General features: G+C 72.7%; 33 protein-coding genes, 6 tRNA genes, 1 pseudogene and 1 riboswitch. Of the genes and pseudogenes, 24 read left to right on the top strand and 16 right to left on the bottom strand.

Translation table 11 applies throughout. The features are described from left to right. Positions 1–231: 231 nt before the first annotated feature. Complete coding sequence (locus ACIQU6_RS24560) at positions 232–804, bottom strand: MarR family winged helix-turn-helix transcriptional regulator (RefSeq protein ID WP_403483819.1); 573 nt, start codon at positions 802–804, stop codon at positions 232–234. A 190-nt stretch (positions 805–994) separates the two neighbouring features. Between ACIQU6_RS24560 and ACIQU6_RS24555 the strand changes: the two genes are divergently transcribed. Next, the gene (locus ACIQU6_RS24555; RefSeq protein WP_403483823.1) at positions 995–2,281 is read left to right on the top strand and encodes an MFS transporter; all 1,287 of its coding nucleotides are present in this window, start codon (positions 995–997) and stop codon (positions 2,279–2,281) included. Between the two features lie 76 nt (positions 2,282–2,357). On the opposite strand, the gene ACIQU6_RS24550 is transcribed toward ACIQU6_RS24555, so the two are convergent. Both ACIQU6_RS24550 and ACIQU6_RS24545 read right to left on the bottom strand, forming a co-directional pair. Further along, positions 2,358–4,136, bottom strand: coding sequence for a SpoIIE family protein phosphatase (locus ACIQU6_RS24550; RefSeq protein WP_403483818.1), 1,779 nt, complete (start codon positions 4,134–4,136; stop codon positions 2,358–2,360). 295 nt (positions 4,137–4,431) lie between these two features. Then, on the bottom strand, positions 4,432–5,829 hold the full coding sequence (locus tag ACIQU6_RS24545; RefSeq protein ID WP_403483817.1) for an NAD(P)/FAD-dependent oxidoreductase: 1,398 nt from the start codon (positions 5,827–5,829) through the stop codon (positions 4,432–4,434). Positions 5,830–6,269: 440 nt separating this feature from the next. On the opposite strand from ACIQU6_RS24545, the gene ACIQU6_RS24540 reads away from it, so the two are divergent. Both ACIQU6_RS24540 and ACIQU6_RS24535 read left to right on the top strand, forming a co-directional pair. Beyond that, positions 6,270–7,064, top strand: a complete 795-nt coding sequence (locus ACIQU6_RS24540; protein ID WP_403483816.1) for a TetR/AcrR family transcriptional regulator — start codon at positions 6,270–6,272, stop codon at positions 7,062–7,064. 354 nt (positions 7,065–7,418) lie between these two features. Next, positions 7,419–9,350 (top strand): sigma-70 family RNA polymerase sigma factor, encoded by a 1,932-nt coding sequence (locus ACIQU6_RS24535; RefSeq protein ID WP_403483815.1) that lies wholly within the window; start codon positions 7,419–7,421, stop codon positions 9,348–9,350. Positions 9,351–9,595: 245 nt separating this feature from the next. Here the strand turns inward: ACIQU6_RS24535 and ACIQU6_RS24530 are convergent, their stop codons facing one another. After that, the gene (locus ACIQU6_RS24530; protein WP_403483814.1) at positions 9,596–11,671 is read right to left on the bottom strand and encodes an asparagine synthase-related protein; all 2,076 of its coding nucleotides are present in this window, start codon (positions 11,669–11,671) and stop codon (positions 9,596–9,598) included. A gap of 762 nt (positions 11,672–12,433) precedes the next feature. Here ACIQU6_RS24530 and ACIQU6_RS24525 point away from each other — a divergent pair. The 5 genes from ACIQU6_RS24525 (at position 12,434) to ACIQU6_RS24505 (ending at position 18,275) form a co-directional block, all read left to right on the top strand. Next, positions 12,434–13,882 (top strand): MFS transporter, encoded by a 1,449-nt coding sequence (locus ACIQU6_RS24525; protein ID WP_403483813.1) that lies wholly within the window; start codon positions 12,434–12,436, stop codon positions 13,880–13,882. Positions 13,883–14,096: 214 nt separating this feature from the next. Continuing rightward, the gene (gene lhgO / locus ACIQU6_RS24520; protein ID WP_403483812.1) at positions 14,097–15,350 is read left to right on the top strand and encodes an L-2-hydroxyglutarate oxidase; all 1,254 of its coding nucleotides are present in this window, start codon (positions 14,097–14,099) and stop codon (positions 15,348–15,350) included. A gap of 239 nt (positions 15,351–15,589) precedes the next feature. Then, positions 15,590–16,429 carry a tRNA (guanosine(46)-N7)-methyltransferase TrmB gene (gene trmB / locus ACIQU6_RS24515; protein ID WP_403483811.1) on the top strand — a complete coding sequence of 280 codons (840 nt, stop codon included), beginning with the start codon at positions 15,590–15,592 and terminating at the stop codon, positions 16,427–16,429. A gap of 98 nt (positions 16,430–16,527) precedes the next feature. Then, positions 16,528–17,856, top strand: coding sequence for a PrsW family intramembrane metalloprotease (locus ACIQU6_RS24510; RefSeq protein WP_403483810.1), 1,329 nt, complete (start codon positions 16,528–16,530; stop codon positions 17,854–17,856). A gap of 116 nt (positions 17,857–17,972) precedes the next feature. Continuing rightward, positions 17,973–18,275, top strand: a complete 303-nt coding sequence (locus ACIQU6_RS24505) for a hypothetical protein (RefSeq protein WP_026247493.1) — start codon at positions 17,973–17,975, stop codon at positions 18,273–18,275. 101 nt (positions 18,276–18,376) lie between these two features. On the opposite strand, the gene ACIQU6_RS24500 is transcribed toward ACIQU6_RS24505, so the two are convergent. Both ACIQU6_RS24500 and ACIQU6_RS24495 read right to left on the bottom strand, forming a co-directional pair. After that, positions 18,377–19,342: an aldo/keto reductase gene (locus ACIQU6_RS24500; RefSeq protein WP_403483809.1), complete on the bottom strand. Its 966-nt coding sequence runs from the start codon at positions 19,340–19,342 to the stop codon at positions 18,377–18,379. A gap of 146 nt (positions 19,343–19,488) precedes the next feature. Next, on the bottom strand, positions 19,489–20,799 hold the full coding sequence (locus ACIQU6_RS24495; RefSeq protein ID WP_403483808.1) for a peptidoglycan DD-metalloendopeptidase family protein: 1,311 nt from the start codon (positions 20,797–20,799) through the stop codon (positions 19,489–19,491). 254 nt (positions 20,800–21,053) lie between these two features. Beyond that, positions 21,054–21,210: riboswitch (cyclic di-AMP (ydaO/yuaA leader) on the bottom strand. A 411-nt stretch (positions 21,211–21,621) separates the two neighbouring features. Between ACIQU6_RS24495 and ACIQU6_RS24490 the strand changes: the two genes are divergently transcribed. After that, positions 21,622–22,728 (top strand): DUF2332 domain-containing protein, encoded by a 1,107-nt coding sequence (locus ACIQU6_RS24490; RefSeq protein WP_403483807.1) that lies wholly within the window; start codon positions 21,622–21,624, stop codon positions 22,726–22,728. Positions 22,729–22,773: 45 nt separating this feature from the next. Here the strand turns inward: ACIQU6_RS24490 and ACIQU6_RS24485 are convergent, their stop codons facing one another. The 7 genes and pseudogenes from ACIQU6_RS24485 to ACIQU6_RS24455 all read right to left on the bottom strand — a co-directional run. Then, positions 22,774–23,913 (bottom strand): PP2C family protein-serine/threonine phosphatase, encoded by a 1,140-nt coding sequence (locus tag ACIQU6_RS24485; RefSeq protein ID WP_403483806.1) that lies wholly within the window; start codon positions 23,911–23,913, stop codon positions 22,774–22,776. 351 nt (positions 23,914–24,264) lie between these two features. After that, positions 24,265–24,684 carry a LysR family transcriptional regulator substrate-binding protein gene (locus ACIQU6_RS24480; RefSeq protein ID WP_403483805.1) on the bottom strand — a complete coding sequence of 140 codons (420 nt, stop codon included), beginning with the start codon at positions 24,682–24,684 and terminating at the stop codon, positions 24,265–24,267. A 30-nt stretch (positions 24,685–24,714) separates the two neighbouring features. Next, positions 24,715–26,304, bottom strand: coding sequence for an MFS transporter (locus tag ACIQU6_RS24475; protein ID WP_403483804.1), 1,590 nt, complete (start codon positions 26,302–26,304; stop codon positions 24,715–24,717). 869 nt (positions 26,305–27,173) lie between these two features. Beyond that, positions 27,174–27,246, bottom strand: a tRNA-Lys gene (locus tag ACIQU6_RS24470). Positions 27,247–27,517: 271 nt separating this feature from the next. After that, positions 27,518–29,758 carry a DEAD/DEAH box helicase gene (locus ACIQU6_RS24465; RefSeq protein WP_403483803.1) on the bottom strand — a complete coding sequence of 747 codons (2,241 nt, stop codon included), beginning with the start codon at positions 29,756–29,758 and terminating at the stop codon, positions 27,518–27,520. A gap of 229 nt (positions 29,759–29,987) precedes the next feature. After that, complete coding sequence (locus ACIQU6_RS24460) at positions 29,988–30,815, bottom strand: hypothetical protein (protein WP_403483802.1); 828 nt, start codon at positions 30,813–30,815, stop codon at positions 29,988–29,990. Positions 30,816–30,954: 139 nt separating this feature from the next. After that, positions 30,955–31,020 (bottom strand): annotated as a pseudogene (locus ACIQU6_RS24455) (metallopeptidase family protein); the annotation flags it as partial. Positions 31,021–31,108: 88 nt separating this feature from the next. Here ACIQU6_RS24455 and ACIQU6_RS24450 point away from each other — a divergent pair. The 5 genes from ACIQU6_RS24450 (at position 31,109) to ACIQU6_RS24430 (ending at position 35,376) form a co-directional block, all read left to right on the top strand. Beyond that, entirely contained in the window at positions 31,109–32,782 is a 1,674-nt protein-coding gene (locus ACIQU6_RS24450; protein WP_403483801.1) for a recombinase family protein, read from the top strand. A gap of 362 nt (positions 32,783–33,144) precedes the next feature. Beyond that, entirely contained in the window at positions 33,145–33,396 is a 252-nt protein-coding gene (locus ACIQU6_RS24445) for a hypothetical protein (protein WP_403483800.1), read from the top strand. Further along, positions 33,386–33,790 (top strand): hypothetical protein, encoded by a 405-nt coding sequence (locus ACIQU6_RS24440; protein ID WP_403483799.1) that lies wholly within the window; start codon positions 33,386–33,388, stop codon positions 33,788–33,790. The genes ACIQU6_RS24445 and ACIQU6_RS24440 overlap by 11 nt, the downstream gene beginning before the upstream one ends. A gap of 30 nt (positions 33,791–33,820) precedes the next feature. Beyond that, the gene (locus ACIQU6_RS24435) at positions 33,821–34,663 is read left to right on the top strand and encodes a phage major capsid protein (protein WP_403483798.1); all 843 of its coding nucleotides are present in this window, start codon (positions 33,821–33,823) and stop codon (positions 34,661–34,663) included. 641 nt (positions 34,664–35,304) lie between these two features. Then, positions 35,305–35,376 (top strand) — tRNA-Glu (locus tag ACIQU6_RS24430). A gap of 1,508 nt (positions 35,377–36,884) precedes the next feature. Here ACIQU6_RS24430 and ACIQU6_RS24425 read toward each other — a convergent pair. After that, entirely contained in the window at positions 36,885–37,991 is a 1,107-nt protein-coding gene (locus tag ACIQU6_RS24425) for a helix-turn-helix domain-containing protein (protein ID WP_403483797.1), read from the bottom strand. A gap of 144 nt (positions 37,992–38,135) precedes the next feature. On the opposite strand from ACIQU6_RS24425, the gene ACIQU6_RS24420 reads away from it, so the two are divergent. The 4 genes from ACIQU6_RS24420 (at position 38,136) to ACIQU6_RS24405 (ending at position 39,865) form a co-directional block, all read left to right on the top strand. Continuing rightward, entirely contained in the window at positions 38,136–38,345 is a 210-nt protein-coding gene (locus ACIQU6_RS24420) for a hypothetical protein (RefSeq protein ID WP_403483796.1), read from the top strand. A gap of 378 nt (positions 38,346–38,723) precedes the next feature. Beyond that, positions 38,724–39,128, top strand: a complete 405-nt coding sequence (locus ACIQU6_RS24415; RefSeq protein ID WP_403483795.1) for a glycine-rich domain-containing protein — start codon at positions 38,724–38,726, stop codon at positions 39,126–39,128. A gap of 32 nt (positions 39,129–39,160) precedes the next feature. Further along, positions 39,161–39,421 (top strand): hypothetical protein, encoded by a 261-nt coding sequence (locus ACIQU6_RS24410; protein ID WP_403483794.1) that lies wholly within the window; start codon positions 39,161–39,163, stop codon positions 39,419–39,421. A gap of 93 nt (positions 39,422–39,514) precedes the next feature. After that, on the top strand, positions 39,515–39,865 hold the full coding sequence (locus tag ACIQU6_RS24405; RefSeq protein WP_403483793.1) for a metallopeptidase family protein: 351 nt from the start codon (positions 39,515–39,517) through the stop codon (positions 39,863–39,865). Positions 39,866–39,874: 9 nt separating this feature from the next. Here the strand turns inward: ACIQU6_RS24405 and ACIQU6_RS24400 are convergent, their stop codons facing one another. Further along, positions 39,875–40,198, bottom strand: a complete 324-nt coding sequence (locus ACIQU6_RS24400; protein WP_403483792.1) for a metallopeptidase family protein — start codon at positions 40,196–40,198, stop codon at positions 39,875–39,877. A gap of 106 nt (positions 40,199–40,304) precedes the next feature. Here ACIQU6_RS24400 and ACIQU6_RS24395 point away from each other — a divergent pair, with 106 nt between their 5' ends. The 4 genes from ACIQU6_RS24395 (at position 40,305) to ACIQU6_RS24380 (ending at position 42,292) form a co-directional block, all read left to right on the top strand. Then, the gene (locus ACIQU6_RS24395) at positions 40,305–41,936 is read left to right on the top strand and encodes a metallophosphoesterase (protein WP_403483791.1); all 1,632 of its coding nucleotides are present in this window, start codon (positions 40,305–40,307) and stop codon (positions 41,934–41,936) included. A gap of 83 nt (positions 41,937–42,019) precedes the next feature. Next, positions 42,020–42,092 (top strand) — tRNA-Glu (locus ACIQU6_RS24390). 47 nt (positions 42,093–42,139) lie between these two features. Next, a tRNA-Asp gene (locus tag ACIQU6_RS24385) sits at positions 42,140–42,214 on the top strand. A gap of 4 nt (positions 42,215–42,218) precedes the next feature. Beyond that, positions 42,219–42,292, top strand: a tRNA-Phe gene (locus ACIQU6_RS24380). A 252-nt stretch (positions 42,293–42,544) separates the two neighbouring features. On the opposite strand, the gene ACIQU6_RS24375 is transcribed toward ACIQU6_RS24380, so the two are convergent. Continuing rightward, positions 42,545–43,648: an ABC transporter permease gene (locus ACIQU6_RS24375; protein WP_403483790.1), complete on the bottom strand. Its 1,104-nt coding sequence runs from the start codon at positions 43,646–43,648 to the stop codon at positions 42,545–42,547. 143 nt (positions 43,649–43,791) lie between these two features. On the opposite strand from ACIQU6_RS24375, the gene hrpA reads away from it, so the two are divergent. Next, positions 43,792–47,829, top strand: coding sequence for an ATP-dependent RNA helicase HrpA (gene hrpA, locus ACIQU6_RS24370; RefSeq protein WP_403483789.1), 4,038 nt, complete (start codon positions 43,792–43,794; stop codon positions 47,827–47,829). A gap of 107 nt (positions 47,830–47,936) precedes the next feature. After that, positions 47,937–48,011 (top strand) — tRNA-Asp (locus ACIQU6_RS24365). Positions 48,012–48,031: the final 20 nt, after the last annotated feature.

Genomic DNA, 48,031 nt, shown 5'->3' with positions numbered 1-48,031 from the left:
CGAATTTCGTTCCGATTCCCCGTCGGCGGGGTGATCACTACGTTAGCGGAATTCCCCGGTGACGCCTAATCAGACGCCCGGAACGAATTTCGACACGCGGAATTCAATCCCGTTGAGGAGCCGTGCAGTAGTGAGATGCCGCGAAGCGGCGGGATGGTCGCCGCAGAACCGTTCCGGCTCTTTGGCAACTCGGAGAACACTACGGATCCGGGGAGGGTGTGTCAACCTGGGTCAGTCGAGGTCGCTGAGGCGGCCTTCGGCGTCCGGCTGGGCGGCCTCGACCCGGCGCAGCAGGCGGGTCAACGCGTCGCCGAGGAGCCGGCGTTCGTCGCCGGAGAAGTCCTGGAGGAGTTCCTCCTCGAAGACCGTGGCCAGGCGCATCGCCTCCAGCCACTTCTCGCGGCCCTCGTGGGTCAGCTCGACGATGACGCGCACGCGGTTGGTCTCGTCGCGCTCGCGGGTCACCAGGCCCTCGTTCGCCATCCGGTCGATGCGGTGGGTCATGGCGGCCGGGGTGAGGCCGAGGTGCTTGGCCAGTTCGCCGGGGCCCATGCGGTAGGGCGCCCCGGAGACGACGAGGGCCTTGAGGACCTCCCATTCGGCGTTGCTCATGCCGAGCGTGGCGGTCTGGCGTCCGTAGGCGACGTTCATCCGTCGGTTGAGGCGCTGGAGTGCGGAGACGACCTTCTCGACCTGGGGGTCGAGGTCCTGGAACTCGCGCTGGTAGGCCGCGATCTGTTCCTCAAGGCTCGGCTCGGCGCTCGGCTCGGCGGTGCCGGCGGCCGGTTCTGCGGGCTCTGGCATGCGGCGAAGTATGACACGAAAGTCATTGGCGTTGAAGTTCTTCGTCATGTAGTCTTTAGCTTCGAACTTTAGGGTCGAAGTCTTGAGGGTGTGACTGTCCGGTCTTGGACGTCCCGCACCGTGCCTCGGCTTGACCCGGGGGGTTCCTTACTCGTTATCCGTCTTTGCGACTTGACCTAGGTAGGTGAGTGTGACCACCGCGATGGGCGCCGCGCTGCGCCGGATCCAGCTGGGGAACGCGCTGAGCGCGTTCGGCAACGGCTTCACCGTGCCGTATCTGTACGTCTACGTGGCGAACGTGCGACATCTCGGTGCGAGTACGGCTGGTGTGGTGCTGGCGATGCTGGCGGTCTCCGCGCTGGTCGTGCTGCCGCTGACGGGTCGGGCCATCGACCGGCGGGGTCCGCTGCCGGTGGCCGTCGTCGGTACGGTCTCGGCGGCCGTCGGTTCGCTGGGGATCGGGCTGTCGGCGAGCGAGCCGATGGTGATCGCGTCGGCGGCGGCGCTCGGTGCCGGTATAGCGGTGATCCAGCCCGCGCTCGCCACGATGATCGTGTGGTGCTCGACGACGGTGACCCGCTCGCGGGCGTTCGCCACCCAGTTCTTCCTGAACAACCTGGGGCTGGGGATCGGCGGCCTGGTCGGCGGTCAGTTGGTGGACGAGGCGCACGCGTCCAGCTTTGTGCGGCTGTTCGCCATCGAGGCCGTGATGTTCCTGGTGCTGGGTGCGGCGATCGCGACCGTGCGGCTGCCGCGGGCGCCGAAGGTCGAGGACGCGGTGCCGTCCGAGGAGCGGGCCGCGGGCGCCTGGCGGGTACTGTTCGGCGACCGGCGGATGGTGTGGCTGTGCGTGCTGGGCTTCGTGCTGTTCTTCGCCTGCTACGGGCAGTTCGAGTCGGGGCTGGCGGCGTACGCCACGGAGGTCACCCGGATCGAGCCGGCCACCTTGGGCATCGCCCTGGCGGCCAACACCGCGGCGATCGTGGCGGCGCAGTTCGTGGTGCTGAGGCTGGTCGAGCGGCGGCGCCGGAGCCGGGTGATGGCGCTGGTGGGGCTGATATGGACGGTGGCGTGGATCGCCGCCGGGCTGTCCGGGCTGGTGCACGGGGCGCAGGTGGTGGCGACGGTGCTGCTGATCTCCACGTACGCGCTGTTCGGCGTCGGGGAGTCGCTGCTGTCGCCGACGGTGTCGCCGCTGGTGGCGGATCTGGCGCCGGCCTCGCTGATCGGTCAGTACAACTCGGCGTTCGCGCTGGTCAAGCAGTTGGCGTTGGCGGTCGGGCCGGCCGTCGGGGCGCTGATGGTCGGGCACGGGATGTATGTCGCGTACATCGCGATGCTGACGGCGTGCGCGGTGGGGATCACGGTGCTGGCGCTGCGGCTGGGGCGGATGCTCACCCCGGCGCAGGACCAGCCGCACCGGGCGGCCGTGCCGGCGCAGCGGGTGGAGGCCGAGCCGGTGGCCGCCGCCGTCTGAGACGCGTTCCGGGAGGCCGCGGGTGGCGCGGCCCGGCCCCGGCCCGCGGCCCCGACAGGGGGCCGCGGGCCGGGGATCAGCTTTTGGGAAGGGCGAATTCGCACCAGACCGCCTTGCCGCCGCCCGGGGTCCGGCGGGAGCCCCAGGACGAGGCGATGGTGGCGACGATGGAGATGCCGCGGCCGGTCTCGTCGACGGGCTCGGCCCGACGGCGGCGGGGCAGGTGGTCGTCGCCGTCGGTGACCTCGATGATCAGGCGGCGGTCGGTGCGGCGCAGGCGTAGGCGCATCGGCGGGGTGCCGTGCTGCAGGGAGTTGGCGACGAGTTCGCTGGCGGCCAGCACGCCGAGGTCGTGGAGTTCGGGGGAGAAGCGCCAGGAGGCGAGGACGCCGGAGGCGAAGGCGCGGGCCCGGGGCGCGGCCTCGGTGCCGCCGTGGAGTTCGAGCGCGGCGTTGTGGAACAGCTCGGCGTCGTGGCCGGTGCGGACCGGGTTCTGGATGACGAGGATGGCGACGTCGTCGTCGTGCGTGGCGGTGATGCCCAGGGAGCGCAGCAGCCGGTCGCAGACGATGTCGGGGGCGCCGGTGGCGCCGGCGAAGGCGCGCTCCAGGCCGGCGACGCCCTCGTCGATGTCCTTGTCGCGGCGCTCGACGAGGCCGTCCGTATAGAGGACGGCGCTGCTGCCGGGGCCGAGCGGGACGGTGCCGGAGGTGTGCAGCCAGCCGCCGGTGCCCAGGGGCGGGCCGGTCGGTTCGGCGGCGCGGCGGACGGTGCCGTCGGCGTCGCGGACGAGCATCGGCAGGTGGCCGGCCGAGGCGTAGACCAGGCGGCCTTCGTTGGGGTCGTGGACGGCGTAGACGCAGGTGGCGATCTGGCTGGCGTCGATCTCGGCGGCCAGGCCGTCGAGGAGCTGGAGCACCTCGTGGGGCGGGAGGTCGAGGCGGGCGTAGGCGCGGACGGCGGTGCGGAGTTGGCCCATGACGGCGGCGGCGCGCACCCCGCGGCCCATGACGTCGCCGATGACGAGTGCGGTGCGGCCGGCGCCGAGGGTGATCACGTCGTACCAGTCGCCGCCGACCGCGGCGTCGGTGCCGCCGGGTTGGTAGGTGGCGGCGACGCGGAGGTCGTCGGGCTGTTCCAGTTCCTGTGGGAGCAGGGAGCGTTGGAGGGTGACGGCGGCGGCGCGCTGGCGGGCCTCGCTGGCGCGGAGGCGCTCGGCGGACTCGATCTGGTCGGTGACCTCGGCGCCGAAGACCAGGACGCCCTTGTGCGGGGCGACGCAGGCGACCTCCGGGTCGGGGGCCGGGCCGCTGTCGGCGACCTCGATGGGCGTGCAGGTGAAGGTGTAGTAGCCGTCGCGGGTGCGGTCCCCGCCGGCGCCGGCGGGGACCTTGCGGGACTTGACGGTGCGGGGCCTGCCGCTGCGCAGGACCTGGTCCATCAGGGGCAGCAGGCCCAGTTCGCCGAGTTCGGGTAGGGCCTCGCGGGCGGTGCGGCCGGCGGGGCGGGGGCCGAAGACACCAGCGTAGGCGCCGTTGACGTAGGCGATCCGGTGCTCGGGGCCGTAGACGACGGCGACCAGGGCGGGGATGGTGCCGAGGATGTCGTGGACGGAGAGCGCGTCGACGGTGGGCGGGGTGGCGTGCGGCGGGGCGTCCTCGCCGGCGGCGCCCTCGGCGCGGGCCGCGGGGACGGTGCCGGGCGGGCCGGCGGGTGCGTCGCCGGTGGGGGCGGGCGTGGCCGAGTGTGCGGTGGGCCCGGCGGGCGGGGTGGTCGACGGGGCGGCGCGGTCGGCCCGGGCGGCGGTGCGCCGCTGCGTGCCCGGGAACTTGGCGCTCCAGCGCGTGAAGATCACGGAGGGATACCTCTTACTTCGCGTCGTCGCGCGGGGTCGGGCCGTCGGCGTGGGGGAACGCCCCGTGGCGTGGCTGGGGGCGCTGTCGGCACCCTCTGGTGGAATGCAGCAAACGTCCTGAATCCTCGTGATTGTCACTCTTCGCAGATACGAGCCCACCCATGGTCACACGTCCAGTGTGGCCGACCGGACGGTCATCCGTCAGACGCCGGGCGCGCGAGGGTAGTTCCCGGTACCGCGGTGGCCGGCCGGCGTCGGTCGGGCGGGCGGTCAACGTCCCTGGTGGGGCGGCCGGTCAACTGGCTTCGTTGTGCCGGCCGGTGCCCGCGGCGAGCTCGAATTCGGCGCGCGGGTTCTCCAGCGAGCCGAGGGAGACGATCTCCCGCTTGAACAGTCCGGCCAGGATCCACTCGGCGAGGATGCGGGCCTTGCGGTTGAAGGTGGGCACCCGGCTGAGGTGGTAGGCGCGGTGCATGAACCACGCGGGATAGCCCTTGAGTTTGCGTCCGTAGACGTGCGCGACGCCCTTGTGCAGGCCGAGCGAGGCCACCGAACCGACGTATTTGTGGCGGTAGTTGCGGAGCTCGCCGCCGCGCAGGGCGGCGGTGAGGTTCGCGGCGAGCGTCTTGGACTGGCGGACGGCGTGTTGGGCGTTGGGGGCGCAGAGGGTGCGCGGGGCGTCGGAGGTGGCCGGCAGGGGCGCGGTCAGGTCCGGTACGGCCGCCGCGTCCCCGGCCGACCAGGCGTGCTCCGCGCCGTCCACCTGGAGCGCGGCGGTGCACTTGAGGCGGCCGTGGCCGGCCAACGGCAGGCCGCTGGCGGCGACGATGGGGTGGGGCTTGACGCCGGCGGTCCACACCAGCGTCCGGGCGGGGAAGCGGGAGCCGTCGCTGAGCCGGATCAGGCGCCGCTCGCAGGAGTCCAGGCGGGTCGTGAGCCGGACGTCGATGTTGCGGGCGCGCAGCTCGCGGACGGCGTAGCGGCCCATCTCGGGTCCGACCTCGGGCAGGATCCGGTCGGTGGCCTCGACCAGGATCCACTTCATGTCCTCGGGCTGGATGTTGTGGTAGTAGCGGGCGGCGTAGCGGGCCATGTCCTCCAGTTCGGCCAGCGCCTCCACGCCCGCGTAGCCGCCGCCGACGAAGACGAAGGTCAGCGCCGCGTCGCGGACCTCGGGATCGCGGGTGGAGGAGGCGATGTCGAGCTGTTCGAGAACGTGGTTGCGCAGTCCGATGGCCTCCTCGACGGTCTTGAAGCCGATGCCGACGTCGGCGAGGCCGGGGACGGGGAGGGTGCGTGAGATTGATCCGGGCGCGAGGACCAGCTCGTCGTAGGCCAGGGTGTGGGCGCCGTCGCCGGTCTCCCGCGCGGCCAGGGTGGTGAGGGTCGCCTTCCGTTCGTCGTGGTCGATGGCGGTGACCTCGCCGATGACGACGGTGCAGTGCGGCAGGACGCGGCGCAGCGGGACGACGACGTGGCGCGGGGAGATGGAGCCGGCGGCGGCCTCCGGCAGGAACGGCTGGTACGTCATGTACGGGTCGGGGTCGACGATGACGATCTCGACCGTGCCCCGCCGCAGTTCCTGCTTGAGCGTGCGCTGCAGCCGCAGGGCGGTGTACATCCCCACGTAGCCACCACCGACCACGAGAATGCGCGCCACGGCGTCCGAATACTCCGAAGACACAGTCTTCACAGAGGTTCTCCTCGCGGTGTCGACCAGGCCGGGGCGCCACCGAGCGGGCGGCCGGGCCGGCGGCGCGGCCACCCCCTACGGGCGCTGTGCCCCCGGAGCGCACAGCACTGTTCCATGACGCACTGCCGCAACGGCTTTGTCCACAGGTCGGTCGAAAAGTATGGCCGGTACCCAGCGGTGGTGCGGAGCGGGACATTCCGCATCACCGTTGCGAAGTACGCTGGTCAGGCGGAGATTGGCGCGAGGCGGGAGGAAGAGGGCCCCGAGCAGATCCGGCCCATTAGGCCGATCGGGGGGCGTAGCAGGCGGAGGACCCTCTTCAATCTTGACGCGGGCTCAACTATGTTCGTATCTCGTTGGGGTGCACCCTTTCGTCGGGTCACCCCGGCAGTCAGGGCGGGGAGTCTCCGGGGGGAGACGTCATTACCGGGGGATCACTTATGCACATTCAGGGCTCTCAATGGCCGACGGCGGTCACCGTGACCGCCGCTTCCGACGGTGCCAACGGCGCCGGGAGCAAGGGAACGGGCGCCGCGACCGGCGCCAACGGTCGGAGCGCACCGCTGCGGGTCGACGCCCAGCGCAATCTGGAGCACGTGTTGCGCGCGGCGCGCGAGGTCTTCGGCGAACTGGGGTACGGCGCGCCGATGGAGGACGTGGCGCGGCGGGCCCGGGTCGGGGTCGGGACGGTCTACCGCCGCTTCCCGAGCAAGGACGTCCTGGTCCGGCGGATAGCCGAGGAGGAGACCTCCCGGCTGACCGAGCAGGCGCGGGCCGCGCTGGGTCAGGAGGACGATCCGTGGTCGGCGCTGGCGCGGTTCCTGCGGACGTCGGTGGCCTCGGGGGCGGGGCGGCTGCTGCCGCCGGGCATCCTGCGGGTCGGCCCGGGCGAGGAGCGGGTGCCCGACGGCCTGGGCGAGGTCCGGGTGCCGGAGGGCGGGATCGAGGCGCGGGTGCCGTTGCAGCGGGCGGCGCCGGGCGAGGCGGACGCGGCGCGCACCGGCACCGAGGCCGAGGAGACGCCGGGCGGGCAGGCGCTGCTGGAGGTCGTCGGACGGCTGGTGGAGCGGGCCCGGGCGGCCGGTGCGCTGCGGATCGGCGTCACGGTCTCCGACGTGCTGCTGGTGATCGCCACGGGCGCGCCGGCGCTGCCGGATCCGGGACAGCAACAGGCCGCCTCCGCGCGGCTGTTGGAGATCCTGCTGGAAGGGCTGCGGTCACGTCCCACCACCTGATGCGGGGCGGCCGGCCCGGCGGCGCGGTGCCCACGGGGCACGGAGGCGCGCGGGCGGGCGGGGCGTGGCGTCGGGGGGTGTCAGCGGGGGCGGTCGTCGCGTCGCCGGGCGTATCGGGCCTACCGGGGCTGCCCCTAGGGGCGGGCCGGGGCTTCCGCGGCGGGCGTTCCGGGTGCGGTGGCCGGGGCCGGTGTGGCGCGGTCGCCGCGGCCGGGGCGGGAGGGCCGCTGCCGGTGAACGTCAGTGCGGGCGCCCCGGAGGAGTGGTTGCCCACCCGGGCTCTGAGGCTCGGGCCCCGGGTGTGGCACGCTTGCGCGGTGTTGCGGTGTGACGGTGGGTTCGGGGGCCTCGGCGATGGGTGTTGACGGGCGGGACGAGCGGCGCGGCGAGGGCGTGGGCGCACCGTCGGGTCAGGTGCCGGGCCAGTCCGGGCCGTTGGGGGCGACGCCCCCGGCTGCCGGTCCGGAGGGCGCCGGGCCCAGCGTGCCGGCGCAGCGCCGGCACTCCCGGCGGCGGGACCGGCCGGCGGAGGGCGAGCCGACCGCCGAGGGCGTCGACGCCGGACTGCCGCCGTCCGACGCCCAGTTGGTGGCCGCCATGCGGGCCGGCGACGACAGCGCCTACGAGGAGCTCTACCGCCGGCACGCCGAGGCGGTGCGCCGGTACGCGCGCAGCTGCTGCCGGGACGCCCACACCGCGGAGGACCTGACCGGCGAGGTGTTCGCGCGCACCCTCCAGGCGGTGCGCGGCGGGGCGGGGCCAGATTCGGCGGTGCGCGCCTATCTGTTGACGACCGTCCGGCGGGTCGCCGCGGTCTGGGCGAAGACCGCCCGGCGGGAGCACCTGGTCGAGGACTTCGCGGTGTTCGCGGTGACCGCGGCCGGCTCGTCCCTGGACGACGACACCCTGGACCTCGGCGCCGACGTCCGGGCGATGCACGAGGCCGAGCAGACGATGGCGGTGCGGGCGTTCCAGAGCCTGCCGGAGCGCTATCAGACGGTGCTGTGGCACACCACCATCGAGGACGAGTCGCCGAGCGAGGTCGCGCCGCTGCTCGGGCTGACCGCCAACGCCACCGCCGTCCTCGCGCACCGGGCCCGGGAGGGGCTCAAGCAGGCGTATCTGCAGGCCCATGTGAGCCAGTCGCTGACCTCGGGCGGCGACTGCGCGCGCTACGCCGACCGGCTCGGCGCGTACGCCCGGGGCGGGCTGCGGATGCGGGCCGAGCGGGGGTTGCGCAAGCACCTGGACGCGTGCGCCCGGTGCCGCGGCGCGGCCCTGGAGGTCGCGGACCTCAACCAGCGCATCGGTGCGGTGCTGCCGGTCGCGGTCATCGGTTGGTTCGCGGCCGGGTACGCGATCAAGGGTGCCGCGGCGGTGGCCGGCGTCGCCGGGGCCGGGGCTGCGGCGAGCGCCGGGGTGGCCGCGGCCGCCTCGGGCTCCGGGTCCGGTACGTCCGCGGGCTCCGGCGGGGCGGCCGCGGGCGAGGGGTTGGCCGCGCCGGTGAAGGTCACCGTCGGGGCCGGGTTGGTGGTCGTGGCGGGCGCGGCGCTGGCGTTCGCGCTGTCCGGGTCGTCGCAGCCGGCCCCGAAGCCGCGGGCGCAGCCGCTGGCCCCCTCGGTGCCGGCCGTGCCCGCTCCCCCGCCGTCGCACACGCCGCGGCCCCCGGTGAGCGCCCCGGCCCCGAAGCCCAGCCCGACGCCCGCGCCGCCCAGGCCCACGCCGGCGCCGCCGAAGCCCACCCCCACGCCACCCCCGAAGCCGATGCCGACTCCGCCGAAGCCCACGCCGACGCCGACTCCACCAAAGCCCACGCCGACGCCGACTCCGACGCCCACGCCCACCCCGCCGCCGACGCCGTATCAGGTCAACGCGTTGCAGTACGACTTCGCGGGCGACGGCACCAAGCCGGAGGTCCGCGCCTTCGACAGCAGTTGGCTGTGGAAGCGGAACCGCCCGAGCATCGGCGGCACGACCTATCCCCACGGGGTGAGCGTGCACGCGTCGTCCTCCGTGGTCATCGACCTCAACCGGCAGTGCACCGCGTACGACGCGGTGGCCGGCGTCGACGACCTCAGCCTGGGGCTGGGCGCGTTGCGTTTCTCGGTGTACGCGGACGGGGTCCGGCTGTGGCGGTCGGCCGTGGTGCACGGCGGGCAGCCGGCGGTGCCGGTGCACGTCCCGTTGGCCGGGCGCAAGACGCTGCGCCTGGTGGTCGAGCCGGAGAGCGCGGGCGATCTGGTGGCGCTGGGGGACTGGGCGCGGTCGCAGATCAACTGCCGGTGAGGGAACGGGCGGTGGCGGACGAGCCGGCCACCGCGCCGTAACGGGGCGCGGCAACAGCAGTCACGTCGGAATGTGCGCCGGTGTACGCCCCTGCCCTGGGCGCGCGGGGAAGGCCGTGCGCCGGGTTGGTGCGCCGTTCTGCCGGGAGCACCGGGACGGGGCCATGCTCCGGTCGTCCGCCCCTGCGGGAACACGGGCGGCGGGGCCGTCCCCAACGGGCCGCCCGCGCCGGGCGGCCGGGCAGCTCAGGCGAGCCGGGCGCGGGGCACCACGCCCCCGGCGAGAGCCCGTTGGCGCGGCGCCTCCGCGCCCGTCCAGCAGGAGCCGCGGCGGGCCAACAGCCGGCGCAGCCACAGCTCGGTGGAGACCAGGTCGGCCAGCCCGTCCAGGGGCAGCGGGGCGCCCTCGGCGGCCGCCCGGAGCGCCTTGCGGACCACCCGTGCCTCGATCAGTCCGGCGTCGGCGAGCAGGGGCGCCTCGAAGAGCCGGAGCAACGGGCCGGCGGCGGCGCGCAGTCCGGCGCGGGCCGCGGCGGAGTGCGGGTGGTGCGCGGCGGCACCCCAACCGGACGGCAGGTCCCGGACGCCGGCGCCGGTCAGGACCGACCGCAGGACGGCCGCCCGGGCGCCGGGCTGCACCCGGAGGGTGTCCGGCAGGGCGCGGCAGGCGAGCACCACCTGGTTGTCCAGGAAGGGGGCGTGCAGCCGCTGACTGCGGACCTCGGCGGCCTGTTCGAAGATCCGGTGGTCGGCGGCCTGGCGGGCCAGCGCGGCCCGGGCCCGCCACTCGCCGGGACGGCCGGCGGCGGGCGAGCGGCGGGCCGCGTCCCCGAGGCGAGCCGCCACCTCGGCCAGCGCCTCCCCCGTGAGCCAGCGGGCCGCGGGCCCGGGGCGGCACCAGGTGAGCGCGGCCAGCGAGGCGTCCACCGCGCCGCCGGCCACCGGCTCGTCGGCGAACTCCCGCTCCCGTAGGCGGCGGGCGGCCTCGGCGATCCCGGTGGCGTAAGGGGTGCGAGCGAGCCTCCGGGCGGCCCGGTAGACGGTGAACGGGACCAGGACGGAGTGCGCGGACGGGCCGTCCGCCCTGGCCAACGCGGTGACCGGGCGCAGCAGATGGCGCCGGCGGCGGTCCATGAGGAGGTCGGCGAGGCGGGCCGGGTGGGCGTCGAGGACCTGACGGGCGCCGTTCCCGACGAAGTGGTCGGCGCCGCCGGACACCAGCCGGCTGCGGTGCCGGCCGGCGACGACCAGCGCGGGGCCGGGCTCGTCGGTGAGCGGGAGGGCGTCGAGGCCGGTGTACGGGAGCGCCTCCTCGCCGGCCGCGACGACGACGTGGTGCAGCCGGGGGTTCTCGGCGATCCCGCGGGCACGCTCCAGTTCTGCCTCGTGGTCGTCCTGACCGCCCCGGGTGGCACGGTCGTTGAAGGTCACCGCCAACAGGCGCTCGCCGTGGCCGTTGATCCTGCCCGGCTGGCCGGGGAGTCCGGCGGCCAGGAGGGCGAGCGTTCCGGAGGCGCTGCCCCCGGAGAGGTCGGCGCCGATGCCGGGGGCCGGGCCGCCGCGCGCCGCGCGCCGCTCCGCGGGGCCCATGCCGGGCACCGGGCCGGGGTCGAGCCGGTCCAGGCCGTCCGGGTCGGGGGCGAAGCGGGGGGCCGCCAGGCGGGCGCGGACGGCCTCCACCAGGGCCTCGCGGACGCCGTCCACGGCCTGCTCCGGGGCGAGTTGGGGGGTGGCGACGGCGAGGGAGGCGGGCGGCTCGTAGGAGGCGCGCTCGCTGGTGCCGTTGCGCAGCACCAGGGCGTGGCCGGGTGGGACGCGGTGCACGCCGTCGTACGGGGTGCCGGTGCCGAGGGCCTCGGGGGCGTCCGGGCAGGCCAGCAGCGCGGCCAGGTGGCCGACGTCGAGGCTGGCCTCGACGAGGTCGGCGAGCGGCAGGGCGGCGGTGGCGTACGCGGTGCCGCCGGCCCAACGGGTGTGGAAGACGGGGCGGGCGCCGGCCAGATCCCCGGTGACGGTGATCCGGCGTCCCACCTGGGCGACGGCGGTGTAACTGCCCGGCCAGGCGGTGAGGTGGCGCAGCGCGCCCCCGCGGGCGGCGAACAGGCCGACCTTCAACTGGTCGTCGGTGGCGCCGCAGACCCCGAAGACGGCGAGCCGGGTCTCCGGGTCGGCCTGCACGACGCGCACCTCATGGGGCCGCCAATCGCCCACCGCCCAGAGGGGATCGGGGTCGCCCCACAGGAGTTGGGCGCCCACGGGCAGCAGCGAGCGGCACCCCTTGTCGGTGGTCGCGGCACTGCTCCACCCCACCAGCCAGCGCATCGCCGCCTCCACCCGATTCCCCGTCCGCCCGGGTGGCCGGCGGCCGCCCCGCGCAGCGGATTCCCCAGTCTGCCGTGCGGTCCATGCTGCCATGGCGCTGGCCTGCGGGCGGCTGCGGAGACGGCCCGTATACGGGCGCGCGACGCCCGGCCGACGGGGCCGGCGAGGGGCGGTGCGGCGCCCCGGTGACGGGGAGGGGCCGTCGGCGCGCGGCGCCGGCGTCGGGGGGCGGTGGCCGGATGCCGGGCGGGCGCGGTGCGCGGCAAACGGCCCCGGGTGGCCCCCCGTGTGGCCCCCGGAGCGGTCGACGGCGTGAAAGCATCACCCGTCGATTTTCAGCCAAAGTCCGTGCCGCTCCGCCGAGTTGGGTCCCGGCCGGCACCCCGGACTCGACCGCCGTGCGACGCGGCGGCCGGGTGGGCGCCCGGTCCCCGCGACGGTCCGGGAAGCGGGCTGCGCCTCCCGGACCGGACCGCCACCCGCGGGGAATGAGGTGGCGGTGTCCCCCAGCCCACTGGATCCAGTACAGCGGGCCGACCCACGCAGAACTCATCGAAGCGTGGGGGGCGTTGAGGGGCCAGCGCGCACGGACGGGCGCATGGGCACACGTACCCGGAGCACATGCCAATTCCCGCACCCCCGTTTGAACACGAATCTCGCCATCCAAGACACCGACCCTTAACGGTCGGGATCCGGCGAACTACTCTGGGTGGACGCATGCCCCGGGGTACGGGGCGGCTGTCGCTGTGTCGAGGGGTGCGCATGTCCAGGGATACACGCGGGCCGAACGAGAAGCTCGGCACCGTTCTCGCCCTCGCGGGGATCAGCAATGCCGGACTGGCGCGCCGGGTCAACGACCTGGGTGCCCAACGCGGTCTGACGCTTCGCTACGACAAGACGTCGGTGGCCCGGTGGGTCTCCAAGGGCATGGTGCCCCAGGGCGCCGCGCCCCATCTGATTGCGTCCGCGATCGGCAGCAAGCTGGGGCGACCGGTGCCGTTGCACGAGATCGGCCTGGCCGACGCCGATCCGGCGCCCGAAGTCGGGCTGGCCTTCCCCCGTGACGTGGGCGCGGCGGTGCGCTCAGCGACCGAGTTGTACCGTCTCGATCTCGCCGGCCGGCGGGGCAACGGCGGCGGCATCTGGCAGAGCCTGGCCGGATCCTTCGCGGTCAGCGCGTATGCGACCCCCACCTCCCGTTGGCTGATATCGCCGACCGACAGTTCGGTGGCGCGGGAGACGGCCGAGGCGCGCGAGAAGGACGCCGCGGCCGCCGGTGACGCCGGGACCCCGCAGCACGTCGGCCACAGCGACGTCACCAAGCTGCGTGAGGCGGCCAAGGACGCCCGGCGCTGGGACTCCAAGTACGGGGGCGGGGACTGGCGTTCGTCCATGGTGCCGGAGTGCCTCCGGGTGGACGCGGCGCCGCTGCTGCTCGCCTCGTACAGCGACGAGGTGGGCCGCGCGCTCTTCGGGGCGACGTCCGAACTCACCCGCCTGGCGGGCTGGATGGCCTTCGACACCGGCCAACAGGAGGCCGCCCAGCGGTACTACATCCAGGCGCTGCGGCTGGCCCGCGCCGCCGCGGACGTCCCCCTGGGCGGGTACGTGCTCGCGTCGATGTCCCTCCAGGCGACCTACCGGGGCTTCGCCGACGAGGGCGTCGACCTGGCCCAGGCCGCCCTGGAGCGCAACCGCGGGCTGGCCACCGCGCGCACCATGAGCTTCTTCCGCCTGGTGGAGGCGCGGGCGCAGGCCAAGGCCGGCGAGGCGCGCGCCTGCGAGGTGGCGCTGAAGGCGTCCGAGGGCTGGCTGGAGCGCTCCCGCAGCGGCGACCCGGACCCGTCCTGGTTGGACTTCTACTCCTACGAGCGGTTCGCCGCCGACGCCGCCGAGTGCTACCGGGACCTGCGGCTGCCCCGTCAGGTGCGGCGCTTCACCGAGCAGGCGCTCTCCCGGCCGACGGAGGAGTTCGTCCGCTCGCACGGGCTGCGCCTCGTCGTGTCGGCCGTCGCCGAACTGGAGTCCGGCAATCTGGACGCGGCGTGCGCCGCCGGCACCCGGGCCGTCGAGGTCGCCGGCCGCATCTCGTCCGCCCGCACCACGGAGTACGTCCGGGACCTGCTGCACCGCCTGGAGCCGTACGGGGACGAGCCCCGGGTGGTCGAACTCCGGGAGCGGGCGCGGCCGTTGCTGGCGGCGCCGGCGTAGCCGGCGGGCGCGGAGGGCGGCCGCGGGCGGCGGCCGGGGAACGAAATCGGGCGCCCTGCGCCGGGCGGGTGCGCGGCTGCGGGTCGTCTTCGCAGGTCAGGCTGGATCACTGCGGATTGTCGGTGCCGCCCGTCATGATGGACTACGGCGTCGGCGATGACGCTCGGGCCCGCGGCGACGGGCGGGCCGGCGGTCATGCGGTTGGGGAGGTGCAGTGGCGGCGTACGACTGCGATGTGCTGGTGATCGGTGCCGGGATCGTGGGGCTTTCCACGGCCCATGCCCTCACGCGCGCCGCGCCGGGCATACGCGTCGTGGTGCTGGAGAAGGAGCCCGGTGTGGCCCGCCACCAGACCGGGCGCAACAGCGGGGTCATCCACAGCGGCATCTACTACCCACCCGGTTCGCTCAAGGCCCGCTTCGCCCTCCAAGGGGCGGCGGAAATGGTCAAGTTCTGCACGGAACACGACATTCCGCACGAGGTCACCGGCAAGCTGATCGTCGCCACCGACCGCGGCGAGCTGCCCCGGCTGCACGGCCTCATCCAGCGCGGCCGGGAGCACGGGCTGCCGGTCCGGGAGCTGGGCCCGGCCCAGATCGCCGCGTACGAGCCGGAGGTGCGCGGCCTGGCCGCGATCCACGTCGGCACGACCGGCGTCTGCGACTTCGGCGCGGTCGCCCGGGAGTTGGGCCGGCTCGCCCAGGAGGACGGCGCGCGGGTCGTCCTCGGCGAGGAGGTCACCACCATCGAGCGCCGCCCCGGCCGGGTCGCGGTCCGCACCGCCGGCGGCACGGTCTACCGCGCCCGCGCCCTGGTCAACTGCGCCGGGCTGCACTGCGATCGGATCGCCCGGCTGGCCGGCGACGCCCCGGGCATGCGGATCGTGCCGTTCCGCGGTGAGTACTTCACCCTCGCCCCGGAGCGCGCGGCCCTGGTCCGCGGCCTGGTCTACCCGGTGCCCGACCCGGCGTTCCCGTTCCTGGGGGTGCACCTCACCCGCGGCATCGACGGCGCCGTCCACATCGGGCCGAACGCCGTCCCCGCACTGGCCCGCGAGGGGTACGACTGGCGCACGCTCCGCCCCGCGGAGCTCGCCGGGACGCTGGCCTTCCGCGGCTCCTGGCGGATAGCCCGCCGCCACTGGCGCTACGGCGCGGGCGAGTTGCACCGCTCACTGTCCCGCCGGGCCTTCGCGGACGCGGTCCGCCGGCTGCTGCCCGACGCCCGGGAGGAGGACCTGCTCCCCTGCCCCGCCGGCGTCCGGGCCCAGGCCGTCCTCCCCGACGGCACCCTCGTCGACGACTTCCTCTTCGCCGAGTCCCCCGGCATGGTCCACGTCCTCAACGCCCCGTCGCCGGCCGCCACGGCCTCCCTCCCGATCGGCCGCGAGGTGGCCCGGCGGGTCGCCCGGCTGCTGGGCATACCGGCGGGCGCGGTGCGGGACGTCGGCCCCGGGGCGAGGAGCTGAGGCGCTCCCCCGTTACCTCGCCCACACCGCGCCGCTCCCCGGGAGGCCGACGCCACCCGTCCCGCCAGCGCCGCGCCGCCCGTAGGCCACCGGGCCCCACCTGCGCCTCTATGGACGGGCAGGGGCGCGGGCCCATCGGGACCGGGGCGTCGACCGGCGTTCTCCCCGATCACCGCGCCCGGCGACCCCGCCCTCGACGGTCCCGTCCGCCCCGGCGCCATCCGTAGAATCGACGCACTGTGTCCGAGAACCCCGCCACCCCCGAGACCCTCGCCGCCGCTGCCGACGCCATGAGCGCGGACGCCGCGGTGACCACCGTCGCGACCGCCACTCCGGCCTCCGTGCCCCGGCGCGGCAAGCCGATGTTCCCCGACGGCACGGGGCCGGCGGCCGACCCCGCCGGCTCGCACCACGAGCGGCGGATCCGGTCCTTCCAGCCCCGCCGCAGCCGCGTCACGGCCTCGCAGGGCGAGGCGCTGCGCCGGCTCTGGCCGAAGTGGGGCGTGGACATCGACGGACTCTCCCCCCTCGATCTCGACGCGTTCTTCGACGGGCTGCCGGTCGTCCTGGAGATCGGTTTCGGGATGGGCGAGGCCACCGCGCAGATGGCCGCCGCCGCCCCGGAGACCGGCATCCTCGGCTGCGATGTGCACACCCCTGGCCAGGGCCATCTGCTCGGTCTCGCGGAGCGGAACGGCCTGTCCAACATCCGGGTGGCCAACGGCGACGCGATCATCCTGCTGCGCGAGATGCTCCCCCCGGCGTCCCTGGCCGGCCTGCGCGTCTACTTCCCGGACCCCTGGCCCAAGAAGCGCCACCACAAGCGCCGCCTGATCCAGCCGGAGTTCGTGGCGCTGGCCGCCACCCGGCTCGCGCCCGGCGCCCTGGTGCACTGCGCGACCGACTGGGAGCCGTACGCCGAGCAGATGCTGGAGGTCCTCTCCGCGGAGCCGGCGCTGGAGAACCTCTACCAGGACTACGCGCCGCGACCGGACTTCCGGCCGCTGACGAAGTTCGAGGGCCAGGGCCTGGAGAAGGGCCACGTCGTCAACGACCTGCTGTTCCGCCGCCGGGCCTGAGGGCCGCGGCCCCCAGGGGCCGCGACCCGGCGCCACCGTGTCCTCGCTGGCGGCAAACTCGCCTGCCCGCGCCGCTCCACCCTCGTTAGGGTCGATGGGTGTACCCGTCACCGCCGCCGCTCCCCGAGCGCTCAGCCGGCCCGCCGCCGTACACACCCGCCGAGGCCCACCCCGGGCCCCGGCGCCGGTTCGCGCCCTGGCGCAGCCGGACCGTCCGAGCCATCGCGTTGGCCGCGCTGCTCGCGCTCTCCGGCGTGCTCATCCTCGGCATCGTCCGGCGCCAGACTGGCACCGAGGGCTTCCTGGTCGGCCTCGGGCTGGCCGTCTTCCCCGTCCCGCTGCTGATCGCGGCGTTCTGCTGGCTGGACCGCATCGAGCCCGAGCCCTGGCGGAACCTCGCGTTCGCCTTCGCCTGGGGGGCGTGCGCCGCCACCCTCGTCGCCGTACTGGCCAACGGCTTCGCCACCGACTGGCTGGCCAGCAACATCGCCACCGCGTCCCCGACCGAGGCCGAGGCATGGGGCTCGACGGTGGTCGCCCCGATTGTCGAGGAGGTGGTGAAGGCCGCCGCCATCGCCCTCCTCTACCGCTTCCGCCGCCGCGACTTCGACGGGATCACGGACGGCATCGTGATCGCCGGCATCACCGCCACCGGCTTCGCGTTCACCGAGAACGTCCTCTACCTGGGCAGCGCCTTCGGCGAGGACCAGTCCATGGGGCACACCGGTCTGAACTCCCTCACGGCCGGCACCTTCTTCGTGCGGATCGTGGTCTCCCCGTTCGCCCACCCGTTGTTCACGATCCTCACTGGCCTGGCGTTCGGCGTGGCCGCGACCCGTTACCCGCGCCGCCGCGGTGCCCGGACCGGGCTCGTGCTCCTCGGTCTGACCACCGCGATCCTGCTGCACGGCGTGTGGAACGCCGCCTCCGCCCTCGGTGACGCCGGCTTCCTCACCGTCTACGGCGTCTTCATGGTCCCGGTCCTGCTGGCCCTGACGTGGCTGGCGCTCTGGGCCCGCCGCCAGGAGCTGCTCTCGGTCCGCGAGTACCTCGCCCCGTACACCGCCGCCGGTTGGCTGGCCGCGCCCGAGCCCACCGCCCTCGCCTCCCTGAAGACCCGCGCGCTGGCCCGCGACATAGCCCGCCGCACCCACGGCCCGGCCGCCGCCCGCGCCGTCACCGCCTACGGCGCGCTGGCCACCGCGCTCTCCTTCCACCGGCGCCGCGCCCATCTGACGGGCCCGACCGCGGACTTCGCCGCCCGGGAGCGGGAACTCCTGGACGGCCTGTGGCACTACCGGTCGTGGGCGGGCCCGGCGCTGCTCCAGGCGTGGGCGGGCCGGACGGCGACGCCGGAAGCGGTGCCGGACCGGCCCGGGGGAGCGCCCGATTCCGACGCGGCAACGGGCCGGCGCCCCGCCCCGTAAGGGGCCGCGGTCGCGCGATCGGCGCCGGCCGCCCGCCCCGCTCGACCGTGCCGCCCTGCGGTGCGGGGGCCGCGCGTAGGCTCGTGGGAGTTGTCCGCGAAAGGGAGGATTCTGCGATGGCGGGGATACCGACGAGCGTGGTGGCGGCCACCGGGCTGGTGGGCGGTTACGGCGTGGCCCGGTGGACCAAGAAGCGGCCCCTGGGCGGGGTGGCGCTCGCGGCGGCCGGCGCGGTGGCGGCCCGCGGCTGGCAGCAGAAGGCCGGCACGAAGGCGGCCGCCGCGCTGAGCGGCGCCTATGTGGCGGCGTTCGCGGGGTCCCACCCGCTGGCCAAGAAGATCGGGGCGTGGCCCTCGGTGTTCGCGGTGGCCGGCGGCGTCGCGCTGGCCTCATGGGCGGTGGCGGACCGGCGCGGCTGACGCCGGCGGCCCGCTCCGGGGCCGGTCGCCAGGAACAGACAGCCAAGGGGCCGGCCCGTAGGGCCGGCCCCTTGGCTGCGTCGTTCGGCCTGCTGCCGCTCTCAGGCCGACGCCTCCGTGAGGAGGGCGACCTCGGCGTCGGTGAGGGTGAGCTCGGTGACGGCCAGGAGGGCCGGGAGCTGGGTGACGTTGCGGGCGCTGGCGATGGGGGCCACGACGGTGGGCTGGGCGGCGAGCCAGGCGAGCGCGACGGTGGTCGGCTCGGTGCCGTGGGTCGCGGCGACGGTGTCGAGCGCGGTGAGGACGCGGCGGCCGCGGTCGGTCTCCAGATGCGCGGCGGCCGTCCCGGCGCGGGCGCTGTCCACGCTGGTGCCCGGGCGGTACTTGCCCGTCAGGAAGCCGGAGGCGAGCGCGAAGTACGGGACGGCGGCCAGGCCGTTGCGGGCGGCCACGTCGGCGAGTTCGCCCTCGTAGGTGTCGCGGGAGACCAGGTTGTAGTGCGGCTGGAGGGCCACGTAACGGGCCACGCCCTCGCGGGCGGAGAAGTCCAGCGACTCCTGGAGGCGCTGCGCGGAGATGTTGGACGCGGCGATCTCGCGGACCTTGCCGGCCTTGACGAGGTCGTCCAGGGCGGTGAGGAACTCGCCCACCTCGACGGACTCGTCGTCGAAGTGGGTGTAGTAGAGGTCGATGTGGTCCGTGCGGAGACGGGTCAGGGACTGCTCGACGCCGGCCTTGATGGTGGCCGCGGACAGGCCCTTGTACTCGGGGTGGGCGCCGACCTTGGTGGCGATCACGACCTGGTCGCGGTTGCCGCGGGCCGCGAGCCAGTTGCCGATGACGGTCTCGGACTCACCGCCCTTGTTGCCCGGCACCCAGGACGAGTACGTGTCGGCGGTGTCGACGAAGTTCCCACCGCCGGCCACGTAGGCGTCGAGTACGGCGAAGGACTCGGCCTCGTCAGCGGTCCAGCCGAAGACGTTGCCCCCGAGGCAGAGCCGGGAGACGGACAGCGAACCGAGCGGCTCGCGGTCGGGAACGGAGCTGTGGGCGTGTGTCGCGGTCATGCCCTGCTACAACGCGGGAGCGCGGGGAATTGTTCCTCGCGCCGCGGGAGTTGCGCCCCGCTCCGGGTGGGGAGTTGACGCCGTTGCCGGGCCCGGGAGGGCGCGTGGGTGGCCGCCCACGGGGTGTGGGCGGCCGGGGCGGGGCGTCAGACGGTGACCCCGTGGTCGCGCAGCCACGACACCGGGTCGACCGGGGCGCCGCCGTGCGGGCGGACCTCCAGGTGGAGGTGCGGGGTGGTGGCGTTGCCGGTGGCGCCGACGCGGCCGATCACCTCTCCCGTATGGACCCTGCCCGACGTCTTGACCATGGACGACAGGTGGCAGAACCAGAGCTCCGTGCCGTCGTCGAGCGTGACGACGATCCGGTAGCCGTACGCTCCGGCCCAGCCCGCCTGGGTGATGGTCCCGTCGTGAACCGCCTTGACCAGCGTGCCCGTTGGGGCCGCGAAGTCCTGCCCGGTGTGGTCCGCGGCCCAGCGGTCGCCGGCCTGCCCGAAGCCGGTGGCCAGGGTGTGCGAGGAAACCGGGGCGACGAAGTCCGGGGCGGGGCGGGCGGGTTGGTCGGCTTCCGGGGTGGCGGGCTTGGCGTCCGGGGCGGCCGGGGCCGCCGGTTCCTGAGAGGTCCGAGTGGCCTGGTGGGCCTCCGCGGTCTCGGCGGCTTGGGGAGCCTCCGTGGCCTGGGTGGTCTTCGCGTCCGCCTCCGGCGCCTGTGCGGCGGCCGGTGCCTCCTCCGACTCCGTCCCCGCCGTCTCCTCAGTCCCGGGCGTCTCCTCCGCCCCGGGCTTCTGCGGCGCCTCTGACGTCTGCGGCGCGCCCTCCGGGGGCGCGGCCGTTCCCGCGGCCTCCGGCCCCTCGGGGCCGCCCTGTTGGGCACCGGCTCGGGCGTCGGCCTGGGCGTCTGCCGGGCGGACGCCGCCCTGCTGGAGGATGCGGTTGCGCAGCGCCTCGGCCGCGCCCGCGCCCTGGGCGGCTTCCGCCGGGGCGCCGCCGGCCCGCGCGCCGTGAGCGGCGGAAGCGAAGGCGTCCGTGGCGGTGGTCGCGGCGGCGGCCACCGGGGCCTTCGGGGCGTCCACGGCGGCGTCCTCGGCCGTCCCACCGGGATCGGGCATCGAGATCGGCGCCGGCGGCCGGCCCTCGGCCGCGGCCACCCCGCTCGCTCCGACCGCCGCGATCACGCCGACGCCCAGGGCCGTACCGCCGCGCGCCAGACCGACGCTGCGCTGCCTGGCCACCCGGTGCTTGCCGCGCATCGAACGGAGGTCCTCGTCGTCGGCGCCGGCTCCGTCGAGATCCGCCTCATCGACGCCCCTCTCGTCACCCGTGCCCCACGCGCCCCCGGTACCGCCCCCTTGGAGACCGTGCACCGACTCACCACCGGCCAACCCGCCCTGGCCGACGTCCTCATGGGCCGGCCACTCGGGGGTCGGCCCCTGGTGGGGCATTCCCTGCTGGGGCATCGCCTCGTAGGCGGAAGAAGCAACGGAAGCAGCGGAAACGGTGGTAGCAGGGGAAGCGGGCGAAGCGGCGGCATCAACGAAATCGCCACCCCCACCCGGAACATCCACACCAACACCACCGGAGGCAACGTGCCCGGCGGGGCCGCCGAGGCCGAGGCCGAAGCCGATCGTGCCGCTGAAGTCGGCGGGGCCACCGAGGCCATAGCCGGATGGAGCGTGAGGGGCGGGCCTGTTGGACGCCACGGGGGCGCTCTCCTTTCCTTCCTTCTCGCCTACCGGGTTAGCTGACGGGTTCGGAGCAGGAAGGTCTCCTACGAACGCCTCCTGGCGGGAAGCGCCCGATTCACCCCAAGAGGGTGGTTCCCCGGTTCCCTCCGCTCAATTCCCAGCAATTCCAGGCGGATCCGACGGGCATCCACCAAACCGGTCGATCCGGGCGGCGCGACGCGGGTCGGGGACACGGTCGAGCAGGGCGGCGGCCGGCTCGTGCGGGACGGGTCGGGGTCGTTCTGGGCGTGCGGAAAAAGCGCGTACGGGATTCGGCGTCGGCGCACGGTGCCGCCACTTGCGACGGCTGGGACGACCGCGCTCCGTTATCGGACAGTAATAGAGACGACGACGGAAATCCAAGCGTTCCCATGAATCCACAAGGGTTCCGCCCGGCCTTCACAGCGACCCCGGCGGGAACGTTTCCCCTCAAGCCATCCCGAACCAGGGTGAGTTGGCGCCATCGCGCCAAACGATCTCGCGACGATTGTGCGCGACTTGTTATGCAGAGGGACGCCTCGCGGTCACGGAGGGTGAGGGCGATAACGTCGCCCCATGGTCGTCAACGTTGCGAACACCGGAAACGTCGTCAACACCCCGCGGGAAGTGGCGGAACGGTACCGGGAGTTCTCCTGGCAGCAGGCGCGCGGGCGGTCCGAGGCGCACGAGGAGCTGACCGCCCGGATCGGCCAGGACGACGAGTTCTGCGAACTGCTGGCGGGTTCGCTGCCGGCCGGCGCCAAGCAGCAGCCGAACCTCCTGCTCGCCGCGGTGCGCTATCTGGACGGCCCGCACGCGGAGTTGGGGCCGCGCGGCGCGGCGGCGTACGGGCGCTGGCGCGAGTGGACGATCCGGCACTGGGACGAGGTCCGCCAGGTGATCATGCGGCGCGCCACCCAGACCAACGAACCGGCCCGCTGTGCCGCACTGTTGCCGCTGCTGGCCCGTCTGCCGCAGCCCCTGGCCCTCCTGGAGGTCGGGACGTCGGCCGGACTGTGCCTGCACCCGGACCGGTACCGCTACCGCTACGTCCACGAGGGGCGCGACTCCGCGTACGGCGCCCCGGATTCCCCGGTCACGTTCACCTGCCGCACCAGCGGGCCGGCCCCGTTCGACGACGGCGACGCGGCAACGCCGCCCGGCGGGCTCCTCCCCGACATCGTCTGGCGCGGCGGCATCGACCTGAACCCGCTGGACCCGGCCGGGAACGCGGACGACCTCCGCTGGCTGCGGGCGCTTCTCTGGCCCGGCGACGAGGCCCGCAGCGCGCGCCTCACGGCCGCCGTCGAGGCGGTGCGGCCCGCGCCGCGCCCCGTGCTGGTCCGCGGCGACCTGGTCGACGAGTTGCCGGCACTGGCCGCCCGGGCGCCGGCAGGGGCGACGCTGGTGGTCTTCCACAGCTCGGTGCTGAACTACCTTCCGCCCGCCCGGCGCGAGGAGTTCGCGCACCGCGTGCGGACGCTGCTCGCCGAACGGGAGGGCGGCGGGCACTGGATCTCCCAGGAGCACCACAGCGTGCTGCCGTGGATCACCGCGCCGGAACACCGTTCCCTGCGGCCCGAGGACGGCATGCTGCTGACCCTCGCGGTGGACGAGCGCCCGGTCGCGCTCACGGACCCGCACGGCCAGAGCGTGCACTGGCTCCGATCCGCGCACCCGTAGGGGACGCCGGACCCTCCCAACGGCCTTACGGGGACGGCCCGCGCCCTACGTCCCCAAGGGGCGCTGGACCGCCAGCAGCGCCATGTCGTCCGCGGGCGCCTCGCCCGTGTACCGGGCGACGTCCTCGATCACCACGTCCAACAGGTCGTCGGGGCCCTCGAAGTGGCTGCCGCGCAACCGGGCGCAGGGGTCGTAGAACGCGCCGGCCCGGTTGCGGGCCTCGGTCACCCCGTCGGTGAACAGGAGCAGCATCCCCCCGGCCGGGAAGAAGACCACGTCCGAGCGGTCCGGAAAACCCGCCACGTCGGTCAGGCCCAGCGGCAACGCGGCGGCGGCCGGGGGCAGTTCCCGTAGGCCGCCGTCCGGGGTGAGCAGCAGAGGGGACGGGTGGCCTCGGTTGAGGACGCGCAGGACGGACTGGTCCCCGGCGGGGACCTCCGCCAGTACGGCCGTGGTGAAGCCCTCGTACTCGTCGAGGCCCGCGCGGCGCCCGCCCTCCCGTTTGAGCGCCCGCTCCAGCCGGTGCGCCACCGCCTCCAGGGTGGACTCCTGATCCGCCGCCTCCCGGAAGGCGCCGACGACGACCACCGCGGCCTCCACCGCCTCCAGCCCCTTGCCCCGCACATCGCCGACGATCATCCGCACGCCGTGCGGGGTGTCCTGGATGGCGTGGAGGTCGCCGCCGATGCGGGCGCCGGCCCGGGCGCCGACGTAACGGGCGGAGACCGCGAGCCCGGCCAACCGATCGGGCGGGGCCGGCAGTACGGCCCGTTGGGCGGCCTCCGAGACGTCCCGCACGGAGGCCAGCCGGGCGTCGCTGATCCGCACCACCCGGTTGATGCCGAGCGCCAGCAGGGCGACGACCACCACCGTGATCGCCTCGGTCACCGACTCGTAGTAGTCCTCGACGCCGTGGTACGTGGCGACCAGGAGCTCGCTGACGATGGCGGCCAACGCCGTGACGCCGGTCGCCCGTAGGGAGAAGAGGGGAGCCGCGACCAACGGGGCGGCGGCGAGGAACGGGGCCGCGGTGTACTGGGGCGGCGTGACGAGGTCGAAGAGCACCCCGATGACGATCAGGGCGGTGGGCAGCCAACGGGCCAATCGGCGGCCGAGCGGGGACATCTGGTCGCCGCGAGCGCGCCGTTCCCCGCCGCCCGTGCGGTTCCTGCCGCGTCGACGCATCCGCACCGGCCTCTTCCCACTCCGCCCGCCCGGTGGCGCGCTCGTTCCGCCCCCACCCGTCGTGCCGCCCTGGTCCGTTGCGCCGCCCTCGGCCCCCGCACCGTCCCCGGCCGTCCCGCCTGCGCCGCCCACGTCGCCTGCCGTGCGCCGCGCCCTCCTCCCCCCGCTGGCCTGCTGCCTGCTGCCTGCTGCCTGCTGCCTGCTGCCCTCAAGGCTTGCTGCCGCTCCGCCGGGTGGCGAGTCCTCCTGAGCCGAACGGGGTAGGCACAGGCTGGGGCCACCCCGCCCCCTAAGGGCCCACCCCCTCACCCCCTTACGGCAACCACCCGCCACCCCGCCCCCGCTCCCCCACTACGCCTCCGGGCTTTCCCCTCCGGGCTCCGGCACGATCCCGGTCCCGGCGCCGCCGCCCTCGCACTGGTTGACCGTGGCCCGCGCATGGGCGAGGAAGCGCCGGGTCAGCGGATGCCCGTCGTGCCGCGGGAAGACGATGTGCAGCGGCATCAGGGGCGCGTCGGGGATCGCCACGAAGGAGATGAACGGGTGCACCCGTTGGCGGCCGATGGACTCCGGTACGACGCCGACGCCCCGGTTACCGGCCACCGCCTCCAGCCACTCGTCGAAGTTCCCGCACCGGACGGCGATTTCCGGCCGCTCCTCCGGCGGCCAGTCCGACGCGTCCGTCGTCCCACCGGCCTCGTTCAGCACCAGCGGCATACGGGCCAACTCCCGCCAGCCGACCTCGTCCCGGGCCACCGCTCCCCCACTCACCTCGCCCCCCTGCCTCCCACCTCCTCCAACTCACCCTCCACGCCCGCCTCTTCCACCCCACCCGACGTCCCACCATGCCCCCGCATCCCGACCCAGATCACCAGGAACGCGACGGCGGCCACCCCGCACAGCAGCCACATCGCCGCCTGGTTCCCCCGGACGAACAACTCCTCGGAGAGCGCCTCGGCGCCGCGCCCGTCCAGCCCGGTGTGCGCGCGCAACAGCCCCTTCCCCACTCCCGGGTCGGCCACCGCCCGCGACACCCACTCCCCGCCCGGCAGCCGGCGCGCGGCCAGCGCCCCGTCCAACGCGTCCCGCGCCGACCAGCGGTAGACCGCCATCCCGACCGCCAGCCCGATCGCCCCGCCCAGGTTGTGGAAGGTCCACGACGAACCCACCGCGGTCCCCGCCAGCCGCTCCGGCACGGCGGACAGCGCGGCGACGGGTGGCCGGGCCGAGGACGAGGGCCCAGCCGATCCCCATCAGCGCGAACGCCGCCATCACGAGGACGACCCCGCTCTCCGTGCTGAACTGCGCCTGGAGCGCCGCCGACAGGGCGAACGCCACGAACCCGCCGCACAGCAGCAGCCGCGGCGGGAAGCGGTCCACCAGCCGTCCCACGACGGGCGACAGTACCGCCATCACCGCCGTGCACGGCAGCAACATCAGTCCACTCGCGGTGCCCCCGTCGTGCCGTACGGAGACCAGGTACAGCGGCATCAGGAAGAACGCCAGGCAATAGAAGAACGCCAGGGAGAAATCGGCGGTGAGCGCGCCCAGGAAGGTGCGGTTCCCGAACAGTTGGAAATCGACGAGGGGCGCCGCCACTTTGCGTTCCACCACGCAGAAGGCGAGCACACCGACGATTCCCACTGCGAGCAGCCCGAGAACGCGGACCGATGTCCAGCCCCAGGCATCGCCCAATGTCAGGCCGAGAACCACCGCGGGCAGCGCGATGCTGATCAGCACCAACCCGGGCCGGTCCGGCTTTCCTGTCCCGGCGACGCGCTGCCCTGACACGCGTATCGAGAAGCAGCACACGGCCAACCCGACGGCCGTCAGCGGCACGTTTATCCAGAAAACCCAGCGCCAGCTCAACTGCCCGACGATGAACCCGCCCAGCATCGGCCCGATCGCCAACCCGAGCCCGTTGACGCCGTAGAGCGCCCCGATGGCCCGACCGCGCCGCTCCGGCGGGAAGGTGTCGGAGACCAGCGCGCCCGTACTGGTGTAGAGCACGGCGCAGGCGGCCCCTTGGACGAAGCGGCAGACGATCAGCATCCGGACGTCCGCCGCGCACCCGGCCGCCAGGGAGGCGAGGCCGAACACCGCGGTCCCGGTGTAGAGCACCCGACGTCGGCCGTGGCTGTCGGCCAGCCGCCCCATCGTCACCATGAACATCGATAACGCAACGATGAATACGTTGACGATCAGCTGGAGTTCGGTGACCGTGGCCCCCATATCCCGCTGGATGGCGGGAGCCGCGGTATTGACGATGGTGAGGTCGATACAGCCGAGGAAACTGATGAGGCTCAGCCCGGCGAATGCCCACCACCGACGCCCGGCACTCCCCCTCCTCTCGACGGACCGTACGGATTCACCAACGGACGCCCCGGACACCTCGGATTCCCCGGACGCGCCGCTCCCGCCTTCTCCCCGATCCGCCGCCTTCACGCACTCAGTCACGATTCCCGCCTCCGGGCCGGCGAACGGCGCCCTGCCGCTCCGCCGGCATTCCCCGACGACGCTAAATACGGCACCCCGCCCCGACAAATAGCCTTTCCGTCCGGCCTATACGCACCGCGAATGAATCGACGGACGTCCGCCCTGCCCGCCCCGGCCCCGCCCGGCGCGAGCCGTAGTGGGTCAACGTCGGCGCCGCCGTCCCCAAGAGGCAGCTCCACAAGGCGAGGCGGTGCGCGTGGATCCTCCAACGGGCGGGGCGGACACGCTCTGCCTCCTCGGTCACGGTCAACATGGCCGAAACCGAGCCGATCGCGCCCGAGCGCCCGGCGGCGACCGGCCGGACGAGCCGGTCCGGCATCGCCCGGCACCGCTCGTGCCGAGCTACCGCCCCCGTCGCTCCGCGATGTGACGACGCGACGGGCGTGGGGCAGGCGGGGCACGATGCCACCCGCGTGGCTACCCGGTCGCCGGCGACGCCCCACGACGGCCTCGGCACCGTCTGGCGAGCCCGCCCGCGGTGCGCGCCCGCCCGGTCCTCAACGCCCCGGCACCGCCCACCGCTTGGGCGCTCGACCGGCGCTCGGACCGCCTCGGGGCCCGGCACCCCGCGGCATCCGAGCCGGAGACCGACGCGATCGGCGCCTCCACGCCGCTCCTGAGAGCCGCCGCAGACCCGCCCCACCCGACGGCCCGGGCCCTGGCTCCCCGCCCCGCAGCCGGGGCCATGCGAAACGCCCCGACCGGAATCTTCCGATCGGGGCGCCGAACCGCAGGTCATGGTCCCTGTCCTGCGATGGATTCGGTGGGCCATCAGGGGCTCGAACCCTGAACCAATGGATTAAAAGTCCACTGCTCTGCCAATTGAGCTAATGGCCCGCACCGAGCAGCATAGCCCGAGGTCCTGCCACAGCCCGAAGGCATGGCGGATCCGGCCAATCCCCAGCGTGCCACGACGGCGCTCCGCCGGCCGCGCCCACCCCGGATACGGGCCTCCACCACGCCCGTACGCGGCGCTCCGGGGCCGCCGCGCGCCGGGTGCGGCCCGCGCCCCTCGGTCCGCCAACACACAGGGCCCGTACGGCACTTGCGTGCGTACGGGCCCTGCGCGAGCCGTGTGGGCTACCGGCCTGTATCGGCCACGGTCGGATCAGCCGTTGCGCTTCCAGCGCGGCTTGTCCTCGCGCCGGCCGAAGCCGGAGGTGCTACCGGAGCCGCGGTGGTCGTCGCGCCGGCCGTAGGGGCGGTCGCCGCCGGAACGGAAACCGGAGGACGGCCGGCCGCCGGAGCGGTCGTCACGGTTGAACGGACGGTCGCCGCCACCGGAGCGGAAGGGACGCCCACCGCGGTCGTCGCGGTTGAACGGACGGTTCGGGCGGTCGCCATGGTCGCCACGGTGGAAGCCGCCGCGGTCGTCACGACGGTCGAACGAGCGGCCGCCGCCGAAGCCACCACGGTCGTCACGACGGTCACGGTCACGGTCACGGCCGAAGCCACCACGGTCATCGCGACGGTCACGGTCACGGTCACGGCCGAAGCCGCCCCGGTCATCACGACGCTCACGGTCACGATCCCGGTCACGGCCGAAGCCACCACGGTCATCACGACGGTCACGGCCGAAGCCACCGCGGTCGTCACGACGGTCACGGTCACGGCCGCCGAAGCCGCCGCGCTCGTCCCGACGGTCGTCCCGGCGCTCGAAGGAACGGCCACCACCGGAGCGGTCGTCCCGACGGTCCCGGTCGCGGCGCTCGAAGTTGCCGCGCTCGTCACGGCGGTGCGGCCGCTCGTCCCGACGGTCGTCACGGCGCTCGTCACGACGGCGCTCGCCGGAGCCGGACTGGGTCGGCAGCGCGGCCTCGGCCACCGCCTCAGCGGCCGCCTGGGCGTTGGCCGCCAGCGCCTCCGCCGGGTCCTCGCCGCGCTCGCGGGCGGCGCGCGCGGTCAGCCGGTCGGCCTCCTCGCGCAGCTCGGTGGCGCGGGCCTGGAGCCGCTCCAACTCGCGGGTCATGGAGCCGACCTCGCGCTCGGCCTGCTTGGCGACGTTGTTCGCCGACTCGGCCTGGACCTCGGTGAGCGAACGGGCGCCGGTGATCTTGGCCAGATCCTCGTCGAACGCGCCGGCGCCGCCGACGATGTGCCGCGAGGCGTCCACGCCCGCGTCCTCCATCAGCCGGAAGATCTGGCGGCGCTGGTGCGGCAGGGACAGCGAGACCACGGTGCCTTCCTGGCCGGCGCGGGCGGTGCGGCCGGCGCGGTGCAGGTAGTCCTTGTGGTCGCCGGCCGGGTCGACGTTCAGGACCAGGTCGATGCCGTCGACGTGGATGCCGCGGGCGGCGACGTCGGTGGCGACCAGCGCGTTGACGTAGCCGTCCTTGAAGTCGGCGAGGACGCGGGTGCGCGCGCCCTGGGTCATCCCGCCGTGCAGCGCGTCCGCCGTCACGCCCGCCTCGATGAGCTGCTCGGCGACCCGCTCGGCGCCCAGCTGGGTGCGGACGAAGATGATGGTGCGGCCCTTGCGGGCGGCGATGGCGGCGGTGACCGGCGCCTTGTCCTTCGGCTTCACGACGAGGACGTGGTGGGTCATGGTCGTGACATTGCCCTGGGCGCTGTCGACCTCGTGACTGACCGGGTTGGTCAGGTAACGCTTGACCAGCGTCGAGATCTCGTTCTCCATCGTGGCCGAGAACAGCATCCGCTGGCCGCCCTCGGGCACCTGGTCCAGCAGCTCGGTGACCTCGGGCAGGAAGCCCAGGTCGGACATCTGGTCGGCCTCGTCGAGGACGGCGACCTGGACGTCCTGCAGGGAGCACGCGCCGCGGTTGATGATGTCGCGCAGTCGGCCCGGGGTGGCGACGAGGATGTCGACGCCGCGCTCCAGCGCGTAGATCTGGTTGCCCATGGACGTACCGCCGCAGACGACCTTCATCTTCAGGCCGAGCACGTCGCCGTACGGCTGGAGGGCGTCCGCGACCTGCATCGCGAGCTCACGGGTCGGGGTGAGGATGACCGCGCGCGGCTTCTTCTTCTCGGTGCGGCCGTCGGCCAGGCGGGCCAGGGTCGGTAGACCGAAGGAGAGCGTCTTGCCGGAGCCGGTGCGGCCGCGGCCGAGGATGTCCTTGCCGGCCAGCGCGTCCGGGATGGTCGCGGCCTGGATCGGGAACGGGGTGGTGACGCCGTTCTGGGCCAGCTTGCGGACGACGCCCTCGGGCAGGCCGAGGTCCGCGAAGGTCACGGTCCCGGCGTCGTCGCCCTCGGCGGGCTCGACGGCCTCGGTGCCGGCGTCCTGCGCGGCGGTCTCCTCGACGGCCTCGGGGGCCGGCTGGACGGTCTGGTCTTCGGGGGCCTCGCCGTTTGCGGGCAGGGCGGACTGGTCAGTGGAAACGGACATGCGAAATGCGAAACCTTCCGGAGTCTCGGCACGCGCCCACAACTCCGTGTGATTTCACAAAGACCGCCTCAATGCGGTCAGCCACGGCAAGGGAGAGAACGCGCCACACGGCGCGCTGTTTTCAGGGCGCCGGGCAAATGGGATCAAACGATCTACCACCATACGCACCCTTCCCCCTGCAATGCAAATGGCCTCCTCGCGGCCCTCCGCGGACCGCGCCCCGGCACGGTCAGACGTCCCACTCCACCTGGGGCGTCATCGGCGAGGACAGCGCGGAGGACCCGGCCCCCGGCGAGGAGGGGTGCGCGACGGACGACGACGGCGCGTCGGGCGGCGGCTTCGCGTCGGACGGTGGCGGGCCGGACCCCTGCGCGCCCCCGCCCGACGGCCCGCCCGAGGGGCCGCTCGGCGGCGCGCTCGGCGAGCCCGGGGTCGGCGCACCGGGCGGGGACGACGGCCGGCCGGGAGCGGAGGGCGAGGGCTGCGCGGGGCGCGAGGGGTGTCCCGGGCCGGCGGTTCCGCCGCGGCCCGGCGCCGCACCGGGCTCCGGCCCGGAGGGCTTGGCCGGCTGCGCGGGCTTCCCCGGCCCCGCCGGCGGCGAGGACGGCCCCGCGCTCGGCGACGGCCCGGCGTCCTCCACCCGGCCGGCGTCCCCGGCGCCCCCGCGGGCCGGCCGCCGCGGGCCGCCGTGGCCCGTCCGCCGCGGCCCGTCGCCGCGGCCGTCGGCGGTCAGCCCACCGGGGGCGGAGTGCTTGCCCTTGCCGTCGCCGGGCCGGGCGGCGCTGCCCGACGGCGCCGGGTGACCGGGATCGCTGACGCTCATGCAGCCGGCCAGCGAGGCGGCCAGCGCGGAGACGGTCAGTGCCGCGGCGGCGACCCGCTTCATCGAGCGCGCGCCCGTTCCGGAGGCGGACGTCGCGTCACCGGGTAGCGCGCCAACGGGCGTTGCGGACGCGGACGTTCCGCGGACGGGAGCGGCCGCCCGGGCGCCGGGCGCGCCGGAGGCGGCGCCCCCGACCGTCGACGGATCGGTGGCGGACGGCGGGCGAGGGGGCATCGGGTGCACGGGCGGGGACCTCCGGATCCGGAGCGCAGGGACGGCGTCGGACGCCCTGCCCAACTCCCGCCCCCCGCCTGAGGACACGCCACGACCGTCACAGCCGCCCCGGCGCTCCACCGCGCCCCGCCCGGGCCGGTCAGCCGTACCCGAGCGCGTGCAGCCGCGCGTCGTCGATCCCGAAGTGATGGGCGATCTCGTGCACTCACGGATACCCACCGAACACGGGCCCGAAGGCCGGGCTTAGTCTGCTTTGGGTATCCATGGGAGAGAAAGTGTCACCGCGAGAAGTTATGGACGCGATGCTCCGCGTCATCCTCTATTGCCGGATCTCGGACCTGACGGACACGTCCACGTCCATCCCCCGGCAGGAGAAGGCGGGCCGGGCGAAGACCGAGGACCTGGACGGCGAGGTCGTGAAGGTCTTCACCGACGAGGACAAGAGCGGCTACCACGCCTACGTCGAACGACCCGACTGGGACGCCGCCCTGGACATGCTCCGGGACCGCCTGGCGGACGTCCTGATCGTCTTCAAGGTGGACCGCGCCACCCGCCAGGGCATTCCGCAGGCGTCGGAGATCATCCGCGTCGTCTACGAGACCGGCTGCCGGTTCATCTCGATCGCCGACGGCATCGACTCCAACAACGAGGGCTGGGAGATCCAGCTCACCCTGGCGGCGCACCAGGCCCACAAGGAGTCCAAGAACACCTCCATCCGCGTAACCGACCTGCGGGCGGACGAGCGGGACGAGGGACGGTGGATGGGCTCACGCCCGTACGGCTTCCTGGCCACGCCGGAACGCAAACTGGTCCACAACGAGGCGGAGACGGAGATCATCCGGGAGATCGTGAAGAAGCTCCTGGACCCCGCAGCACCGGCGTCACTGCGTTCCATCGCCCGATGGCTGAACGAGCAGGGGTACGACTGTCCACGCTGGGCACACCGCAAGATCCGCATTGCCCGGTTGGAGGCCAAGGGCGAGCCGCTGAAGGCGCAGAAGCTGCGCGAGAAGCCGCTCAAGTCCCCCAACTCCTGGTCCTGGCCCGTCGTCCGCCAACTCGTCACCTCGGTCGTGATGGCCGGATACCTGCCGCACAAGGGCGAGATATATCGGCACTCCCTGACCGGCGAGATGGTCCGGGTCGGCCCGGAGATCATCTCCCTGGCCGACTCCACCCGGCTCCGTGCCATGTTCGGCAAGAAGGTCCCCGTGCACTGGACCCGCTCCGCCATCCCCAGTTCCCGTTCCAAGGCGACGGGGCGGGCCGTCACCGGCCTCCTGACCGACTTCCTCCACTGCGGCGAGTGCGGCGCCCGAGAGTCCTACGACGCCTACTGGATCCGCAACGGGAAGCCGTGGCCCCGATACCGGTGCCTCCGGCGCCAGTTCGCCGGACGATGCCCTGGAACGCTCATGAAGGGCACGTACGCGGACGAGATCGTCACCCATGCCGTGGTCTCCCGCTTGTCCCTCCTGGACGACGACCACCCGGCTTTGCTCTCCATAGCGGAGCGCTGGGCCGACGTGCAGCACCCGGAACGGGTCACCCGCCGGCGCGAACTGGAAGCCCGCATCCAGGAGGAAGAACAGTTCCTCGACCGGCTGGAGGACGAGAAGCTGAACGGCCTGTTCAAGGGAACCCGAGGTGAGGCCCGGTTCCGCAGCCGTTACGACGCCAGCAACGACCGACTGGAACAGTACGAGCGGGAGTTGGCGGAGATCCCGAGTGGCCAGGCGTTGGACATCACGTTCCTGCGAGACACGGTGCTGTTGGAAGAAGCCTGGGAGGACTGGCCACTTTCCGAACGCCGGGAAATTCTCGGCCTCGTGCTGGAGCGGGCCTGGCTGTTCAAGGCTCGGACCTCTGGTGTCCGCCCCTCGATGGACCGCTTCCGGTTCTGGTGGGTTGGCGACCCTGAGCCGACGGACATCGGTGTGCCCATGACGCTGACGGAAGAGTCGTAGGCAAAGAAGTAAGCGCGCAACCAGGCCCGTTCTCCCTTCTGGAAGGACGGGCCTTTGCGACGACATTTCGCGCCGCTTCACCACTCAGCGCGTTCTCCCGCTACCGCCGGCGCTCTGCGCACGAACACACACGAAAGCGCCGAGGGGCAAGGAAGCTGCCCCTCCTCAGACCGCTCAACTAAGCACTGTTTGTCACGGCCCCCATCTAATGGAGGTAGAGGGGAACTCCGCGCTACGTAGGGGTTCTCCACCCGGCGGCGCCCGGGCGCGCTCCGCGCGAACCAACCGGCCATCAAACCTCGCGCTCCGGCACTCCGGGACACGGGGTTTTCACATGCCTAGAACTCCCCTTGGAGGAACCTGTGATTCTTGACCGCATCAATCTGACGCGCCGCCTTATCGCCGCCTTTGGCGACGCCCTGTACCTGGCGCACGAGGCCGGAGCATCCGGCCAGGTGTCCGAGTTCCGCGCGCTGCGCATCGCGGCGTCTCGGGACCTTGGCGAAATGGTCCGCAATGCCCACGGCAACGGCGGCATCACGGAGGTTCAGGCCAAGTCCGCCATGCGCCCGATCTACTCCACGGCGAACGAGGTGCACCACGATGGCGCCTGAGCAGACCGAGGCGGCCACAGACGCCACCCTGACGCCCCCGGAGACGGAGGTAGCCCCGGAGGCGCCGGAGCCTGCCACGGACCCGGCAGGCGGCAACGCAGAGCCTGACGTGGAAGCCCTCCAGATGCGCCTCCGTGAGTTGGAGGCGGAGAAAGCCGAACGGGAGCGAACTGACGCCCTGGCGGCCGTCGTACGCCGCTTCCACTACATCTCGGAGGAGATCGTCCAGGCCCTCCCCGAAGACCTCTCAGCGGACCGCGTGGAGGCCGTGGCGGCTGCCATTAACCAAGCCATGCACGCAGCCATGAACCCGCCGGCCATCGGGCGCGGTGGGCTCACCCCGTCCGAGGAGCGCCGGGCCACCTGGGACGGCTTGTTCCGCTCCACCCTCTGACCGCTCTAACTCCCCAACAAAGGAGCCTTTTTGCCTCTCTTCACCAGCACTGCCGGCATCTCCGGCATCACCCCGGACGACTACGGCCCGCTCATCATTGAACCTGTGGAGCGCCAGAGCATCGCGCTTCAGGTAGCCGGCACGCTCAAGACGAGCAGCACGAAGGTGCACATCCCCGTCGTTCACACCGACGCGGGCGCCTCCTTCGTGACCGAGGGAGAGGAAATCGCTCCCACGGACGCCAGTCTCGGAGAGTTGGAAGTCATGCCCGCCAAGTGCGCGGGCCTGTCCATCGTCTCCTCCGAACTGGCCGAGGACAGCGACCCGGACGCCCAGAAGCTCGTAGGCGACGGCCTTGCCCGGTCGATCGCCCGCGTCCTGGACCAGTCGTTTTTCAGCAGCCTGCCCTTTCCTGCCCCGAAGGGGCTGGAGAGCGTGGACGGCGTGGGCACCGTGGACGCTGGTACCAAGTTCACCAACCTGGACGCGTTCCAGGAAGCCATCAACCGCGCGGAAGACGTGGGCGCCGCCATCACCGCGTTCGCCGCGAACCCGGCGGACGCCCTGACGCTCGCCAAGCTCAAGCAGGCCAAGGACAGCAACGTCCCACTGCTGGGCTCCGACCCGACCACGCCAACTCGGCGAACCATCCTCGGAGTCCCCCTGTACGTCTCCAACGCCGTGACCGCCGGCACCATATGGGGCATCCCCCGCGACCGGGTCATGGTCGTCATGCGCCGGAACGTGACCCTGGACGTCTCCAAGCACGCCAGATTCACCAGCGACCAGGTCGCCATCAAGGCCACACTCCGGGCAGCTCACGCGTTCCCGCACCCGGCGGCGATCCAGCGAATCGCCCTCAGCAAGACGTGACCCCGCCCAAGCCCTGGCGGCAGACGTGATCACGCCTAACGCGCAGACCTGAGAGCCAGATCACTTTGAGGGAGCCGAGCCCGCCAAGGGTTCGGCTCCCTCTCGCGTTGAGCTATCCAGGCCGAACGGAGAGTGACCAAAGGGTCGACTCTGGGGCAGAAAAGCTACCCTAGCGTCCTTCTTTTTTATATCCGTACGTAAGAAAGTAGGTCCGTAGGGCAGCTTTTCTGCCCCAAGGCCAGAGCGCGGAGCCGACACCTCCCGGCGACCAGTCACGACTCCCATCCAATTCAGATGAAGGGCGGGCCCCGCCAGGGGCGCGGCTCCCTCGCTCTGTGTGGCCAGTTAACACACAGAGCGTTGCGGCTGGAGGGGTTTAAGGGTCAAAAAGCTGCCCTTGGTTCCTTCTTTCTTATGACTCACATGAAAAAAGAAGGGGACTAGGGCAGCTTTTTGACCCCCGGGTGTGTGAGAGGCCAACCCGTTGGCGGTGTGGGTGTCACGGGCCCCTGTTCATGTAAATGAAGGTGGGCCCCGCCGTGGGCTCCAGCGTCCGACGTGGAGGTGTGAGCGTCGCGCCCGCCTGGCTCCTCCCGCGCGCCCCGGTGTTGTCCGGGATGCCGCGCGGGAGTTGAGCCCCAGGCCCCGTAGCTCAATGGGAGAGCGTCTGACCCTCTGTCGGGCGGTTGCCGGTTCGATTCCGGCCGGGGTCACGTGAGGCTTGACCGCTCAACGGCGGGCCAGCCATGTCAGCAGGACTCCAACGGCCGTTGCCACCAAGGTGATCAGCCGCGCGGGGACGCGCTGAATGGTTAAGTGCAGGCCACCCCAGCGGAGTTCGAAGTGGGGGCGTCGCGACTCAGCCCCTGTGCTCTTGTTCATGGGGCCTAGCTCACAGGATCCAAGACGGGCGCAACACCCCCTTCGGCGCGCTAATCCGTATACCGGGTATACGGCGGCCTTCTTGACTGCAGCCCCACCCCTGGAAGTGATCCCGCATGCTCCGCAGCCTTTGCACTCCTTGCAGTTTCTCCGGGTGCCCGCGCTACCCCGGGCCGGCGGGCATTGCGAGTCCCCTTGCTGCGCAGCTAACTGACGGCTCGAAGAAGGAGTTGCCTTGGCCTGGCACGGCAGCAACCGGCGCTCCCGCCTCCCGGCGGACTGGGCGGTTCGTCGCCTGTCGGTGTTGAAGCGGGATGGCTTCCAGTGCGTGGCGGTCCTGCGGGATACGGGGGCGCGGTGTTCGGCGCCGGCCACGGACGTAGACCACGTCGCCCCGGGCGACGATCACGGCCCGGCGAACCTTCAGGCGTTGTGCGGTTGGCATCACGCGCGGAAGTCCAGCGCGGAGGGCGCGGCGGCTCGGCGACGGCGGGTGCCGAGGCGGAGGCCGGCGGAGCGGCATCCGGGGGAGCTGTGATGGTAGTCAATTGTTCACCTGCGTCGCACCACCCAAGACAGCGATGTTGTCACCGCAGAGCAGATTAGGCGCCGCGACAGCCGCCGCGTCTTCCCCGTTCAGGCCACTTGCTTGGCAATGACGGGTCACGTGCCTCGTTCTCACTGGCAAGTCGGCCCCGCCGCAGTGATTGAGCGGAGCAGCGACCGGCACCCCGGTGAGCAGACCCCCTACGGTTCCGCTTGCGTGCTTCGTTTCGCCTGTACTTTGCGTTGCGGTGCCGGTGTTGGCGCAGGTGTTGTCCATGGACGGCGACGCGATGACGATGATCCCGCCGGCTGACGCTGGAGCGGCAGTTGCTAGCCCCGCTCCGATCGCCGCAGCGGTGACGCCAAGGGCTGTGAGTGTCCTACGAGGGGTCATGCCCCATCAACGATGTGCCGGTGAGGCTATGCCGCGTGTTCGCCCGGGCGGCCCAACGGGCCGGCGCCCAGGGGACGGCTGACGGTACGGCACTCGGCGGGCGCGACCTGGCGTCTCACAGGCCCCTGTTCATGGAGATGTGGGCGGGCGCAGGCCGAACACCCCCTGGCCGAACACCCCCTGGCCGGGACCCCTTGTGGGTCTCGACCCTCACCGAAGCGTGATAGCGGCTCTGATTCCCCCGGGGTTTCAAGGTCCGTCAAAACGACCTCATAGACATCCAGTAAGCCCCTGACCTGCATAAACATGCCGAATGAGACTCTTGAAGAAACGGCCTTAAGGGCCCCTAACGCGAGTTTCAGCCCGGGACCCGCAGCAACTGCAAGGGGGCTGGACCCCCTAGGCCGCCTCTACCTCCGCCATGAGAAGCCTCAACGTCAGCGAGTGCTTTTCGGGCGGCAAGGCATCCAAAGCGCCCCTCGCGTACGCAGCCCCTCCGGCCTTGTCTCCTGACTGGGCGAGCATCAATCCCCGGTGCATCTCAAGATGCGTCGCGAACCGGGGCAACGTGGCGGGCAGTTCACGCCGGGCCGCATCCTGCGCCGCTACCGCTGCGCCCTCGTCTCCGAGCCGTGCGGCCAACAGTGAGACGAAGACGTTCATGCGCCACCAGGGCACGGCGTAGTCCGAGGTCTGTTCGTACGACGCGGCTTTGTCGAAGACGCGTCGTCCCTGGTCCATCAGCTTCCGGGCTGCCGCGTCGTCGCCCCGGATCGCCGCCGCGTGGGCCTTGCCCATGATGGCGTTGAGAAGCCCCAGCGACGGCTTGTCGCTGATGGCCATTGCCTGGTCGGCAAGCACGTCGGCCACACCGAGGGAGGCTCCCTCGTATCCGAGTGCGATGGCCGCGCGGCCCCGGACCCACACCCGTGCCTGATCGTCCCCGGACTGGTCGGCGGCCTTGGCGGCCATGCGGTACCAGCTCACGGCCTTGGAGCCGTCAGCGCCGGGAAACGTTTTGGCGTACAGGGTCATGAGGCGTGAGGCCACGGACCAGAGATGCGGGTTGTCCAATTGCTGCTGGACGACGACCAGTTCGCCGGAGACCCGCCGTTGAATGTCGGCGGCGCCGAGGCTCATGTACTCGGTTCCGTACGTGGCCAGTTTGCCTTCCCAGTCGTCTCCAGAAGGCCCGCCGGCGAGTCGGGCGCTGAACCCTGCGGTCAGGAGATCAGAGGCCACGAGAGGCGCTATGGCGGTCGCCGCCGCATCGGACAGGAACTTGCGTCGCTTCACTTCACCCTCCAGCACGGCTAGGGGCACGTCGAGGACGGCCGAGAGGCACCGGAGGTAGAACGACCCCGGCGTCACCCTGGAACGCTCCCAGCGGCTGACGTACTCCCGGTCCAGATTCGTGCCGAAGGCATCGTTGATCGCCGACGCGAGCCGCCCTTGCGACCAGCCGCGCGCTTTCCGGAGGTCCGTGATCAGTTCCCCGATGGCCATGAACCCATAGTGCCCCCACACATGCCACTAGATCGATCAACAAACCCCACTGGAAGCCCACTTGCCCCTAGCAATGCCCCTACGGCGCGCCGCTGGGCGACGGGATGCTCCCTGCACCGACACGCGAGGGGACGGCGAGAAGCCATGAGCAACCCGATTCGGTACAGCCAACAGCCCGTAGAACTCCCGTTGGAGGCATGGCTGTTGGACGGCACCCCGGCGCCCGGCTGCAAGGTGTGCACTGCTCTGGACTTCCAGCGCAACCAGGCCCGGAAGCGGAACGATTGGGCCTCCGCCTGCGCTGCGGCTCGGGAGATCAGGAACCACCGCCGGGGGCACGGCGAGCCGTCGTGAACGCCGCCGGCCACTCCCGTCGACCCGAATACGCCGGCCCGCCGCTCCCTGCGGCAGACGGCCGGAAGTCCCCCGACCGGCAAGCCGTCGAGCACGGGCAGACGTGCCCGGTCCGAGCTGACGGGCTCGGCTTGAGGCCCCGGTCCGCCCCTTCACCGGGGTGCCGTCCTGGGCGGTGAGGGCACCTGCTTCGACCCCAGGGCAGTCGAAGCACCCAGACGCCTGCCCCGGCTGCCGGAAACCCTGGCAGGTCAGCAGCCGGGACGGGCTATCGGTGAACCACAACAAGGAGGCACGCACATGCAAGACGTACGCGCGTTACTCACCCCTGCCGCGTCCGGGGGTGTCGTCGCGACGGTTCGCGACAACAACCCGGGCATGGACGAGACTACGGCGGTCCGGATCAGCACGGAAGCGCTCAAGTTCGTCCACACGGCAGCCACGTTCCCCACCGTGAGGATCACGCCGTCGAACGTGGTGGACGAGGGCTGGCACGCCCTGATCCTGCACACCGGGCCCTACGCCAAGCTGTGCGAGGGCCTGGGGCGTTTCGTGCACCACTACCCGGAGCGGCCCGACGCCCAACGCCACGACCCGCAGGCGCTCACGCGCACGGTGGCGCTGATCGAGGAAGCCGGGCACCAGGTGGACCACGAGCTGTGGACCGGCCCGACCGAAGCCCTGGTGGCCGTGGCGGCGAACTGTTCCCACACGCCGCAGCCGGGAGGGTGCGGGCCGATCAACCCCGGCAACTGCGCCACGCACGGCGGTGATGGTGACTAGGCTCCCTGGACGCACGGCGGAAGGGTGAGGCCATGAACGCGGAAGAGGCCCGGCTGGTGGACGCCACGCTCCGGCGGCTCGGCATCACGGGAGTCGTCGCTCCGGAAGACCCGGAGAACGCGGCCGGCGACTGGCGCGTGTACGACAGCGCCGACCCGACTCGCCGTAAGGACACCACCGCTGACGCCCTGGCTGCCGTTGTGGCGAAGTTCAGGGAGGCCAATCCCGAGCCTCCGGGAAAGCCCCGGTCCGGCCCCATGCGGGGCTTCATCATCCCGCCCAACGAGGACTGACCGCGAAATCCGGCCCCGCCCGCCTGGCCTGCGGCCTGCGGGCGGGGCTGCACACGGACGACAGAAGCCAGACCGTTGCCAGACAATGGCCACGTGCTGGAGATGACGCGCGAGGAGTTCGAGGGTCTGGTCAGCGACGCGCTGGACCGGATTCCGCCGGAGTTGACCCGGCTCATGGACAACGTGGCCGTGTTCGTGGAGGACGAACCGGACCCGTCGGCCCCGGAACTCCTGGGCCTGTACGTGGGCACTCCGCTCACGGAGCGTGGCGAGTGGTACGCGGCGGTTCTGCCCGACCGAGTGTCGATCTACATGGGCCCCACGCTGCGGATGTGCGATACGCCGGAGGACGTGGTGCACGAGGTCACCGTGACCGTGATCCACGAGGTGGCCCACCACTTCGGGATCGAGGACGCGCGGCTCCATGAGCTGGGCTGGGGCTGATCCGCGCCGCTAACCCACACGAGTGGTGTGCGTCGGTATATCGTGCACGACCGTCACCTCCGTCTCCGCGACCACGTCTTCCCTCGTGTCGCACATCCGCAGGGTCGGTCCGCGGAAGACGGTGATCCGGTCCGGCAGGACGCCCGCGTACCACTCGCCGCGGTCGGTGAGCGGGGTCCCCTCGTAGAGGCCGAGCAACTCGGGGTCGTCGGCCGGGGGCTCGTCCTCGACGAAGACCGCCACGTTGTCCATGAGCCGGGTCAGCTCCGGCGGGATCCGGTCCAGCGCCTCGGCGACCAGTTCCTCGAACTCCTCGCGCGTCATTTCCAGCACGCCTCCATTGTCCGGCAACGGCCGCGCGCCGGTGGTCCGCGCCCGGACACCAACCGGAGGCGCTCCGTCCCGCATGACGGACGGCGCAGCCGGGCATACCGGACCAATGGCCCGCGCCGCGCGCTCCCGGACCCCGCATCCCGACCCGCCAGGCCGCCCCCGCCTCCGTCTGCCGGGCCCCCGCCGCGCCGGCCGCCCGTTCCCGCGGCCCGGCACGGCGCGGAGACCGCCCGCCGTCCGCCGTCGCACCCGCCCCGGCGCCACGCTCGCGCCGCCCGCGCGCCCGTACGCCCGGGCCGCCGGCCTGGTGGTCGTCAGCCTGCTCGGCGCCTGGCTGGGGCTGCTGCTCCTCGGAGGCGTCGACGCCCCGGTCGGCCCGATGGACACCAGCATGGCGCTGCGGCCGTCGCTGACCGGCGGCACCCGGATCACCGTCCCGCCCCTGGGCGACCTGGAGTTGGACAGCCACCGGGCCCCCGTCCGGCTCGACGTCGACGTCGACCGGCTGGACCCGGCGCGCTCCGCCGCGCTGATCGACCACCCCGAGCGGTTCGCCGGCCTCCAGAGGCAGGTCACCCACGACGTGCTGCGCGGCGCCGCCGGCCTGGTGGCCGCCTCCTGCGCCGCGGTGGTCGGCGGCGCGACCGCGCTGGGCCTGGTCGTCTACCGCCGCCCGCGCCGCGCCCTGGCCGCCGGCGGCCTCGCCCTCGCCCTGCTCGCCGCCTCCGGCGCCGCCGCCTACGCCACCTGGAACCCGAAGTCCGTCCTGGAGCCGCGGTTCTCCGGACTGCTCTCCTCCGCCCCGTCCGTGGTCGGCACCGCCCGCAACATCGTCAGCGAATTCGACGTCTACCAGAAGGAGTTGGCGCGCCTGGTCACCAACGTCAGCAAGCTGTACGACACCGCCTCCACGCTCCCCGCCTACCAGCCGGACCCCACCACCCTGCGCGTCCTGCACGTCTCCGACATCCACCTCAACCCGGCGAGCTGGCACATCATCGCCTCGCTGGTGCAGCAGTACCGGATCAACGTCATCGTCGACACCGGCGACACCATGGACCACGGCTCGGCCGCCGAGAACCACTTCCTGGACCCGGTCGCCACGCTCGGCGCCCCGTACGTCTGGGTCCGCGGCAACCACGACTCCCGCACCACCCAGCGCTACCTCGCCACCCGCCGGCACGTCACGGTCCTCGACGACGGCCAGGTCACCCAGGTCGCCGGGGTGCGCATCGCGGGCGTCGGCGACCCGCAGTTCACCCCGGACCGCTCGGTGGCGGCGGCCGGCGACGCGGCCGAGCGGACCGCCGGCGGCAAGCTCGCCGACGCGTTGCGCACCCAGCGGCTGGCCGGCACCCCGGTCGACCTCGCACTGGCCCACAACCCGACCGCGGTGACCGAGGCCGACGGCCTGGTCCCCCTGGCGCTGGCCGGCCACCTCCACCACCGCGAGATCAGCACGCTCCCCCAGGGCACCCTGCTGATGGTCGAGGGCTCCACGGGCGGCGGCGGTCTGCGCGCCGTCCAGAACACACAGCCCGCGCCCGTCCAGGCGTCGGTGCTCTACCTGGACCGCACCACCAAGCGGCTCCAGGCGTGGGACGAGATCACCCTGGGCGGACTGGGGCTCACCCGTGCCGAGGTCAGCCGCCACCTGCCCCGCGAGAACCAGCCCGCGGCACCCGGCACCACCCCCTCCGCCCACCCGTCCGCAACGCCTTCCGACGGGCCCGGGTAAACCGTTTTGGCGAACGGTCCTCCCATCCCATATGCTTCTCACGTCCCCGACGGAGCCGGTAACGGCGCCAAGGCGGGCCATCAGCCCTCATCGTCTAGTGGCCCAGGACGCCGCCCTTTCAAGGCGGTAGCACGGGTTCGAATCCCGTTGGGGGCACGCACCAACCGTGTGCGAGACTGGTTCACGCCACTCGCACAATGCAAGGTCCTGTGGAGCAGTTTGGAGTGCTCGCCACCCTGTCAAGGTGGAGGCCGCGGGTTCAAATCCCGTCAGGACCGCTGCGGCTGGGTAGCTCAGTTGGTACGAGCGTCCGCCTGAAAAGCGGAAGGTCGCCGGTTCGACCCCGGCCCCAGCCACACCCATTGGGAGAAGGTCCCGGTTCGATTCTCGAACCGGGACCTTCTTCGTTGTTCCGCAACCCCTGTTCCCTGTGGGGAACTTGGGGAGGAACGAGTTGGTGGGTCTTCTTGCCGGCTTGCCGCAACGCCGAAGGGGGCCGTCCCCGGGAGTTCTTCCGGGGACGGCCCCCTTCGGCGTTGCTGCTCGTCGACGGCGTGCCCGGCACGTTCCGTCGATGCGTTCCGTCGGGTTCGGAAGCGCGGGGTGGTTCAGGCGCCGGCGGCGTGCGCCGGTGCGGGGGCCGGTTCGCGGCCGCCCGGGTGGCGGTGCCGCCAGGTCCAGAAGACCGTGCAGGAGACCAACGACCAGCCGGCCAGCACCAGGAAGGGGAAGGCGTGCTGGTGGCCGCGGAAGTAGACCGCGGCGTGCTGGGCGTTGACCGAGGCGCCCGGCGGCAGCCAACGGCCGATGAGGCCGAGGACGGACGGGAGCAGCGGCCAGGAGACCGCACCGCCGGACGAGGGGTTGCCGAGCAGGACCATCAGGCCCCAGGTGGGGATCATCGCCCAGCGGCCCATCAGGGTGTTGAACATCGTGAAGACCATCCCGGACGTGAACATCGTCAGCGCGAGGATCAGCCAGGACTCGACGAACGGCAGGCGGAGCGCGCCCAGCCACCAGTCGGCCACCGCGACGATGGCGAAGCCGCCGAGCAGGGCGTAGGCGACGGTGAAGGTGATCCGCTCGGCCGGGTTGAGGCCGCGGGCGTGCACGCTGAGCTGGATGGCGCCGACGAAGCCGATGATCACGGCCGCGAGGGAGACGTAGAAGAGGGCCAGGCCGCGCGGATCGCCCTTCTGGAGCGGCTTGACGTCCCGGACGGTGACGGGCACGCCGGTGGCCGGGCCGACCTTGGCGGCGGCCTCGGACAGGAGTTGGGCCACGGAGGCGCCCGAGGCGCCGGCCACGTCCAGCTCCACCCCGCGGCCGCTGGCGCGCAGCACCGCGTACTCGCGCTGCTCCTCGACGGCGTTCCGGGCCTCGGGGTAGGTGGCGTACTCGGTCAGCTGGAGTGAGGCGTTGAGGGCCTTCTCCAGTTCGACGACGAAGGCCCGCTGCTCCGGGGCGGCGGGGCCGGCGACCACGGCGGTGGGGATGTGCCGGGGCGTCGGGTTGGCCATGGCGTAGGTGTACGAGCCGGCGAAGAGGCCGGCCGCGGCGGCGAGGATGACCGTCAGGACGACCGCCGGGAGGAACGGGGAGTTCTTGAAGGCCGCCCAGTGCTCCGCCGCGGTCCGGGCCCGGCCGTGCGCACCGTGCGGGGCGTGCGCACCGTGCGGGGCGTTCTCGCCTTCATGTTCATGATCATCCATGGGAACCACGCTAAATCAATGATGTCGGACATACCGCCCGGGGGTCAGGTGCCGCCCGGCCGGCCCGTGGGGCGTCACCGGCCCGGGTGCCGCCGTGAAATGGTTCGCCAGTCTTTTCCGCGAGGTGAGATCCTGGGGGACGTATGTCCAGTCAGCCTGCCCCCGCCCCGTCCGAGAGCGCCGCGCCCGCGCTGCCCTCCCTGCTGAAGCGCCTTCCCGAGCTGATGCTGCGCGATCAGCAGCGGTTGGGGCGCCGACTCGACGGCGCGCGCCGGATCCGTAAGCCCGAGGCCCGGGCGGAGGTGCTCGCCGAGATCGCCGCCGGCATCGACGAGGCGGAGCTGCGGGTGGCGCAGCGCCGCGCCGCGATGCCGCGGGTGAGCTATCCCGAAGAACTCCCGGTCAGCCAGAAGAAGGACGAGATCCTGGCGGCCATCCGCGACCACCAGGTGGTGATCGTCGCGGGCGAGACCGGCTCCGGCAAGACCACCCAGATCCCCAAGATCTGCCTGGAACTGGGGCGCGGCGTCCGGGGGCTGATCGGGCACACCCAGCCGCGGCGGATCGCGGCCCGTACGGTCGCCGAGCGGGTGGCCGAGGAGCTGCGGACGCCGCTGGGCGAGGCGGTCGGCTGGAAGGTCCGGTTCACCGACCAGGTCGGCGACGACACCCTCGTCAAGCTGATGACGGACGGCATCCTGCTCGCCGAGATCCAGACGGACCGGGAGCTGCGCCAGTACGACACGCTCATCATCGACGAGGCGCACGAGCGCAGCCTCAACATCGACTTCATCCTGGGCTATCTCGCCCAGTTGCTGCCCAAGCGCCCGGACCTGAAGGTCGTCATCACCTCCGCGACGATCGACCCCGAGCGGTTCGCCCGGCACTTCGGCCGCTTCGCCACCGTGGACGCGACGGCGGACGACGAGAAGTCGACCGCCCCGATCGTCGAGGTCTCCGGGCGCACCTACCCGGTCGAGGTGCGCTACCGGCCGCTGTTGGAGGAGGGCGGCGCGGACCCCGACCGCGACCAGATCACCGCGATCTGCGACGCGGTGGACGAGCTCCGCGCCGAGGGCCCCGGCGACATCCTGGTCTTCCTCTCCGGCGAGCGGGAGATCCGCGACACCGCGGACGCGCTCAACAAGAAGAACCTCGTCGCCACCGAGGTGCTGCCGCTGTACGCGCGGCTGTCGCACGCCGAGCAGCACCGGGTCTTCCAGCGTCATACGGGTCGGCGGATCGTCCTGGCCACCAACGTGGCCGAGACCTCGCTGACCGTCCCCGGCATCAAGTACGTGATCGACCCGGGCATGGCGCGGATCTCCCGCTACAGCTTCCGCACGAAGGTGCAGCGGCTGCCCATCGAGCCGGTCTCGCAGGCCAGCGCCAACCAGCGCAAGGGCCGCTGCGGCCGCACCAGCGACGGCATCTGCGTCCGGCTGTACTCGGAGGAGGACTTCCTCTCCCGGCCGGAGTTCACCGACGCGGAGATCCTGCGGACCAACCTCGCCTCCGTCATCCTCCAGATGACCGCGGCCGGCCTCGGCGACATCGAGAAGTTCCCGTTCATCGACCCGCCGGACCGCCGCAACATCAAGGACGGCGTCGACCTGCTGCGCGAGCTGGGCGCGCTGGACACCGCCCAGAAGGACGCCCGCAAGCGGCTGACCCCGCTCGGCCGCAAGCTCTCCCAACTGCCGGTGGACCCGCGACTGGCCCGGATGGTGCTGGAGGCGGACCGCAACGGCTGCGTCCGCGAGGTCATGGTGATCGCGGCCGCGCTGTCCATCCAGGACCCGCGCGAGCGCCCGTCGGACAAGCAGCAGCAGGCCGACCAGCAGCACGCCCGCTTCAAGGACGAGACGTCGGACTTCCTGGCGTTCCTCAACCTCTGGAGTTACGTGCGCGAGCAGCAGAAGGCGCTGTCCTCGTCCGCGTTCCGCCGGATGTGCCGCGGGGAGTTCCTGAACTACCTGCGGATACGCGAGTGGCAGGACATCTACTCGCAGCTGCGGACGGTCGCCAAGAGCATGGGCGTCCACCTCAACGACACCGACGCGGCGCCCGAGCACATCCACACATCGTTGCTCTCCGGTTTGCTTTCGCACATCGGACTCAAGGACGCGGACGCCAAGAACGAGTACCTGGGCGCCCGCAGCGCCAAGTTCGCGGTCTTCCCCGGCTCCGCGCTCTTCAAGAAGCCGCCGCGCTGGGTGATGTCCGCCGAGCTGGTGGAGACCTCCCGGCTGTGGGCGCGGGTGAACGCCCGGATCGAGCCGGAGTGGATCGAGCCGCTCGCCGGACACCTGGTGAAGCGGAACTACAGCGAGCCGCACTGGGAACAGAAGATGGCCGCGGTGATGGCCTACGAGCGGGTCACCCTCTACGGCGTCCCGATCGTCGCCCAGCGCAAGGTCAACTACGGGCGGATCGACGCCGAGGTCTCGCGCGAGCTGTTCATCCGACACGCCCTGGTGGAGGGCGACTGGCGCACCCACCACCAGTTCTTCCATGACAACCGCAAACTCCTCGGCGAGGTCGAGGAGTTGGAGCACCGCGCCCGACGCCGCGACATCCTCGTCGACGACGAGACCCTCTTCGACTTCTACGACCAGCGGATCCCGGCGGACGTGGTCTCCGGGGCGCACTTCGACTCCTGGTGGAAGAAGCGGCGCCACGACGAGCCGGACCTGCTCAACTTCGAGCACTCGATGCTCATCAACGAGTCCGCCGAGGCCGTCACCAAGGACGACTACCCGGACTCGTGGCGGCAGGGGAAGCTGAAGTTCAAGGTCACCTACCAGTTCGAGCCGGGCGCGGACGCGGACGGCGTGACCGTCCACATCCCGCTCCAGGTGCTCAACCAGGTCTCCGCCGAGGGCTTCGACTGGCAGATCCCGGGCCTGCGCGAGCAGTTGGTGACCGAGCTGATCCGTTCGCTGCCCAAGCCGATCCGCCGCAACTACGTCCCGGCACCGAACTTCGCCGCCCGTTTCCTGGACTCCACCGTCCCGCTCCAGGGGGCCCTGCCGTCGGCGCTGGCCGCCGGGCTCCAGCGGATGGTGGGGGTCCCGGTGGACGCCGCCGACTTCGACCTCGACAAGGTCCCCGACCACCTGAAGATCACCTTCCGGGTGGTCGACGAGCGGCGCCGCAAGCTGGCCGAGGCCAAGGATCTGGAGGCGCTGCGGCTCCAGTTGAAGCCCAAGACCCGGGCCGCCATCTCCCGGGCCTTCGAGCAGGCCGAGAAGCGGCCCGGCAAGGACCGCAGGGGCGGCGGGGGCGAGGCCGCGCCGGCCGGCCCGGAGCAGCGCACCGGCCTGACGTCCTGGACGATCGGCACGCTCCCGCGCACCTTCGAGACCCGCCGCGCCGGCCAGCCGGTGAAGGCGTACCCGGCGCTGGTCGACGAGGGCAGCAGCGTCGCGGTGCGGCTGTTCGACACCGAGGCCGAGCAGCTGGCCGCCATGTGGGCCGGCACCCGCCGCCTCATCCTGCTCAACATCCCCACCAACCCCGCCAAGTTCGCCCAGGACAAGCTGAGCAACCAGCAGAAGCTGGCCCTCTCCCGCAATCCGCACGGCTCCATCGCGGCGCTCTTCGACGACTGCGTGACCGCCGCCGCGGACCGGCTGATCGCGGCCCGGGGCGGCCCGGCCTGGGACGAGGAGGCGTTCCGCAAGCTGTTCGACGCGGTCCGGACCGATCTGGTCGACGCGACGCTGAAGACCATCCAGCAGGTCCAGGAGGTGCTGGCCGCCTGGCAGGCGTGCGAGCGCCGGCTGAAGGCGACCGCGTTCCCCTCGCTGCTGCCGTCGCTGACCGACGTCAAGGAGCAGTTGGCGGCGCTGATCAAACCGGGCTTCGTGACCGCGCACGGCGCCAAGCGGCTGCCGGACCTGATGCGCTACCTGGTCGCCGCCGACCGCCGGCTGACCCAACTGCCCACCAACGCCGAACGGGACCGCAGCCGGATGGCGAAGGTGAAGGAGATGCAGGACGAATACGCCTGGCTCCTGGAGCAGTTCCCCCAGGGGCGCCCGGTGCCGGCCGCGGCCCGGGAGATCCGCTGGATGATCGAGGAGCTCCGGGTGAGCTACTTCGCGCACGCCCTGGGGACCGCGTACCCGGTCTCCGACAAGCGGATCATGAAGGCGGTGGACGCCGCGGTTCCGTAGCCCGGACCGCACCGCGGGACGACGGCCGGGACCGAGTTCGACCGCACCCCCTGACCTGCTGTACAGTCTTGCTTCGCAGCCCGCCGCAAGCGGAAAGCGAAAAGCAAGGTCCTGTGGAGCAGTTTGGAGTGCTCGCCACCCTGTCAAGGTGGAGGCCGCGGGTTCAAATCCCGTCAGGACCGCATGTCACGGCCCGCACCGT

Origin of the sequence: Streptomyces sp. NPDC090442 (assembly GCF_044769405.1) — a bacterium.
In the GTDB taxonomy this organism is placed as follows: Bacteria; Actinomycetota; Actinomycetes; order Streptomycetales; family Streptomycetaceae; genus Streptomyces.
The sequence above is the reverse complement of the archived record's forward strand: the minus strand, read 5'-3'. Positions and strand labels throughout refer to the sequence as shown.

Excerpts from the sequence above, each read along its gene's own strand:
- ACIQU6_RS24560 (WP_403483819.1), bottom strand. The coding sequence starts at position 804 with ATGCCAGAGCCCGCAGAACCGGCCGCCGGCACCGCCGAGCCGAGCGCC.
- ACIQU6_RS24540 (WP_403483816.1), top strand. The coding sequence starts at position 6,270 with ATGCACATTCAGGGCTCTCAATGGCCGACGGCGGTCACCGTGACCGCC.
- ACIQU6_RS24535 (WP_403483815.1), top strand. The coding sequence starts at position 7,419 with ATGGGTGTTGACGGGCGGGACGAGCGGCGCGGCGAGGGCGTGGGCGCA.
- ACIQU6_RS24530 (WP_403483814.1), bottom strand. The coding sequence starts at position 11,671 with ATGCGCTGGCTGGTGGGGTGGAGCAGTGCCGCGACCACCGACAAGGGG.
- ACIQU6_RS24525 (WP_403483813.1), top strand. The coding sequence starts at position 12,434 with ATGTCCAGGGATACACGCGGGCCGAACGAGAAGCTCGGCACCGTTCTC.
- ACIQU6_RS24505 (WP_026247493.1), top strand. The coding sequence starts at position 17,973 with ATGGCGGGGATACCGACGAGCGTGGTGGCGGCCACCGGGCTGGTGGGC.
- ACIQU6_RS24500 (WP_403483809.1), bottom strand. The coding sequence starts at position 19,342 with ATGACCGCGACACACGCCCACAGCTCCGTTCCCGACCGCGAGCCGCTC.
- ACIQU6_RS24495 (WP_403483808.1), bottom strand. The coding sequence starts at position 20,799 with ATGCCCCAGCAGGGAATGCCCCACCAGGGGCCGACCCCCGAGTGGCCG.
- ACIQU6_RS24490 (WP_403483807.1), top strand. The coding sequence starts at position 21,622 with ATGGTCGTCAACGTTGCGAACACCGGAAACGTCGTCAACACCCCGCGG.
- ACIQU6_RS24485 (WP_403483806.1), bottom strand. The coding sequence starts at position 23,913 with ATGCGTCGACGCGGCAGGAACCGCACGGGCGGCGGGGAACGGCGCGCT.
- ACIQU6_RS24465 (WP_403483803.1), bottom strand. The coding sequence starts at position 29,758 with ATGTCCGTTTCCACTGACCAGTCCGCCCTGCCCGCAAACGGCGAGGCC.
- ACIQU6_RS24460 (WP_403483802.1), bottom strand. The coding sequence starts at position 30,815 with ATGCCCCCTCGCCCGCCGTCCGCCACCGATCCGTCGACGGTCGGGGGC.
- ACIQU6_RS24450 (WP_403483801.1), top strand. The coding sequence starts at position 31,109 with ATGGACGCGATGCTCCGCGTCATCCTCTATTGCCGGATCTCGGACCTG.
- ACIQU6_RS24440 (WP_403483799.1), top strand. The coding sequence starts at position 33,386 with ATGGCGCCTGAGCAGACCGAGGCGGCCACAGACGCCACCCTGACGCCC.
- ACIQU6_RS24425 (WP_403483797.1), bottom strand. The coding sequence starts at position 37,991 with ATGGCCATCGGGGAACTGATCACGGACCTCCGGAAAGCGCGCGGCTGG.
- ACIQU6_RS24420 (WP_403483796.1), top strand. The coding sequence starts at position 38,136 with ATGAGCAACCCGATTCGGTACAGCCAACAGCCCGTAGAACTCCCGTTG.
- ACIQU6_RS24415 (WP_403483795.1), top strand. The coding sequence starts at position 38,724 with ATGGACGAGACTACGGCGGTCCGGATCAGCACGGAAGCGCTCAAGTTC.
- ACIQU6_RS24410 (WP_403483794.1), top strand. The coding sequence starts at position 39,161 with ATGAACGCGGAAGAGGCCCGGCTGGTGGACGCCACGCTCCGGCGGCTC.
- ACIQU6_RS24395 (WP_403483791.1), top strand. The coding sequence starts at position 40,305 with ATGGCCCGCGCCGCGCGCTCCCGGACCCCGCATCCCGACCCGCCAGGC.
- ACIQU6_RS24375 (WP_403483790.1), bottom strand. The coding sequence starts at position 43,648 with ATGGATGATCATGAACATGAAGGCGAGAACGCCCCGCACGGTGCGCAC.
- hrpA (WP_403483789.1), top strand. The coding sequence starts at position 43,792 with ATGTCCAGTCAGCCTGCCCCCGCCCCGTCCGAGAGCGCCGCGCCCGCG.